Origin of the sequence: Nostoc sp. DedVER02, from assembly GCF_034530675.2 — a bacterium.
Taxonomy (GTDB): Bacteria; Cyanobacteriota; Cyanobacteriia; order Cyanobacteriales; family Nostocaceae; genus Nostoc.
The window spans coordinates 1-56,476 of sequence record NZ_JAVRCP020000032.1; the positions used below are offsets into that span (position 1 = coordinate 1).

Below are 56,476 nucleotides of genomic sequence, written 5' to 3' on the forward strand. Positions count from 1 at the left end.
CCAAATTGGAATAGATAGAATTGTTTCAGAGGTCTAGAACTGTCTGATGGAAAGGATTTTTAATCCAAAATCCAAAATTGGTATTACCACTCCACAGATGAAATTAGGCTGCCGTTGTCGGCATATATTACCCTAGAACGAATATTAGTTCTGGGAGCTAATGTAGAATTGAAGACTGCGCTTTTTTGCCCAACTGCTGAGTTGTTGCCAATAACTGAACGGAATATAACAGAGTTCGGTGCTAACCCTACGCGATCGCCTATGCTAGTCTCAGCACCATTCGCAACACCATTGACAACCTGCCTACCTCCATGAACTAGAGCGCGAGGCCCATAACCAATACCATTACCAAGAGTCAAGCTAGTTGTTTCTAAAGCGTGGAATACAACATCGTTTGCCATCCCAGCAATTTGCCCAACATTAAAAGGTTGACCCTCATCAGCACGCAGTGAAATTCTATTACCTATTTTGTTGTTAAGCGTTGCAAAAGAATCTTGTAGAACGATATTGCCGATGATGCGATTACGGAAGTTTGGATCGCGAGTAACACTTCCACCTATCTGCGGTAGACCTCCGGGGTTGAAAAAAGTGGCTGGAGCGTAATTTATCCCTTTTACGTTTGTCAAATCTGCTCTGGCTAAGTCTGTGTAACCTTTGGCGAATGCTTCATTGACTCCAATAATGCCTTCCATCAATGCTACGTCGGCTTGTGTTAAGTTTGCTACTTTCCCCAAGCTGCCGCTAGTAGCTTGTAGGTTAGTTGTGACGTTTTTACCAGGCAGGACAACTTTACCAGCAGGTAAGGTAACACCAGGGCCAACGCGCGCGAGAAAGTTGACTACCGTGTTTCTTTCTACAGTAGCACCGTCTATTTCACAGTTGAAGGCAAGAAATATCTCGGGAATAGTGTTGCTGAACTGAGTATTGGTAACTGGGTCAGTAAAAGGCCCGGTAGAACCTTGAGTACCGATTTTGGCTGCACCTTTGATAGTAGCCATGTGTGCCATAATGACACGCGAACCAATCTCCACTCCTGTTCCCGAAGCTGTAATTTTCACTTGGTCTTGGACATTAGAATCGGCATCAATGCTAATGGGGGCATTAGTAGCGTCTAACTTGGCAAATGGGGCAACGAAGACTTTTTCACCCAAGGTAATATTTGTGGGATTGATGATTGTTGCAGTTGGGTCAAGGAAACTTGCTGATTCTGAAAGTGCTGTACTTGGGCATACAGGTAGGTTATTTGCCGTTGGATTACACGTTCCTCCAGAGGCAAGGGCGGGTTGTATATGTATCTGTGTGCTGATGGCAAACGCTAAGATAATTGCAGTTAAGGCACTATAAATTGTGCGAGGTTTGAACATAGAAAAAAGACTCCTCACGGGCTATGAAATATTTGGCTATGGGAAAATCTGCTTTAACGATAGTCAAGCAATGTCTGGCGACAAGACGCAGAGTGTCTACGCAGGTGTAGAAATTACCACAAAACTACACTGCAAAAGCCGCTATTTAAGCTTTTTCTCTTGGGATATGAGACAAAGAATTAACCGCCCCAAAAACCTGTTAAGTTGTAAACTATTTGCAGGATGGATGATAACAAGGAGCCTAAAAGTGGAACTGAAATTGTCGTTGTTGCGCTGGCAACTGCATCATTATAGACAGTCTCCCAAGCATCTGGCCCGCTAGTGGATTGCCCATAGACTTTTGTACCCACAGCCAAAGTTAAGCTAAGTACAGATAAACCCACTAGTATTGTGCGACGTTTCAACATTATTCCTTGATACCTAATAGATTGGTAAGTTTTTTTGGCAAGGTAAACCGAAAAGTTTAGGATGACAAAGCTTAAACTTACTGGCTTACCTAATCTAATAATTGCCAAATCTGAGTTCTCTTATTATTTTGCACCAGGCGACTGAAGTCGCGGATACAAAGCAACTGGCGTGTAAATTTTATTCACCGGAGCTTGGTGCAAGTTAAGAGTTAATGAAGTTTTGATTGCTACAACCATCAACTAACTGTTTAGTGTACTATTACTTGATGCTTTTTACTAGAGCTTTTGATATTGATAAAAATTATGGTAATTATAAAAAAATTATTAAATTTTTAGTTTAAGATTTTGCAATTAAATTAAAGGTTTCTCAAGAAATTATCTATCTTAGGAGGTAAGCTTTTTTGATCAATAAGTGGTTAGCCAATCTCATCAGCAAATAAACAAAGGGGAAAAGGTTAAAGGGGAAAGGGATGAACAGGTCGCCTACAAGGGGCGAGGTTTTTACCTTCCTCATAAAATTTGGATTATTTCGCGCCACTTGCGGGCGAGTTTTTACCTTTCCCCCTTCCGCTTCTACATAAAAACACTGCTATAGCTCACGCTTATATCCACAAAACTGGAAAGAAATTGCCACAGCACTCAAAGATACTTCTAATTGGTGTTGTACTGGCTGTGGTCGGGTATGCTTTCGTCCCTTTCCCCTCGCGCACGATTATTCTTTTCATTTGAGCTATTTTGAGTATTTTTTCTGATTGACAAAAGTGCAATTACCTGAATATCTCACAGATGGTTCTGTTGGCACTTTATACACTCCACCCATCACTCATTCATAAACTCAGGATTTGCGATCGCAGCGATCGCATAATTTCCAAGTCAGTGCTAGCATCTGCATTGGCTTTTTCTTACACCATCACATCATGTAGTTTCTTTCTGAAGAAAGATGTTTGCACTAAAGATACATTTAACACTAGAGAAACTACACTATTATTTAATAACTCATGACTTCCGATCAAACCGATCCACTTATAGATTTCTCTCACGCCAAAGAACCTCCTCGCTCTATTGATATCGATAAAGCTCAAGAAGCAGATCCTATTGAACCAGAAGAAGTTACTGGAGAGAGTAAGCTAAACCCTAATCCTGATGATTTGAATCGCCAAGATGAAGATCCAAGAATTGGGGGTAGTCAAATAATTAGTGGGAATATTTCAGCTGGCTAAGTTAGTCACCTTTTTGTGAGTTGAGTACTCCATCAATAAACTGTTGTAATCGTTCATAATGAGAACCCTTCCAATAAATGCGATCGCAGTCTTGGCAACGCTGGAATAGATCGATCTGCGCTCGCACATTTTCTGGTACTTGTTCAATAATGGATTGCTTATCTACAGATTCTAATAATCCATTGCAACGCAAACACCGTTTAAATGGGGCAATTAATTTAAATAAGTCGAAGCGTTGCAGTACTTCTATGATTTGTTGTTGAGGGTTAGTATTTCTAACATAATACCCATACGTTACCAAACTACGCATTAATAGACCTTTATCACGAGTTAAGAGAATCCGCCCTTGACTGGATGATATTTGGGCTAATTTCTCATCCTCATAATCATTGCGGTACAAAGTATCAAAACCTAAAAGTCGTAGGGATGTCGCAAGCTTCCCCAAATGGATATCTACAACAAAACGAATAGTACTGAGCGGTTCTGGCAAAACAGAAATGCTTGGTATAATAACATTCCTAGCTGAAATTGGATAAACGTTGATAGTATCTCCATCCGTAACTATGTAAGAAAAATTTACATATTCCCCATTAACATTTATAAAATCAATTTCTGGATGAGGGACACCTAACGACTCAATCATGTCTTTGATTGACGCTTTCTCCTCAAAAAAATGGGTGATTTTTACCTGCTTGTGATGCCGTGGTAAAAAATGATTCAATTCTGCATGGAAGTAGAAATATGCGATCGCCATAGCCACAGATATTCGGATTACCCTACGGGCAACAATTTGTCACAATTGCGAAACTTTATTTATTGTATTGAAAGAATCAATATTTCCTCAAGTGAGCTATCTCCACTATAAAATGCCCATTTACCTTGATTTAGTCAACCATCTAGAGGCAACAAACGATGATGAAATTATAAAGATTCTCAAATACTTGCATTTATTATTGAGTTCAGTTACAGTCAAAATAGAGGAATATAATCAAACCCTGACATACGCTTCAGGAAGTTAGATTAGATAAAAAAGTAAATAACAGGTTTGTTAATGTTGATGTCAGTGACGCAGCTAGTGATTAGTCACTAGGCTTTAACATTAACTTGTGACGCATGAAGTATAGGGCACTAAAGCATTTATCCCTAGTTTCAGTGTTTTTATTTTTCTGGTCTAATTGAGAATTACTTGCAATAAACATTATGAATAGTGTAGAAATTCTTTTAAATTTGTATTGGCTGATTCCACATCTATCTTTAGGATTATCTTTCTTACAAAAAAAACGGAAAATTATATTTTTATATGTAAAAACAGGATTTGTAACTAGCCATGAAAATAATTTCACCAAAACTTTAGAAAAGTATTTTACTACTAGCAATATTTTGGATTGTAATATCAGCTACATTGATATTATCAGCAAGTTAATCCTTGGTAAGTCTCCAAGTAGCTTTGCACCTATGTACAAGGTTTAATATATTTGATTTTACTAAAGAAAGTAAGTTAAGAAAAGTCGAGTTTCAGCAAGTGAAAATTTATAAGATACTAAATAACAATAAAACTAGATACAAATTTAACGCCGCTCATACGGAAAAATCTATCTTGACACTGTTTATCTTTATTGTGGAGAATTTATTAACCGGAAATACCTCGATCAATAATGATGTTATAAAGTGGCTACCTAGTTTCAGATGGGAAATGAATATTGTTCTTTTTTATCTCCTTTAGCCAAGGATATTGTAGCTAAGAACACAAATGTATTTTGTAATACCTTTTGTCCAAAAAATAAGCTAATGAGTACAGCGAGATGAATACTTTTTTTTGTTCTGATGAGTCACAGCAAGTAGGAGAAGATGTTATTGGTAGCGCCACTAATTATCAAACTTATATTTTAGTTGAGTGTCCTTTACCTTGGACATCAGAAGCTTTTAATTCTAAATGGGTTCCTCAGAACTTGAGGATTTTGGTAGAGGAAGTGAAGCGTGCTAAACTACCGATTAGATTCCTCTTAATTGCTAATGATATTTCACACAAAGTAAATCATACTACGCTCTTGATTTATCAAAAAAAAGAGGGACTAAGTAATGGATACCAAAAGCAAGAGTTTAAGTTAGAAAATATTGAGCAAGTAGCAGCATTTGTCCAAAAATGGATATGGGGTATTAGTTCTAATTCTGAGGTAGAAACTAGTGCCACTAGAGATATTTTAGTTTGCACCCACGGTAGCCATGATAAATGCTGTGCGAGATATGGCGCTCCTTTTTACTTCCATATAACAGCTAGTAATGCTGATTTGTGCTTGGATAATGTGCGAATTTGGAAATCATCGCATTTTGGTGGACATCGGTTTGCACCAACAATCATAGATTTACCAGAGGGAAGATACTATGGTCGTCTCGATCGAGATTCATTTAGATCGATTTTGACTCGATCAGGCGATATTCACTGCTTACAGAAAGTATATAGAGGCTGGGGAATTCTGCCTGCTGCACTTCAGGTTTTGGAAAGAGAACTAATCCTTAGAAACGGATGGGATTGGTTTAATTACAAAGTTGCAGGCAAAATTTTGGAGCAAAGTTTAGATAATAATACTATTCTAGCTGAATTGAGTTTTGAACAACCTTCTGGTTCTCTCTCCACTTACCAGGCGAAACTTGTGAAAGATGAAACAAGGACTCAACAACTGAAGAGTTCATGTAATGCGACAAAAGAGTTAGTAGTTACTAAATATGCTGTAGGTAGCCTTTGGCTTACTTCTAGTAAGGTGATGAGTTATAGTACATAGAAATGATTTTTAACGCAAAGGGAAGCGCAAAGTAACGCAGAGGATTGTTAACGCTGGACAAAATCGTAATAAAACCTCTGTGTACCTCTGCGCTTTCCTCTGCGTCCCTTTGCGTTGAAATTCCAAATCCAAAATCAAGATGAAGCCATATTTAAGACTTTTCTTAACAGAACTTGGTCTTCTAATTTGGCTTTTAAACGACCATTTTCGATATCTCGAATCCAGCTTTGGCTTTTACCTGTAAGTTTTGCCAATTCTCTTTGGGAGAGATTCAAATTTTTTCGCGCCTGCAAAATCTGTTCGCCCAGTAAATCGTTTGTAGCTTTGGGTTTCCTTTTGGCTTTAGCAGTCCGCCGTTGCTTTTTTTCTGATTCTGATATTTGCTGTTCCCATTCTGGTGGGAGTTCAAAAGCCAGAATTCGCGCATTCATGAGCAGATTCCACTTACCACGGGGGCCTGTGTCTGTGAGGCGAGTTTCAGCACCACCGTCATTAGTCCAAAATTCTAATGCTTCATCTGGATCTTCGGGAAGATCGATTAACTTCGCCCATAAAGGTTGAATTTCTGGTGGGTAAGTAACTGGATCGAAAAGTGGCTTCATTCCATAGTGATTGAGAATTTCCAAATCGCTTTCAAAGGTTCGCAGCAGACGTTTACGCTCTTCTCGTTGTCTGGATGCGAGGGCAACTTTTTCTTCACCGTAGGCAATACGCAGCAAGGTAGGAATGGTAATGCGTTGTTCTTTGCCCATTTTGGTTTTAAACAGCAACCACAGCATTAGTCGGACTGCGCCTTCATGTTGCTGCCAAATGCTCATAACTGTAGTTAGTAGTGTTTTCGGGAGACTACCGTATTGATAGAATGCGGTTCGCTCTTTACACGCTTGTTTGTTTAAGAAATATTGCGCCCACGCGCCTGCTTTTACTTTAAAAGTTAGCCCAATCAGATATTTGCATCCAAGATTGTCTTCTTGAAAGTGGTGCTGAATATCTACTAAGTGCCATAAGCGGCTGTTTGTCACAGAGAATCCGTTAATTCGACCTTGTTGCGGCCAGTCAATGGAAATAATTAGGGAGCAAGCTTGCTGAACAAGATTTTTCATTAAAGCTAGCTTGGCAGCTTTGCTTAAGTCTTTGCGTTTCTCCATCCCCAAATATTTCTCGATTTGACGCTCATCGATCGCAAATTCTTGCTCCCAAGGTTGCTCTAAGGCTGTGGCATAACCTGCAAAAATTAGATGTATACAAGCGGCTCTGATATCAAGCGCCTCAATTGCTGCTATATCTGTGGCTTTGTCGTTAACTTTGAATGGATCTTGGATATGAAAAGCGATCGCACCCCTACCTTGATTGACTTGTCGCCTGTAACTGATGTACCCTTCTTCATCGGTTTCCCAATGTAGAGATGTTCGCTGTGCTAGTACATTACACGCTTCCCAAATTGCGATCGCAGAAGCAAATGGATTATTTTTGCCATTAGAAAACAAGTCTAAACTGGTAGAATCTCTCGGTTCAACTTTGCATCTTCCCTTTTTCGCTTGCCAAGGAATGGGAGACTTAGTTGGACAAGCTATTACACATTGTGGTTCTGAATAATAGCCTTCACAATTATTACAAAGACCAGGATCAACCCAATATTCATTGTCCTCTATTCTGATTGCACCCGTAGGACATTGGGGGCGGCAGTTGTCACATCCAACGCAACTGTTGTTAGGAATTGTATAAGGCATAAGGCTCTTTTCCCACTCTAATCGTTGAGATGTCTGTCTCAGGTCTCCCCTGGATGAGTCCTGTCTATTCATGACTCGCTACCACATAATCTTTCTGGCGAGAATAATTTTTTCTCGCCCATTCACTCCCCACATCCATATTTTGACTTTGCATCCAATCGGAAGCTATTTAAGGCTTTTAAACCGATCCTGACAAAACTTATTTATTAACTATACATTTCATGAAAAAAATCATTAATTTGTTTGTACCGAGCTTAAGAATATATCTTAATGTTCATTTAATTAGGTATTTAATGAACATTCGATCTTTAATCATAAAGTGTTTTGAGAACATACTTAAGCCTGATGCGATTTGACTTCATCTGATTTATTAATAATCTTAATATTTAAGGCAGGTTCGGATTCTGCCATAAAAATTACAGTTGCTTTATAAATTGATTATGTTTCCTTCATAAATTCATTATATTGATTTAAATGTAAAACGAATATTTATTTTGTCATCATTTATATAAATAGTTGAATCAGATTAAATGGCAAATTGTTGCTTTGCAAAATACATATTGCATATATAAAAATGTAATTAATGAACATTTATTTTTGTATATATGTATACTGTTTATCTAGATTTCTTTGTCTAAAGCTAAAAGTATTTGAAAAATAATATCATCACTTTTATCGATATACTTGCGTTTACATGAGGCTTTATCGACGAGGGTAGGTTTCAAACCTGTAATTTATGCTGCATGGGAATAGCTGATTAGCGGCTGCTGCCTCCAGTCAGATATTGAGTCAGAGACTCAATGAATGCGTTCTCATGCCGAGCATCTGAACGAGGTAAACTTGAGCATTTATAATTATTATTGGCAATAATTTGCATTTATTTTTGATTTCAAAAATCCTTTGTAATTGTGTTCAAAGTTATCGATTTTTTATCAAGTAAAAGTGAATTTTGAATACAAAAGAATAAAAGATTAGGATAATATGATGATTAATGCACAAACAGATTGATAGGCAAAATTGCCAAGGAATTATTAATGGCACAACTAACAGGTTTGACATTTGGCGGTAAAGCTTGGACACCAAAATTCGCTCAAGAAATTGACAAGGATAAATGTATCGGCTGTGGCAGATGCGTTAAAGTCTGCGGATACAATGTGCTAGGTTTGAAGGCACTCAATGAAGAAGGCGAATTTGTAGATGATGAAGACGATGACGAAATTGAACGGAAAGTAATGGCAGTTACTTCTCCAGAAAACTGTATTGGTTGTGAAGCCTGTTCGCGGATTTGTCCGAAAAATTGCTACACCCATGTTGCAGTAAATAATTAGAGTTTTTAGAGTTAGTCCAAATTGTTGTTAATTCAAGGAGGCACTGTTTGTAAAAAGTGTAAATAGGCTAGGCAAGGTAACTTGAGGGGAATACTAAGTATTGACTGTAACTAATAAATAGTTCACAGTAAACAAATCCGTAAATCGTAAAATGTTAACTATTAACAAATTTAAACTTGCTGCTAATATAGCCTAATCAATATTAGGTCAACAGTGCCCTCTTGGAACAACTAGCTTTTTTGAAAGCAGGGGGCTAACTTTTTCATAGGAGTTGAAATATAATTTGTATTTTTTTGGGGGAAAGATATGGAAAAAATCTGGAAGTTTCCCCCATTTTTAATGGCTGCACGTTAGAAAGTTAATAAGTGAAAAGGAAATGGGGAATGGGGAATAGGGAATGGGAAATGGGAAATGGGGAATAAATAACAATGCCCAATTCCCAGTACCCAATACCCAATCCCCAGTACCCAATACCCATTACCTATAAAAGACTGTTTACACAGGTAGCATGTATGCAACAAGTTCCTGTTTCACTATGGACTCTGGTTGCTGGGATAGTAGTTACAGCAATCAGTATTTGGATCGGTCAAAACCACACTCTCATGCCGATGCAGGCATCGCTACAAGCGCCTTTGGTAGACGGTTTTTTCAACGTCATGTTTACCATTGCGATCGCACTCTTCTTGGTGGTAGAAGGAACTATTCTGATTTTTTTGGTGAAGTTTCGTCGCCGTCGCGGTGATGATACCGATGGTTTACCAATAGAAGGTAACGTTCCCTTAGAAATCTTCTGGACAGCAATTCCCACAGTGATTGTCCTTGGTTTAGGCATCTACAGTGTAGATGTTTTTAACCAAATGGGCGGTTTTGAGCCTGCTGGCCATCCTCATTCAGCGGCTCATGTTGCTCATCAGTCGGGAACGGCAATTGCTGCTACACTCAGCGATACTGAAGCAACAGCTGCACCAGCCATCGCTCCAACAATCGGTATCGGCGCGTCTCCTCAAACTTTAAACAAACCAGCCGATTTAGTTGTTGATGTCAAAGGCATACAGTATGCCTGGTTATTTAATTACCCTGATAGTGGCATTAGTTCTGGGGAATTGCACATACCCGTTGGTGCTGATGTGCAACTCAACCTTTCAGCACAAGATGTAATTCATTCATTTTGGGTTCCAAACTTCCGCTTGAAGCAAGATGCGCTTCCCGGTATACCTACCGAACTACGATTTGTCGCCACCAAACCAGGTACATATCCCGTAGTTTGTGCTGAGTTGTGCGGTGGTTATCACGGTTCGATGCGGACACAGGTAATTGTCCACACACCAGAAGAATATAATAACTGGCGGACAGAAAACCAGATTGCTCAACAGCAAAACCCCAATCAAGTTGTTGCAGTTAATCCAGCCGACTTATCAACATCAGAGTTTCTCGCGCCCCACACCCATGATATGGGCATTAGTGCAGCAACTCTAGAGTCATTGGTCATTGGTCATTAGTCATTGGTCATTGGTCATTGGTCATTGGTTATTGGTCATTAGTCATTAGTCATTGGTCATTAGTTATTGGTAACTGGCAAATGACAACGGACAAATGACAAATGACAAAAGACAAAAGACAAATGACAAAGGGCAAAAAGACAAAGGACAAAAGACAAATGACAAAAGACAAAGGACAAAAATATGACGCAGGTAGAATTTCCACGGAATACTCCACCAGAAGGAAAGAAACCGGAAATGGTGGCTGGCCACGCTTCCCATCCGAAGGCGTGGAAATGGCAAGATTATTTTACATTTAATGTTGACCACAAGGTTATTGGTATTCAATACCTGGTGACGGCGTTTGTCTTCTATCTCATCGGCGGACTGATGGCGATCGCTCTGCGGGTGGAATTAGCAACACCAGATGCAGACGTACTCGACCCCAATCTGTATAACGCTTTCATGACCAATCACGGGACGATTATGATCTTCCTGTGGATTGTTCCTAGCGCTATTGGCGGATTTGGTAACTATTTAGTGCCGTTGATGGTCGGTGCGAGGGATATGGCGTTTCCGAAGCTGAACGCGATCGCTTTTTGGTTAAACCCACCAGCCGGTGCGCTTATATTAGGTAGTTTCATTTTTGGCGGTTCGCAATCTGGTTGGACAGCTTACCCACCTTTGAGTTTGGTGACAGCACCAATTGCTCAAACTATGTGGATACTTGCGATCGTTTTGGTAGGAACTTCCTCAATTTTAGGTTCGCTGAACTTCGTAATCACCATTTTGATGATGAAGGTTCCGAGCATGAAATGGGATCAAGTACCCCTATTCTGCTGGGCAATCTTGGCAACCTCCCTGCTAGCACTTCTCTCCACACCTGTATTAGCAGCCGGTTTAGTTCTGCTGTTGTTCGACCTCAACTTTGGTACATCCTTCTTTAAACCAGATGCAGGCGGTAACGTTGTAATTTATCAACACTTATTCTGGTTTTATTCTCACCCGGCAGTATATTTAATGATTCTGCCCATCTTCGGCATCATGTCGGAGGTAATTCCGGTTCACTCCCGCAAGCCAATTTTTGGTTATAAAGCGATCGCTTACTCTAGTGTAGCCATCTGCGTTGTCGGTTTGTTCGTTTGGGTACACCACATGTTTACCAGTGGTACACCCGGCTGGATGCGGATGTTCTTCACTATCTCCACTCTTATAGTTGCAGTTCCCACTGGCGTGAAGATTTTTGCCTGGGTTGCTACCCTTTGGGGTGGTAAAATCCGCTTCACAGGTGCGATGCTTTTCGCCATTGGCTTGTTGTCTATGTTTGTCATGGGCGGCTTAAGCGGTGTGACGATGGGAACAGCGCCTTTTGATGTTCACGTCCATGACACATATTATGTTGTCGGACATTTCCATTACGTTCTGTTTGGCGGTTCCGTGTTTGGCATTTATGCCGGTATTTATCACTGGTTCCCCAAAATGACCGGACGAATGTTGAATGAAAGTTTGGGACGGATTCATTTCGCCCTCACCTTCATCGGCACTAATCTCACCTTTTTACCCATGCATGAGTTGGGTTTGAAAGGAATGCCCCGACGAGTGGCAATGTATGACCCCCAATTTATCGACCTCAATCAAATTTGTACCTTCGGTTCAATTGTTTTGGGGATATCGGTAATTCCTTTCGCCATCAACATGATTTACAGTTGGTTGAAAGGGCCTTTGGCTGGTGATAATCCTTGGCAAGCTTTGACTTTAGAATGGACAACTAGCTCGCCACCAGCAATTGAAAACTGGGAAGTATTGCCGGTTGTGACTCATGGCCCTTATGACTACGGTCATGATAACAGTAGTGAAATACAGCCATCTGCAACGCCGGAAGCTAGTGCTTAGTTGGTATATTCAGTATTGCGATCGCACTCAAAGTCACTAAAACCTCTAGTCATTAGATTTGAGAACACGAAACTCCAAGCTTGGAACACGAAATTTCAAGCTTGGAACATGAAAGGCCGAGTTCAGAACACGAAAGGCCGAGTTCAGAACACGAACGACCGAGTTCAGAACATAAAACTCGGAATTTTGAGAATTCCTGAACAAGTTAAGAGTTTGGCTAAACAAGGATTTTGGATAAAGAATGGAAATTTAGCTGGTTCAGACTTCATTCTTTATTCAAGCTTCCACAACAGACAGAGTAGATTGTATTGTCAAAAAATCTATGACTATAGCTACAACCACAAACGAAGAACACAGTGCAGGACACGAAGAACATCCAGATTTAAGAGTTTGGGGATTGTTGACATTCCTCGCTTCTGAATCCCTGATGTTTGGGGGATTTTTTGCCACTTTCTTGTTTTTTAGAGGTATTACAGCAGTTTGGCCTCCAGAAGGAAGTGAAGTAGAACTACTTGTGCCGACGATTAACACCATTATCCTGGTGTCTAGTAGTTTCGTGATTCACTTCGGTGATACGGCAATTAAAAAGAATAACGTCAAGGGAATGCAACTGTGGTATGCGATTACTGCAATCATGGGGGCAATTTTCTTAGGTGGTCAGGTTTATGAGTATTCAACATTGGGATACGGACTGACTACTAACGTTTTCGCTAACTGCTTTTATATCATGACTGGGTTCCACGGGTTGCACGTTTTTGTAGGACTGTTACTGATATTACGCGCATTGTGGCGATCGCGTCTCCCTGGTGAATATTCTGCAACCAATCATACTTTCATCGAAATGACGGAAATTTACTGGCACTTCGTAGACATTATTTGGATTGTTTTATTCACCTTGGTGTACGTTCTCACTTTGTTTTAAATTGGGCATTGGGCAAAGCAAAGACGCGATAAATCGCCGTCTCTACAATCAATCTTTCGTCTTGATGGCGATAAATCGCGTCTCTTGCTTTAACCGAACTATATTGCCTCATATCCCCGATCCTCCTTATCTCCATTCAGGAGTTCATTATGCAAGCTAATACAAATAAGTTTTCATGGTTTCAGGTTCCAGATGATATCAAAAACCTATTAATTTTAGCTGCAAAAAACTGGGAGAACACATCAGAATCCGAAAAATATATTCAACAAGCTTTAGACCAGACTGGTGATAATACAGATGTCTTGGTAGCAGCATATAGATTTTTCTATTATAAAAATAATTATTCTCTTGCATTGCAAACAACAGTCAAATTATTAGATAAAATTAAAGAACTAGAAAAACTTCCTGATGACTGGGAGCAACTTCAGCCGATATTAGTCAATCGCAAAGAAGACCCACAAATTCGATTGTACTTAAATGCTTATGCTGCTTCTGGATTAGTGCTAGCAAAGTTAGGAGAAATTGAGCAAGCCAAAGAAATCAGCACCAGAGTCAAACACATAGACGAAAAGAATGATTTTGGTTCTGGGATTCTGTTGGATATTTTGACACGTCCAGCAGAAGAAGACGATTAATTAGTCAATGCACATCTCGACAAGACGATGTGCATTGTAGAGACGCGATTCATCGCGTCTGTAAACAGTGGGCAGATAAGGAAGACAAGGACACAAGGAGAATAACCCACGTCCAATGCCCCATTCCCAATTCCCAATGTCCAATGCCTTTTCGGTGAAAATCATGAACAATTGGTTATCTACTAAATCGTATTCCCTATTAGGAGCGACGACTGATAGTAACTCTATCATTCCTCCTATTACCATACCTACTAAACTTCCTGTAGGTAATATTCCTAATGTCTCACCGATCATCATCATCCAATCGTCTCCACTATCAATTTAAAAATTATGAAAGGTAGGGATTGGCTGCTAACAGGGGACGGTCAGCATCAAGCCTGTAAATCTGTAAGAGCATGGGATTTATTGAGAGAGAATTACCGCCTTTATCGGTTTTTAACTGAGGTGGAAGATGTTCTCAATAGCAGCGACAATGAAACCAATTGTCTGCCAGAAGTTCGGATGCTTGTAAGGCGCTTGATGGTAAATTCCTACTGGGTGCAAAGTCAAAATTTAGAACCTTCACCCAAAACGGGAAGCTCTGTTTTACTCCTATATGATGAATTGGGTTTTCCGTTGACAGTGCAAACAGTAACATTTGCACCGGGAACCCGTTCAAACATTCATAATCATGGAACGTGGGGAATAGTGGCGGTGCTAAAAGGCCAAGAAAAAAATACTTTTTGGCGACGCACCAATAGCCCAGAATTTCAGGACAAAATCGAAGCAACGGGAGAGATAACTCTCTTCCCAGGAGACATTATTAGCTTTACTCCCGATGCAATTCACAGTGTAGAAGCAGTGGGTGATGAACCAACTGTGACTTTTAATATTTATGGCGAAACCGATCCAAGTGAGAGGTTTGAGTTTGACTTAGTTAGCCATAAATCTAGGAATTTTTAATTTCATCGGTTCGTAGTTGGCGCTTTAGTGCGAAAGAGTAATTAGGAGATAATTGAATGGCAAGGGTAATTTTCTATAGCAAACCAGGCTGTAAAGGTGGTGTTAAGCAGAAAGTTTTGCTAACAGCTGCCGGTCATGAGGTGATACCACAGAACCTGCTAAAAGAACCTTGGACAGCTGAACGGTTGCGCTCATTTTTTGGCGATCGCCCCGTAGCCGAATGGTTCAATCTTTCCGCTCCCAAGATAAAATCTGGTGAGGTGGTTCCTGGAAAAGTGGACGAACAAACCGCTTTAGCGCTGATGCTGAAAGAACCACTGTTGATTCGCCGTCCTTTATTAGAAGTAGGCGAACAGCGCGAGGTAGGATTTGATATACAAAAAATTGATGCTTGGATTGGCTTACAAGCTGTAGATGAATCCTTGCAAGAAATCAGCGACAAGCTTCTGAAGCAAGATTTGCAAAACTGTTCCCACGGTAAAGATCACAATCACGGTCATGATTCTCAACAACACCAAAAGCAAGGGAACTGTAAGCATTAATACAGGATTTTAAACCTGAGTTATTGAATTTGAGATGCAGCAATGCTCTCAAATCTCAATATACAAATTTGGAGTGAATTAGTCTTTGTAACATCTCGTGAAATAATGCTTCTTTTTGTCACAAATGTTACAAAGCTAAACTTGCATGGGCATAGTAAGTATGCTTAGTATTGCAAGAATAAAAAACAATGACAGCTACTTTATCTGGTTATCAACTCCTCGAAACCCTTCACTCCGGTAGTAAAACCGTCATTTATCGTGGACGGCGAGAAACCGATAACGCCTCTGTCATTGTCAAAACTCTCTTGTGCGAACATCCACTCTTAGAAGACATTGCGCGATTGCGCCACGAATATCAAATCATTGAACCTCTGCAAATTCCTGGCATTGTAAAAGCTTACGAGTTAAAGAATTATCAGCATGGACTGGCTTTAGTTTTAGAAGACATTCCGGGTTGCTTACTTCAAGAACTGATTGCAAATCAAACAACCACCTTGATTACTTTCCTGAAGGTGGGGATTAATCTGGCACATATTTTAGGAGAACTGCACGCTCAACAGATTATTCACAAAGATATTAAGCCGCACAATATTTTAATTAACCCCGATTCTGGCGAAGCCAAACTGATTGACTTCAGTATCTCCTCACGCCTTGATAAAGAAAATCCCACCTTGAGCAATCCGAATTTGCTTGAAGGTACGCTTGCTTATATGTCGCCTGAACAGACGGGCAGAATGAACCGGGCGGTTGACTATCGCACCGATTTTTATTCATTGGGTGTAACTTTATATGAAATGCTGACGGGTACTTTGCCCTTTCAAGCTGTTGACCCAATGGAGTTAATCCACTGTCACATTGCCAAAATGCCAGCCGCACCCTGTAGCGAAACCATGTGCCGCATCCTGGGAGATGTGCCAGAGGCGATTAGTGCAGTTATTTTAAAATTATTAGCGAAAACAGCAGAGGAGCGGTATCAAAGCGCTTGGGGACTGAAAGCTGATTTAGAGGAATGTTTGTTTCAACTGCAAACAACTGGAAAAATTGAAAACTTTGTACCAGGAAGACAAGACAAATCCGGGCATTTTTTGATTCCGCAAACGCTATACGGACGCAAAGCAGAAGTAGCAAAATTGATGGCTGCGTTTAAGCGTGTGGCGAGTGGTAGCAGCGAAATGATGCTCGTCTCTGGTTATTCGGGGATTGGAAAGACAAGTGTCGTCAATGAAGTTCATAAACCGATTGTGGGAGCAAGGGGTTATTTCATTGCAGGCAAGTTTGACCAGTTCAAGCGCAATATTCCATACACCTCGTTGATTCAGGCGTTTCAATCTTTAATTGGGCAATTACTCACCGAAAATGAAGCCCAAATCCAAGTTTGGAAAAAGAAACTGCTAACTGCGTTGGGAGAGAATGGGCAAGTCATTATCGATGTGATTCCAGAACTCGAACTAATTATTGGGACTCAGCCATCTGTGACACAATTGGGTGCAGCTGAATCTCAAAATCGCTTCAATCGCGTCTTTGGGCAATTTATTGGCGTATTTACCAATCAAGACCATCCTTTGGTTGTGTTTCTTGATGACTTGCAGTGGGCAGATTCGGCATCGCTGAACTTAATTGAGCTATTGATGACGGATAGCGATAGCAAATATTTATTATTAATCGGAGCATACCGCGATAACGAAGTGTCGCCCACCCACTCGCTCATGCTCAGTTTAGACAAAATTCAATCCTCTGGTGCGGTGGTAGATAACATCGTCTTAGCACCGTTGCAGTTAACCGATGTGGAAGCGTTAGTTGGCGATACGTTAAATAACACAGAACACACCAAGCCGTTGGCAGAGTTACTGTTACACAAAACTGCTGGCAATCCGTTCTTCTTAACGCAATTGCTAAAAACTCTGTACCAGGAAGACTTATTAACCTATGAGTTCCATTCAGGAATGTGGCAGTGGAATATTCAACATATTCAAGCGATCGGTATTACCGACCTGAATGTGGTTGAATTGACGGCGAGAAACATTCGCAAACTTTCCCTAGAGACGCAGAAAGTCCTCAAACTGGCTGCTTGTATTGGCAACACGTTTAATCTGGATGTATTAGCGATCGTTAATGAAGCATCTTCCCTCACAACTGCGGCGCAATTGTGGTCAGCCCTGCAAGCTGGGTTAATTTTGCCATTAAATCAGGATTATAAGATTCCCTTAGTGTTTAGTCAGGAGGAATCAGGCGGAATTAATTTAACAGATGTCAAGGTTGATTACAAGTTTTTACATGACCGAGTACAGCAAGCGGCATATTCTCTAATTCCTGATGAGCAAAAGAAAGCAACGCATCTGAAAATTGGTCAATTACTGCTGCAAAATACTACACCATCAGAACGTAAAGAAAATATATTTGCTTTAGTTAATCAACTCAATTATGGTACTGATTTACTGATATCTGAAACGGAAAAATATGAACTTGCAGAACTCAATCTCATCGCAGGTCAAAGAGCAAAAGCATCCACAGCGCACGATTCTGCTATCAAATATTTGCAAATTGGTTTGGGATTGTTAGCAGAAGAAAGCTGGAAGTCTAAATATGAACTGACATTAGTACTGCACTCAGAAGCAGCAGAGGCAGCTTTTTTGAGCGGTGATTTTGAAGGAATGCAGAGATTTATTGAGATAGTACAAAACTGTTCTAAAACGCTGCTGGACACAGTGAAGGTGTATGAAGTTCAAATGCAAGCTTACATGGGGCAGAACAGACTGCTAGAAGCGGTTAATACAGCGCTACACGTTTTAAAACTGTTAGGAGTAGAGTTTCCCCAACAACCGAACCTGTCAGATATTGGGCAAGCATTGACGGAAACTGGTGCAATTTTGAGTGGAAGGCGAATTGAGGATTTAGTCAATCTGCCTGAAATGACTGATCCATATAAATCAGCAGCCATGAGAATTTTGTCAAGTATCTTTGCTGCTGCATATATTGCTGTGCCAGAACTGGTGCCTTTGACAGTATGCAAACAAGTAAATTTATCCGTCCAATATGGTAATGCTTCCGTTTCTCCCTTTGCTTATGCCAATTATGGTTTTCTTCTTTGTGGCGTTCTGGGAGATATTGATTTAGGTTATCAGTTTGGCCAATTAGCTTTAAATCTAGTGTCAAAGTTAAATGCTCAAGAAATCAAAGCCAAGACACTCTTTATCGTAAATCTATTTATCCGACCTTGGAAAGAGCATCTGAGAGAAAGCTTAGAGCCTTTGGTGTCAGCTTACTCTAGCGGAATAGAGACAGGAGATTTAGAATATGCAGGCTATAATCTACTACAATATTCCTGTTTAGCTTACTTTAGCGGCAAAGAACTGACTGTCTTTGAAAAAGAGATAGCAATCAACAGAAATGCTATTCATAAAATCAAGCACAAAACAGCGCTTAATTATATAGACATCTATTGGCAGGTTATCTTAAATCTGCTTGGGAAAAGTGAAAATACTTGCTGCCTAAAAGGTGAAGCCTGCGATGAGCAGATAAGATTGCCACTGTACCACCAAGCGAACGATAAAGCAGCAGTTGCATACATATATTGGAACAAAATTTTACTTAATTACTGGTTTGAAAACTACTCAGAAGCGATTGAAAATATTGCTATAGCAGAGAAGTATTTGGACGCATTAGTAGGATTGCCCATTATTCCTATTTTCCATTTCTACGATTCATTAATACGATTGGCGATGTATGGCGATAATCTAGAGTCTGAGCAGCAAGGCATTCTCGATCGCGTCCAAGCTAATCAAGAAAAAATGCAAAAATGGGCGCATCATGCCCCAATGAATCTTTTGCACAAATTCTATTTAGTAGAGGCAGAAAGGCATCGGGTTTTAGGTGAAAAAATCGAAGCGATCGAGATGTACGACAAAGCGATCGCACTTGCCAAAGAAAACGAGTACATCAACGAAGAAGCATTAGCTTACGAACTCGCTGCCAAATTCTATCTGTCATGGCGTAAACAAGCCATTGCCAAAACCTACATGACAGATGCTTACTACGCTTATATGCGTTGGGGTGCGATCGCTAAAGTCAAAGATTTAGAATCGAAATACCCGCAATTGATTGTGCAATCAAACACAGAAAAACCAGAAAAGAATTACCTACAAAGTTTTCAAACAATCTCTACGACTACCGGAAGCGCTCAAATTCTCGACTTGATGACGGTGATGAAAGCTTCACAAGCCTTGTCAGAAGAAATGGTACTGAGTCGCTTGCTCGAAAAATTGATGAAAAATGTCATCGAAAATGCTGGCGCTCAACAAGGTTGCTTTATTGTCAAGCACGAGGATCAATGGATGCGAGAAGCAGTGGGAATGGTTGAAGGTAAGAACGTTAATGTTATTGTTAACGGGCAAGATGAGACTGATTCACCTTTACTCCCGATTGCCTTATTCAACTATGTAGAAAGAATCAGAGAGAACCTAGTTTTAAATGATGCTGTTAAAGACTCCCGCTTTGCGACTGATGCTTATATTGCCACTCACCAATCCAAATCGATTTTGTGTCTACCATTGATTCACTCTGGCAAGTTGACTGGTCTTCTTTACTTGGAAAATAATCTTATTTCTGGTGCTTTTACTTCAGAACGGGTGAATGTGCTGAGTCTGTTGAGCGCGCAAATTTCGATTGCGATCGACAATGCTCGTCTCTACACCAACCTACAAGCTTACTCGCAACAACTAGAAGCTAATAATCAAGCTTTGCAAGCATCCGAAACGCGAGAGCGAGAAAAAGCCGAACAACTCGGAAAATTTCTCTATAAACTGCAACAAACCCAGGCTCAACTTGTGCAGACCGAGAAAATGTCAAGCTTAGGGCAACTGGTAGCTGGTGTTGCCCACGAAATCAACAATCCGGTCAATTTTATCTTTGGCAACCTGACTCATGCCAACAGCTATACCCAAGAGGTGTTGGGACTGCTGGAACTTTACCAGAAACATTATCCATCTCCTCATCCAGAGATTCTGTCACAAGCGGAGGCTATCGATCTAGAATTCGTGCTAGAAGACCTGCCTAAACTACTGTCTTCTATGTGGGTTGGTGCAGACCGAATTCGCCAAATTGTCGCTTCTCTACGAACTTTCTCACGCATGGACGAAGCCGAGATTAAAGCTGTTAATATTCATGAGGGGATTGACAGTACCATAATGATTTTGCAACATCGGCTCAAAGCAAAGTCAGATCGTGTCGGTATTGAGTTGATTAAACACTATGGCAACTTGCCCCAAGTGGAATGTTATGCAGGGCAGCTAAATCAAGTGTTTATGAATGTGTTGAGTAATGCGATCGATGCTTTGGAAGAGACATTAGCGAAAAATCAAGGACAAATAACAACTCCAACTATTACTATTCACACTAAACAAATTGATGCTCATCAAATCGAAATTCGGATTGCAGATAATGGTCTAGGTATGCCAGAGCCTGTTCGTCAACGGCTGTTCGATCCTTTCTTCACTACAAAACCTGTGGGCAAAGGGACAGGTATGGGTTTGTCGATTAGCTACCAAATTGTCAGTGAAAAACATGGTGGTTCGCTCTCTTGTACCTCAGAACCCGGCAAGGGAGCGGAGTTTCAAATCCGCATTCCAGTTTGTCAGGAAGTCAACCCCGTTGGGGAATTAAAAATGAAAAATTAAGAATTAAAAATTGCAAGACGCTGCGGCAAATGGCAATGGCAACCGTCTAAGTAAACAGCGCTAAGACATAAGGTAGATAAGGGAGAAATTGCGATCGCAGTTTCTCCCTCATCTCTCCCCACTATCTTTAACGCACACCAGCAGTTTCTAAGGACAAATCTTGAAACATGGGTGTGCTGAGGTAACGTTCGCCGAAGGAAGGCTGAATCATCACGATTAAACGTCCGGCGTTTTCTGGGCGTTTACCTACTTGAATTGCAGCACACAAAGCTGCACCAGAGGATATGCCAGATAATAAGCCTTCTTCTTTTGCCAAACGTCGCCCAAAAGCGATCGCTTGTTCATCGCTGACTCTAATTACTTCATCAACCAATTCTAGGCGGAGAACATCGGGGATAAATCCCGCACCAATACCTTGAATCTTGTGTGGCCCGGCTTCGCCACCGGAAAGGACGGGGCTGTTGCTGGGTTCAACTGCGATCGCTTTAAAAGTCTTCTTACGGCTTTTTATTACCTCTGCAACCCCAGTAATCGTCCCACCAGTACCTACCCCAGCAATGACGATATCCACTTCCCCGTCTGTATCTGTCCAAATTTCTTCGGCGGTAGTTTCCTGGTGAATTTTAGGATTGGCAGGGTTACGGAACTGTTGCAGCATAAAAGCATCAGGAGTATTAGCCACAATCTCTTCGGCTTTGCGAATCGCTCCCCGCATTCCTTCCGCGCCTGGTGTCAACTCTAAAGACGCGCCATAAGCTCTCAACATAGCGCGTCGTTCTTGGCTCATCGTCTCTGGCATTGTCAAAATCAAACGGTAGCCACGCGCTGCTGCTACCATCGCTAGAGCAATTCCTGTATTACCCGAAGTAGGCTCAACTAAAATAGTCTTTCCAGGTGTAATTGAGCCAGCCGCTTCTGCTGAAAGTACCATACTTAACCCAATGCGGTCTTTCACCGAAGCCGCTGGGTTCATCCCTTCTAATTTGACAACTATTCTTGCTACTACTCCCTCAGCTTGAGGAATCTTGTTCAGTTGAACTAAAGGAGTCCTTCCAATCAGTTCTGTTATGTCTTGAGCAATCCGCATTATTTAACTCCTAGAATTCTAAATCTTAGTACAAAGTATTTACTTGTAACAATAAGCTTGTGTGTATTGAATTTGCAGTTTAATGTCAATGAGTGCATATACTATGTATTTTAACTAAACTACAAAATATGAAAGCTTAGGAAGAACTTTTATCAGAGGCTCTCATTCTTATATTTTACCATTTGGAATTGCTGACTGTTGTCTCTTAAACTAAGATAAATTTTTATAATTCTGTATATATGAATAGTTTTTATCATTATTTCCCTTCTGCTACGTAAATATAATTTACTTTCAAAATATTTAATTGATTTTTTGAATTTATTAGTTTATCTTTATCAAAAGACATTGATATTTTGTTTTGAGTGCAAATCTTGTCTAGGAAAACTAGCATCCAAAACAGTTCTAAAGTATTGCCTACATTGCTTTTAAGTTGAGTACAAAAACACCAGAACCCCACTTCAAAAACACTAGCACCTCGTCTGAAAAACACTAGCACCCATACCCCAACAAATTTTTATAATGCTTATCAAATAAAGATTACAGGCTTTGAGTACTATTCTAATGAATTTAATAATCTTAACGGGGCTGGGGTAGACTGTTTTGTGGAGAGCGGCTGATATAAATCGTATAGGATTTACGCAGAGATTCCCCTCTACCCCCCAACATTCCTGAGCGAAAGCTGAGTGAACTAGGGGGGACTTCTTAATCTCCCTTTTGAGAGTAAGATAGAACCAGATTATAGAATCTAAGTGCGTTTTTTCTGATTGAATAATCCTACGTTTTGCGAAAAATTTGGTAACTTTTCATTGGTAAGTAGTCAGTAGTAATTATAAAACAATTGACAACTTATGATTGAGAAAATTACTGTTTACACATATTTTAATATCAAAACTGTTTGAGATAAACAGCAAAGGATATTTTCTTACTGGGTGCAGACTACCTAGCAAGGGAGAGCCAAGATGAAAGCAAAAGTTTTAAATGTCCTTACAGTTTGTGTAGTTACCTTAGTAATGCTTTCTCCAGGGCTAGTAGTATTTGGCATAATTTGGGAGCGACATCTGGACTTAGTAAAATCCCAGAATTTAGCTTACGAAGTTAACAAAACTACTAAAAATGCTCCCGCTTTGGCTCCCCAGATAGAGGTTACACATTCCCCTCAGACTAGCATCCAATCCTCTGATCGTAATGTGATTCATCAAATGCTGACTGTTGCTGAAAAATATAAATTTGCCACGATTTTGCAATGGTTCTTCTTGTTAACCCCTATTTGTGTTGGGTTAGGTATTCTCTTTTATGACAGATATCTTGTGCATCGTGCGGCTGTTTTAAAAGAACAAGTTGAAATGTTGGAGAGATTGTGGCAGCAAAGTATAGAACAGTGACCAATTCTCAATTAACTTACTAAAATCAACAAAAATATCATGTCAGAACAACGCCAGCAATTGTATTTTAACCTGATTGATGAATTACTCAGATGTCCTAATGGTCAAGAACCAGAAGTTTTAGAATCTAAGCCAGAGTTGATTGATTCTGGTTTCGTAGAAACAATGTTACAAGTAGCAACTATGTTTGCTCATGAAGGCAATCAAGATGGTGCCAAATTTTTATTTTTTGTAGCGCGTGAGTTAGCTAAAGAACTGGGTTTATACCCAGAAGTTCCGAATACCGAAGTTGAAAATACTGAAGTCGCAAATAAGGAGTAAAAATGTTGTTGACTTCAACAGATGCGGGGCAAATTGCTTTAGAACTGCTGATGGCAGATTGGAATATTTCAGAAGAGAATCGGGAGTGGTTCACAATTTTTAGCTCTCGTCTAATTGGCGAGAGTTGGTACACTGTAGAATTAGGTATAGAAGGATTTCCCGATAGATGGTTTATTCAAGTATATGACACTGGAGCGTGCGATCCAAACTATACATTTATATCACCAATTCGCGGTTCTGAAGGATTTACAGACTTTGTAAATGTGCCGGATATCATAGCAGAGGTATTAGTTTGCGAACGCAATGCTCGATAATAATTAAGAATCCAATATTTGGAATTCAACCTTAAAGTGTACTAAGTGAAACACACTTTTTGAATTCATGATTTTTGATATCAAAATTTTGGTAGCACAGCTATTTTGATATCTCATTCAATATGAAGATGCTTTACGCTAATCGGAGGTGATACCAAATAAGGTACGCCTCTTTTTTCTGTAATATTTAATCTTTTATTTAAGCATAATAAGGTATTTTGTCATCTTTTATTGATAAAATTATGTTATATTAAATAGCGTGATGGACGCTACAGAAATATCAGTTCCAATGATTGCTGAAGATATCTTAGCCAAAGAATTCACAAGAGTCCTCAACCACTACTACCCAAAAGTTGGAGAATTACTAGACGGGTGTTATGTGAAAGTCATCACCTGTTTTTGGGGACGACCTGCTAGACGCTTGCAATATATAGGAATTTATTGCTCTGATGAAATGATTTCCTGTGTGCAAGCTCACAAAGAAATACTCAGGGAAGTAGCAGACAATATGGGTTTAGTGCAGGTAGTTTGCATGAATGCCAAGCGATTGTTGCGCGATCCGATGTCGAACATCAAACATAATAATCCACGCCTATGGTTGGAGTTGCAGTGGGTTGCAAATTAGTCATTTATCGGATGATTTGATAGATGATAATTGAGGACTAAAATTATCAAACATTTAAGCACTAAAGTGCTTACTACGAACTTATCAACCACTAGAGTAGCCAGCACAAAGTATTAACGCAAGTAATGAAAACTGGAATTTTCTGCAATTACGATAATCACCACCAAGATGCTCGTCGTGCCATCTTTGAGCAAGTCGCGCTGATAAAACAGGCAGAAAGTTTAGGTTTTGAGTCAGCCTGGGTGAGTGAACATCATTTTAGTGAATCCAATCTCAGCCCGTCTATGTTGCTGTTAATGGCGCACTTGGCGGGATTAACTTCAACTATCCAATTAGGTACTGCGGCGGTGTTACTGCCATTCCATAACCCGATTAGGGTAGCGGAGGATATCGCCACTCTAGATAACCTGTGCAATGGACGATTATTATTTGGAGTTGCCAAAGGCGGCCCCTTTCCGCAACAAAATAAGCATTTTGCGACACTTCCAAGTGAAGCACGTCCTAAGACACTAGAGGCGATCGCACTGGTTCAAAAGCTTTTATATGAAACTGATGTATCATTTAATGGCAAGTATTATCAATGCGATCGCTTAACCATTTACCCGAAACCATTGCAGAGTCAAATACCAGTGTATGTTGCCACTGGCGGCGATGATGGTATCGAGTTTGCTGCTAAACATTCCTTCAGCTTGATGGGTGGGCCGCCATTCTCCCTACACAGATTGAAGGATACTGTTGCCAAATATCGAGCCTTAAATTCTAGTGGTGCAGAAAACTTCGTGCTGGCACGCTTTTTTTATGTTGGCAAAACATTTGATGAAGCAGTGAGTGAGGCATTGCCTTTCATCCGCCAATTTAGCAAGAAAATGACAGCTAATTCGGCTGAAGTATTGCAAAATAGTGCGAATCCCAACCAAAAACCATTCGATCGCACAAACATTTGTTTCGACGAAGATTATTTGATTGAAAACTCAATTATCGGTGATGTGGAGACTTGTCGAGACAAAATCAAGAAATTTCAGGACGAATTAAATTTAAGTACCCTAGCCCTCAAACCCTCGTCTTCGGATCTGCAAAAAAACTTGGAGAGTTTGACGCGCTACAACCAAGAGGTGCGAAATTATGTCTTCTAAACTTTACCAGCTTCCTCCCGATGATTTACCTCCATCTGAGGTAACTAAACAGGATGGAATGCTGCAAATGGAGCTAGAACAGTCTACTGGCAGATGCTTTTATTTAGCTTGCGATCGCATTACGCGAGTATTGTTATCTAATTGTCAGTGGTATATCACTACAAATGCTAGCATCCTAACATTAATTATTGACTGCCCTGACTTAGTATCTTACTGGCATATAGTCAGCAATATTGCCCAATTGGGTAATAGGTTAGAACGGTTTGCTAGCAACGGTAAAATCCGCGTTTATCCGCCATTTGGCAAGGGGATGCCGTTTGAAATCAGCGTAAATGAAATATCTGCTTATCGAGATTGGTTGTGAGGTAAATAGACACACTCTGGGAATCACAAAAAATATAGCTGTTTTACACCCTGTACTCCTAAAGTGCAGGGTGTTGCAATTTTTATCAAAGCCAATTCTAAAAATATCAGTCTTACAGAATAGAATTCAAGACAGTTAAGTGAAGCAATTTTTCCTTCTCTTTCTTCTCTCTGTGTCCTCTGCGTCTCTGTGGTTCGTTAAAAAAATTAGATATTAGTCAAGCGTTAAGAGATTAATGCTGACAAGTTTTTAAGTTTTCAATTAGCCACGCATACCACTTCTCTAACCCAGTACCAGTAGTTGCAGAAAGCTGAAAAATCTGAATTTTGGGATTGATTTCTCTAGCATAATCTATGCACTTTTGAACATCAAAATCTACATAAGGCAATAAATCAATTTTGGTAAGAATCATGATGTTACTAGCACGGAATATATGCGGGTATTTTAGCGGCTTATCTTCTCCCTCCGTGACGGAAAGAATCACCACTTTTGCCAGTTCTCCCAAATCAAATAAGGCTGGACAAACCAAATTTCCGACATTTTCAATCATCACAACTGAATTTAGAGGTGGATTCAGTTGTTGTAAACCCCTTTCTATCATTGATGCATCTAAATGACAGCCTGTTCCGGTGTTAATTTGGATGACTTTAGAACCTGTTTCTTTGATTTTTTTGGCATCGTTAGCTGTTTCTTGGTCGCCTTCAATGACACTGATAGATAATTGATTTTTTAAATCATTGATAGTTCGTGTTAAAAGAGTTGTTTTCCCTGCACCGGGAGAACTCATTAAATTTAAAGAAAGAATATTTCGCCCTTTAAACCATCCCCGGTTTTGGGCAGCTAGCAGATTATTTTTTGCTAAAATATCCTGTTCTAAAGATATTGTTGTGTTGTGTATTTTGGCATGAATTTGAGGTGCTTCTATATGAGTATCATGACTGTGGGAATGAGTGATAACAGTACCATCTGATAAAATGTGAGTATGATGATGTTCAGCTTCATCTGTTTCTAAATTCATAATTTTAGTTTCGCCATCATCAGAACAACCGCAGGTTACACACATAATTCCTCGATTTCTATTTCTTTAATTTTAAGTTCTTCACCAGTAATTAAATCTAATTGCACGCTACCACAACTACAAATACCATAAGGTTTATCTAGATGAATTTCCGCACCGCATTGGCGACATCGCCCTAAGCCAGGAATTTTTAAAATCTCTAATGTCGCCCCTTCTAAAATTGTGCCTTGAGTACAAATATCAAAACAAAATTGGATAGCGTCAGGCATAATGGCTGAAAGTTTGCCAATTTCTAATAAAACTCGCTGCACTTTTGCGCCTTTGGCGTGTTCAGTCACAATTGCCACAATATTTTGGGTAATTCCAAGTTCGTGCATACTAGAAAATATATTAAAAATTAACAAATTCGTGGTAATTGATCGCCTACCAACATATCAACAATCCTTTCAGCACCAAAAAGTGTTTTTAACAATACGATACCTGGAGGTGAAGAAATAACTTCGCCAATAATACAAGCATCTTTACCTGCTGGGTGTAATTTCATTGCGGATAAAACTTTGCCAGCATTCTCTTTTGGAACTACGGCAACTAACTTACCTTCATTAGCTAAATACAACGGGTCTAAACCGAGAATTTCGCAAACTCCGTTGACTTCTTCACGCACTGGAATAGATTCTTCAAAAAGACGAATTCCGACATTGGAAGTGAGGGTAAATTCATTTAAGACTGTGGCTAAACCGCCGCGTGTAGCATCTCGCATAGCATGAACTTGTGGGCATACATGGAGAATAGTTTCTACTAAACTATGCAACGGCTGACAGTCACTTTCAATATTAGTTTCTAAGGCTAATTCTCCACGGGCAATTAAAATTGCTGTCCCATGATTGCCTATTTCACCATTAATTATTATTACATCTCCAGGTTTTATATTGTGGGCAGAAATGTTAACTCCTTGCCGGATGATGCCAATGCCAGCAGTATTAATAAAGAGTTTATCGGCAGCACCACGATGTACAACTTTTGTGTCACCAGTGACAATTTGAACACCAGCTTTTTGTGCGGCTACTTTCATACTGGCTGCGACACGGCGTAAGGTTTCGACAGGTAATCCTTCTTCTAAAATTACACTACAAGTTAAATATAGAGGTTTAGCACCGCTTACAGCTAAATCATTAACTGTGCCGTTTATAGCTAATTCTCCTATATCACTACCGGGGAAAAATAACGGGTCTACAACATAAGAATCTGTGGTAAATGCGAGTCTGTCTCCTTGTTGGAGGAGAGGGGCTAAGTTGAAGCTGGCTTGGTCTTCTAGTTCTGTGAGAATTGGGTTATCAAAATTACTGATAAAGATATCATCTATTAAATCGCGCATGGCTTTACCACCACTGCCATGTGCAAGAGTAATATGAGTATCTTGCACTTTACTTTGGCGGCGGCGGACTTGTTCTCTTGTTTGGAATAAAGGATTTTGTACTTGGTTATTGGAGGAAATATTCATATTAAAATTGAGGATTTTTTAAACGCAAAGGTACGTAGAGTATTTGTGAGATGTATTAGTCTGAGGAGAAGCCGCAGGCGGGGAGAGGTTCTTGAGTTATAGTTACCTTTGGTTTTTGGACGATTGTTTTTTTGGCAATGGTGGAGAGTCGCCCATATTTATAATAGGCTGCACAAGCGCCTTCAGAAGATACCATGCAAGTACCAATGGGTGTTTCTGGTGTGCAAGCTGTACCGAATACTTTGCACTCCCAAGGTTTTAAGACTCCTTTAAGGATTTCTCCACATTTACAAGCTTTATGGTCGGCTACTTTGAGGTTAGGAATGGTAAATTTAAGTTCGGCATCAAATTGGGCATATTCAGGTTGAATTTGTAATCCTGAATAAGGGATGTCACCCAAGCCACGCCAATCAAAACTATCTCGAACGGCGAAAACTTTATTTATGGCTTGCAGGGCTACTGTGTTTCCGCTTTTTTGCACAATTCGGTTGTATTGATTTTCAACTTCACAACGATTTTCTACTAGCTGTTGCAATAGCATCCAAATGGATTGGAGAATATCTAAGGGTTCAAATCCTGAAACGACTATCGGCTTATTATATTGTTGGGAAATAAATTCATAAGGGTCAGTGCCAATTACCATGCTGACATGGCCTGGCCCAACAAATCCATCGAGTTGTAAATCGGGATTATCTAATAGTGCTTTGAGGGCGGGAATCACGAGAACGTGATTACTAAACATACTAAAGTTATGAATTCCTTCGGCTGCTGCTTGCAGAATGGTGAAGGCGGTGCTGGGGGCTGTGGTTTCAAAGCCTAAAGCGAAGAAAACTACTTGCTTGTCGGGGTTATCTCTGGCAATTTGCAGGCTATCTAGGGGAGAGTACACCATACGGATGTCTGCACCTTGTGCCCTGGCTTGCAGTAAAGTGGTTTTGGAACCAGGAACTCGCATTGCGTCGCCAAAGGTGGCAAAAATGACGTTATGATTTTGGGAGATTGCGATCGCATCATCTAATCTCCCTTTTGGCATAACACATACTGGACAACCAGGCCCATGAATTAGTTCGATGGTTTGGGGTAATATTTCTTCGATGCCATATTTAAATATGGAATGGGTATGTCCGCCGCATACTTCCATGATTTTGATGGGTTTTTCTAGCTGGCGACATAATTTGGCGATTTCGCGGCGCAAGGCTTCTGCTTTTTCCGGTTCGCGGAATTCGTCAACATATTTCATAGGGATTGGGGAATAGTTAATTTTGCTTTTGTGGTAGGGAGTTTTTTTAACGAACCGCGAAGGCGCGAAGGACGCGAAGAAAGAGAAAAGAAGAAAGATGTTTGAAACTGTTTTCTGTGTGAGAAAAAATATTATTTAAGTACTAATTCTTGCTTGTGCTGCAGCTAATTCTTGGAATAGTTGTAATGTTTCTGCTGCTTCTTGTTCGTTAATGCGATTCATAGCAAAGCCAACATGTACTAGCACCCAATCACCAATACAAGCTTCGGGAGGATGTTGTTCATCTACGATGCAGGCAATATTTACTTCGCGCTTCACACCACCAATGTTAACTAGGGCTAATTTATGGTTAGCGTTGGTAATTTCTACAATTTGTCCGGGGATTCCTAAACACATTTTTTTATTTTGAAGATAAACTAACCGTAGAGGCGTAAAGAACACAGAGAGAATTATTTCTGAGGTTTTTCAAATATCAATACTTGTGTATTAATTGTGCGGCTGTAATAACTGCTTGTCCTAAAGATAAGCCGCCGTCATTAGCTGGAACTAAGCTATGAGTTAGTACTTTTATCCCCAATGTTTCTAATCGGTTCCTAACTTGGTGTAACAATATACAATTTTGAAAGACTCCTCCTGTTAAAGCTACCTGATGAATCGGATTTTCTTGACGAAGGTGCTTAACCATTTCTACAATCGCATTAGCTAAACCTTTGTGAAATTTGGCAGCTATAACTGGTTGGAGAATCTGCTGTTGCAAGTCATAGAGTAAGGCTTGCCACATTGGACGTGAGTCTATACAGTAAATACTATCTGAAAAGCTAAAACTAAAAGGATATATTACCGTTTCTTTATCATTATTTAAGCTGCTAACATCTACTATAGCTTCCAGTGCGATCGCAGCTTGTCCTTCATAGCTACATTCATCTCTATAAATACCGATAGCCGCCGCCACTGCATCGAACAACCGTCCCACTGATGAAGCTGGAGGAGAATTAATTCTTTTATCCATAAGTTGATTGAGTAGTTTTAGTGGTTTTTTATTCAGAAATTTTACGATTTCTAAATCAGCATACTTTTGCTGGCAATCATCCCAAAGGTTAGCATCTATTAATTGGGCGTAGGTATTACGCCAAGGTTGATAAATTGCTTGTTCACCACCAATCATTGCTACCGATTTAAATGTTGCTAGTCGCTGAAATTTTCGATAATCTGCTAAAAGAAATTCTCCGCCCCAGAGTGTACCATCATCACCGTAACCTAAACCATCTAAAGCTATACCTAATACTGGAGGTGAATCTAAAGGAATTCCATTTTCTGCCATACAAGCAACAATATGGGCATGGTGATGTTGGATTTGATGAATTGGAATTTGATTTTTATTCGCTAGTTCGTTACCAAGTTTGCTGGAGAGATATTCAGGATGTTTATCAATGGTGATTATCTCTGGTTTATGTTCAAATAAATTTAAGTATAAGTTTAAAGTCTCTTGATACCCATCAAAAGCCGCAGCATTTTCTAAATCTCCCAGATGTTGAGAAAGAATTGCTTCTCCTTCACGCAATAAGCAAAAGGTATTTTTTAACTCACTACCCATTGCTAAAATTTGCGGTACATTGTGAAATCCTGGTGGTAAGCTAATTGCTGCTGGTGCATATCCTCTAGCACGGCGAATTGTTTGGACTTTATCGCCGATAACACGCACAACAGAATCGTCTACCCGATTAATAATTTCTCGATTGTGAAAGAGAAAATAATCAGCGATTGTTCCTAATTTTACTTTTGCTTCATCATTATCAATACATTGTGGTTCATCGGCAAGATTGCCACTTGTTAAAACAATTGGGCGATTCATCCGCCGCAAAATTAAATGATGTAAGGGTGTATAAGGTAGCATGAAACCAAGAGTATTTTGCCCCGATGCTATCGATGGTGCTACTACTTTTTTATCTGTCGTTTGTAATAAAACAATTGGTGCAGCAGAACTTGTCAACAATTCTTTTTCTTTGGCGTTGACAGTACAATATTGTTCAATTATTTCAACATCTCGCGCCATTAAAGCAAATGGTTTGTGATAGCGCTTTTTACGCTGACGCAGTTTTTGTACAACCGTTTCCTGAGTTGCATCGCAAGCGAGATGAATACCACTTAAGCCTTTAATTGCGACAATCTCACCCTTTTGCAACAAGGTACAAACAGCATCCACATCATCTAGCATGGAAAACATGGAAGCAGTAACCGATTTACCATCAGCACGTTCTAACCAAGCTGAAGGGCCGCAAGCATGACAAGCTACAGGTTGGGCGTGAAAACGGCGATTTTCAACATCGTGGTATTCCTTTGCACATTCGGAACATATAGCAAACGCAGACATACTGGTATTGCATCTATCGTAAGGAATGGCACGAATAATACTCAAGCGAGGGCCGCAATGAGTGCAATTAGTAAAGGGGTAGCGATAAAAGCGGCTGAAAGGGTCGAATATTTCTTTTTGACACTGGGGACAAGTGGCTGCATCAGGAGTAATTTCTGTTTTAATGGTATTACTGACACTAGTAGAAATCACAAAATTATCAAATTTAAGTTCACCTTCATAAGGAATTCTAGTTAGCTGATTAATTTTTGCTAGTGGCGGACATTCTGTTTGCAATCTGGCAACAAATTCTGTTATTGCTTCCTCACTACCAGATACCCGAATTAATACACCTTCACCATCATTACAAACATCTCCACGCAAACCGCAGGCTTTAGCAAGACGATATACAGTAGGACGAAAGCCTACTCCCTGAACAGTACCGCGAACTCTAATTTCTTCAGTCGCCATATAAATCTGACTTTCCAAAATTACGAATTACGTTAGCGAAGCGGGGCGTAGCCCATTACGAATTACGAATTATTAAACTGCCACAGCAAAATTCGGTTATTTCCAGAATCAGCTATTACCAACCTATTACCACAAATTTTTATCCCATAGCACCAATTTAAACTATCTCGTTTAGGCAGTCCGAAATTACGATTTTCACCTTTACTTTGAAAATTTATTTGTCCTGCCAAACCATCTGCCATTACACCTTGCAGTGATAAAATTGATTCTGGCTTTCTCCATCCTAACAAACGAGAATTAGCAGTATCTGCAACTACTAACCAATCACCAGCCACCGCCACACCATAAGGCATACTTAAACTACTAGCGCTAGGCAAATAAACCCCTTGATTCATTTCCACAAAATCAAAGCTTTTTTGTCCTAAAACTACTGCACAAGGAGTATTATTTTCTGTGGGCATTCCCTGCCAAATCATTACTCGGTGATTACCTGCATCGCTGACAACCAAATTCTCTCCCCAAAAAGCGATGTCATGACACCAACGCATACTCGCTGCGGTTGGAGAATCACCGCCGTTTTCATTGCGAGATATCATATCCGGTTGTCCCAAAACTAAATCGGCAGGTTGACCATTTTCTGTTGGTAATTGATGCCAAATTAATAGTCTTCGATTACCAGTGTCAGCAATAAATAGCCGTCCTTGATGATAGTAAACACCATAAGGCCAGTGCATTGTATTAGCAGATGCTTGCTGATTTCCTCGATTTGGTTCATTATCGGTAAAATTAACTTGCCCTAATACCAAATCTGCTGGAACATTGTTATCTTCTGGTAAGTTTTTCCAAATCAAAACCCGATGATTCCAAGCATCGGCTACAGCTAACCCTTCGCCGCAAGCACAAATCCCTGTTGGTACACTTAAGGTTGTTCTTCCTGGTGTATTTTTAGCATTTTGTCCTTCATGATAAAAATCTGGTTGTCCAATTACCCAATCAGCCGGTTGACTATCTCTTGTGGGTAAATTCTGCCATCCTAATAATCGATGATGTCCTGTATCTGATACCCATAATGGGCCAGTTTTTGATAACAAACAAGCACCACGAGGCCCAAACAGATTTGTAGCATTGGGCGCTACTGGTATGACTAATTGTTCTGGTTCAATAATGTTGCCTAAAATTACCTCTGCACCTTGAGGTGATAGAGGCAAATATTGAGAAATTTCTCTTGCTTCTAGCGGTAATTGTGATATGGAATTATTTATAATTGGGATATCCATGAACCGCAGATAGACACTGATATTTATTTAAAAACATTAATGTTAATTAGCGTGTAACAACAGTAACGGTTTTGCATTATACTTTTTTAAATTTAGTTAAAACTTTTAATCAACTTCAATATTAATCAAGCTTAAAAAAATTTAGCTAACCTCTAGTATTTTTTACTATATAGCGAATCTTCGGCATGAGTGCGCGATTTACTGAAATGAGAAAGCAAACTGGGGTTTGAGAAAGTAAAAGCTTCTTTTGCTTGCGGAAAACACTAAAATGAGTAAGTCAAATGACCTTTTGCTTGCGGAAAACACCAAAATGAGTAAGCAAACTGGAGTTTGAATAAGTAAAACCTACTTTTGCTTGCGGAAAACACCAAAATGAGTAAGCAAACTGGGGTTTGAATAAGTAAAATGACCTTTTGAGAAAGTAATATACCTTTTTACTTTCTCAAAACACTAAAATCATTACCTAAATTGCACAAATGAGAATGAATTTAGGGATATTTAGAAAGCATTCAGGCATTTTGCTTGCACAAAATACTAAAATGAATGCGCGAACTACTGAAATGAAAAAGCAAAGTAGCTGTGATTGACTAATCGCCAAGTATATTTGCTAAAGTGTTACCTTTGCATTATCATTTTTGCAGTTTCACAAAAACCTTATCGCCTTTTATCTTGACTGGATACGATTGAAGCGAAATATCAGGCGCAGTTAAGCATTCACCTGTTTCTAATTTATACTGGAATCCGTGGGAAGGACAGGTAATAATACCATTTTCAATTTTACCCTTTTCTAAGGGAGATCCTAGATGACTGCAAGCATTCCGGTAACATTTTACTGTAACGCCTTGACGATGTAAAATTAGTGAAGTACCAGCAAGTTGTACTACCACTACACTAAATTCAGGAACTTCATCAAGGGTCGCTACTTTCATCCAAGTACAAGTTATTTTTGCAGAGAATGGACTGACTAAACTAGAATTAGCGTTGTTAACAGTAGAACTTTTATTAACTGCAACTACTTTGGTAATTTCGGGACAATGGTTTTTTATTGCTTGTTCTACTCCCTGAGATAAAGTTAAAGTAGAAGTCGGACAACTGCTACAAGTTCCGATTAATTTTACTTCTACTGTATCTGGTGGCTTAATTGCCACTAATTCTATATCACCGTTATGGCTTTTTAAACCTGGGCGAACTTCTTCAAGTGCTGTCTGAATGCGCTGTGAAAGGGGAGGTTTTGGTGGTTTAACGAGTTCGTGATACAGTAGCACTGCATAGACTATTTCATCTGCAACTGCATGGCGCAAAGCTGGCATTGATTCTTCTTTCAAGCTTTTAATCAAGCTAGTTAATGCAGCTTTATGCAAAGCTTCAATTGCTCTTTTTAAACCCACCGCTACACACCGTTGGCTTTCATCCCACTCGGATATAATTGCCTCAAAACGATTAATTTCCTGAACTAGTTCTTCAAGATTTGTCATTGGTCATTTGTCATTGGTCATTTGTCATTGGTCATTGGTTATTTATCAATGACAAATTACTTCATTTTGAAATCTTTGAGGAGAAATGGCATAATTATGCCCGTCACTAAGCTAGATAATATTATTGGCAGGTAGAAGGGAACTGGGGCTTGTGCGAGTAATACTAACAGTAAGAAACCTACAGCAATACCAATAGTAGTTTGCTTGACAAAATACACTGGGTCGCGTAGTAACTTTCCTTTGAAAAATAACTTAGCAGAAAACCAACCTATCTCTAACATCTTTTCTCCTAGTAATTTGTCAAGAAATTTAAAGCAGCAAGCCCTAAGAGGATGGCGGGAATTACACCCGCAGGAGCAAATAATGCACCAAGCATTGCTGAAAACTGATAGCCTATATCTTTACCAGCTAATAGCATTCCACCAATTGCACCGCCGACCATAGACAAGGCGGCTGCTATAATTAACCATACGAGTTCTGTTGCTATGTTCAGATCGCCATCTGCTAAACTTGTGAGAAAATTGATCGCATTTGGGTAAATAAAAATATCTCTCATGCTGTTTTTTTCCTGATAATTGGGTAAATGGGGGATAAAAGAGATGAGGAGGATGAAAGAGACAAGGAGAATAGCCAATTCCCAATTCCCAATTCCCAATGCCCTATTCCCTATTCCCTATTTCTGCTTCTACATCTTGTAGTGCTTGGACTACTACTTCTGCTTGTGCAATTTGTTGGTGTTCCCTAAATATTTTTAAAGCGTCTTGATAGTAAACACGCGCTTGCAAAAGATTTTGAGGATTACCAGCTTCTGGTTTTTCGGGGTCGTCTGGTAAGTTGAATAGGGCGTTGGCTTTGTTTGAAATTGTGTTAGCGTACTCTAGGGGTGTATCTTTGGCGTTACGCACTTTTAACGCTTCGTCATAAGCTGCGATCGCTCTTAAGTTATTCTCGACAGGATGGGAACTGACTAAATATTGCAAAGCGTTACCTAAGTTGTTTTGCAACATCGCGTATTCTCTAGGATGGTCAATCAAATTAATGTGCTTTAGCGCCACCTCAAATGATTGCACAGCTAACCCTTGACGCAAGTATTCCCGTTCCGATGCTAAAGGCATAGAAAGGTAAGCGATCGCAATATTGTTATACAAAATCGCGTATTCTTGGGGGTAATCTTCCCAAGTAAACACCCGCAAAGCCTCATGATAAGCTTGGATGCTGTCAGTTATCCGTGCCAAATTAAATGGCACTAGCGACTGCAACACCAGCCCAAAATTCATCTGTGTCTCTGCCACTTCTTCTGGCGAAGCTAATTGTTGTAAAATCGGTAATGCTTCTTCATAACCGACTTTCGCTTGCATCAACAGTTGGTAATCAGCATCCGGTATTGCCTGTAACGTCCCCGCCATACCTACTTTGGCCCTGGCTTTTAATAAGGGATACTCCTCACCACACATTTCATAGGCCCGGTAATACAACCCAACTGCATTTCGCAAGTCTTGGGCAGCTTTGGGCTTTTTTTGAAAACCCTGTGCTATCTCAATCAGCATCTGGATTTTTTCTTCTGCTGAAGCTGACTCTGAAGCAACAGCTGCTACCGCAGCCTTCACTGCTGAATCTGTAATGCTGGGGGTCATAACTCTGCCGTACTCTAGCCAATTGGGAATTGAATCTGTCAACGCCCACGAATGATTGAGATACGTAAAAGCATCTAATCACGGGCCATACTGATTTACGCAGGCTTCGAGTCCTTTAGGCGGAATTCCCCTTTTTTATTTGAGCTAACATTAAAGACTAGAAACTAGGGAAAAAACTTAATCCCCTATAGCCAATGTCTTATGCCATGCTCAATACAATACTATAAAACACCCTATTTCTAAAATTCTAGGGGGAAATTGCTAATATTAATGTCAGTTTTAAACACCTAATATTTTTTAAATACTTTTTGTATCATCGTCTTATACAATTTCAATATTTTTTATTGAATTGTTGACATACATAATACTTATTGTAATCAAAATAGTCACCACGCGATCGTCGTTGTGTAAAATATATTCATCAACTGTAAAACAAGCTCCTTTGAAAACCGACAGTATTTTTTATCAAATCTTTCAGAGTATCCCCAGTACTTTTTTTGAACTGATTAACCAACCACCACAGTAATTCGTAATTGATAATTCGTAATTCGTAGTTGCAATCAGTGCTTGCTCTGTACCCTCTTAATTAAATTACGAATTACGAATTACGAATTAGTAATTATTTGGTCATCTTCCCCAACCACAGCGTTGATACTGGAGATACCGAAAGATATACAGAATTACTCAACTCCCAACGAGTAACTCGCGTCTATCTCGACGAATTAAGCTCAATTGAGGCATCATCAATTGGTATAGAGACAGTTAAACTCATCATCGAACCCGAATCAACTGCGACAATAAAAGCTGTAGAGATAGTAAACATTGCCAGACAGCAAATTCCAGATGTCACTACTATTAGGGAAATTATACAATTGATAGAGACGATATTAATCTACAAGTTACCGCGATTGAGCCAGGAGGAGATAGGAAAAATGTTTGGATTAAATGAATTAAAGCAGACTAGATTTTACCAAGATGTTTTTGCAGAAGGTAAGCAAGAAGGTAGACAAGAAGGTAAGTTAGAAACTATACCTCGGTTATTAGGGTTGGGTTTAAGTATTGAGCAGATAGCTCAAGTATTAGGTTTGGACGAACAAGCTGTTAGGCAAGCTATACAGCCAAAATCCTAAAACAACTGATATATAGTTGACGGGGCACGAAACTTTGCGCCCCTATTTTTGGTTGATTTATTATATAAAAATCTGAGGATTGAAAATACTCATCACCTTACGCAGATTACAATTGACAGTAATTATTAATATTTCCAGGGTTTTGACAACGATAAATTAAGCATATTGAGTTTGTTGAACATCAAGGCTTAAAAACAAGATGCAGTGTTTATTTTTACTATTTTGCATTTGCAAAATGTGTTATATATAACAGATAGAAATATTGAAAATAATCTTGAGGGTATTTAATATATTGTTAATGATTAATTCTTTTTTAATGAAAGTAAATTAGTTAAAAAAATATCTTACTATTGAAAAACAAATATTGATAAACAGGTGAAACTTTACAAGCATTATCACCTACATCATGCATGGGAAACAATACAAAAACACCTAGCCGATGACTAACGTACTATGGCTACAAGGTGGTGCTTGTTCAGGCAACACCATGTCATTTCTGAATGCTGAAGAACCGACAGTCTGCGATTTAATTGCCGACTTTGGTATCAAGGTACTTTGGCATCCCTCCTTGGGATTAGAACTAGGCAACGACTTACAAACACTGCTGCGGGATTGCATTTCTGGCAAAATTTCCTTAGATATCTTGGTATTTGAAGGCAGTGTTGTTAACGCCCCTAACGGTACTGGCGAATGGAATCGGTTTGCCGATCGCGCCATGAAAGATTGGTTATTAGACCTTGCCAAAGTTGCTCAATTTATCGTCGCTGTGGGAGACTGTGCAACTTGGGGAGGAATTCCTGCTATGTCACCCAACCCCAGCGAATCAGAAGGTTTGCAATTTCTCAAGCGTCAAGAAGGCGGCTTTTTAGGTAAAGACTTTGTATCACAAGCCGGATTACCTGTAATTAATATACCTGGATGTCCCGCCCATCCCGACTGGATTACGCAGATATTAGTTGCGATCGCTACTGGACGCATAGCAGACATTGCTTTCGATGAACTAAATCGTCCTCAAACCTTCTTCAACACCTATACCCAAACAGGTTGTACGCGCAACGTCCACTTTGCCTACAAAGCATCAACCGCCGAATTTGGTCAGCGTAAAGGCTGCTTATTTTATGACTTGGGTTGTCGCGGCCCCATGACTCATTCCTCCTGCAACCGCATCTTATGGAACCGCGTCTCCTCCAAAACTCGCGCCGGAATGCCTTGTTTAGGTTGCACAGAACCAGAATTTCCCTTCTTTGACCTTAAACCTGGAACTGTATTCAAAACCCAAACAGTAATGGGAGTTCCCAAAGAATTACCGCCAGGGGTGAACAAAAAAGACTACGCCTTACTCACAATGGTCGCCAAAGACGCAGCACCACCTTGGGCAGAAGAAGACTTTTTTACCGTTTAGTCATTAGTCATTAGTCCTTTGTCATTTGTGAAAAAGCAATGACCAATGACCAATGACCAATGACCAATGACCAATGACAAAGGACAAATAACACATGACAATTCAATCATTAGATATATCGCCCGTTGGTAGAGTTGAAGGCGATTTAGATGTCCGAGTCGATATTGAACATGGAAGAGTAGTCAACGCTTGGACACACGCTGAATTATTTCGTGGATTTGAAGTTATCCTACGCGGGAAAGATCCCCAAGCCGGATTAATTGTCACACCTCGCATTTGCGGAATTTGCGGCGGTTCTCACCTGACTTCTGCATCTTGGGCATTAGATACAGCTTGGGAAACAGAAGTTCCTCGCAATGCAATTTTAGCGAGAAATCTCGGTCAAATTGTTGAAACAATTCAAAGCATTCCCCGCTATTTTTATGGACTGTTTGCCATTGATTTAACTAATAAAAAATACCGCAATAGTCGCTTTTACGAGGAAGCTGTGAAACGCTTTGCTGCTTTCACAGGCAAATCTTACGAACTAGGCATCACAATTTCTGCTAAACCTGTAGAGATTTATGCACTATTAGGCGGACAATGGCCTCACAGCAGTTATATGGTGCCTGGTGGGGTGATGTGCGCCCCCACTCTTACAGACATTACCCGTGCTTGGGCGCTTCTCGAATACTTCCGCACCAATTGGTTAGAACCAGTGTGGTTAGGTTGTTCATTAGAACGCTACGAACAAATCCAAACTTATGATGACTTTAGAGATTGGCTGGATGAAGACCGCAATCATCGAGATTCCGACTTAGGTTTTTATTGGCGCATGGGTTTAGATATCGGTCTAGATAGATATGGCGCTGGTGTTGGTAAATATGTCACTTGGGGATATTTAGCCCATGAAGATAAATACCAAAAGCCGACTATCGAAGGACGAAATGCGGCGATGATTATGAAAAGTGGAGTGTACGATAGCTTCGCAGACACTCACGTTTTAATGGATCAGTCATTTACCCGCGAGAATACAACTCACTCTTGGTACGATGAAGGGACAGAGGATATTCACCCTAGCGATCGCACCACTAAACCCACTGCCAATAATACCAAAGACTTCGATAACGCTTACTCTTGGGCGAGTGCAGTCCTTCACAAAGACTTTGGACGTTTGGAGGCTGGCCCCTTAGCGCGGCAATTAGTAGCTGGTGGTAAGCATGGCGAATCTTGGCAACACTACGACGGCTTTATCCTTGATGTCTTCAAACGGATGGGTGGCCCTAGTATTCATGTACGTCAGTTAGCACGAGTTCACGAAATTGTCAAGTTATATCGTCAAGCCGAACACTGTTTGCGCGAATTCAAATTAAACGACCCTTGGTATATCAAACCCACAGAAAAAGATGGCAAGGGTTGGGGTGCAACGGAAGCAGCGCGGGGTTCTTTGTGTCACTGGGTAGAAGTAGAGGGCGGTAAAATTAAAAATTACCAAGTGATTGCCCCAGGTACTTGGAATATTGGCCCTCGTGACGGTGAAGGAATCCGCGGCCCTATTGAAGAAGCTTTAATTGGCACACCAATTTATGATTCTAGCGATCCGGTGGAAGTTGGTCATGTGGCGCGATCGTTTGATTCATGTTTGGTGTGTACAGTCCACGCCCATGATGCGAAAACTGGTGAAGAACTAGCACGTTTTCGGACTGCTTAAAAAGATGCTAATAGCTAATTATTATCTGGTTAGCTATTAGCTAATCGCTATTGCATCCCACACAACAGCTAGCGACTAGCAATTTAATTACATATCTTAAGTTTGTTTTAATAACGATGACGCTTTTCTTGTTTATAAAAATCAATCTTTGCTTTTATCTGGTTATCAATTTGCGACTGTTTCTCAAATTCAATGCGCTGGCGTACATCTTCATAACGACTTTTGTTACCAGCTAAGATAAAGGTATTGATATAGACAGTACTACCTTCTGTTTGAAACCTATAACCGTTTTTAGCCAATAGTTCTATGATTGTCCAAGCTTTTTTTGCTTGGCGACGCGGCGGCTGAAAATATATACCAAAATTGTATAGTTCCTCTCTGCATTCAGGACATTTACGTTTTGTTATCAAACCTTCAGCTTTAGATTTGGATGTTGAAAGACCACGAAAACTCTTTCGACAATTAAAACAAGTCCAATGGGTATACAAACTCATAAGGTATCTCTCACTCTGCTTCCAGTTATTCACTAGCGCTAAAAACATATTAACTGAGGCATTCACCTTTGATCCTTTCTGACGTACCTCCACAAACCCAAGGCTCTCCAATATTAGTACAACTTCTTGGGGTTTCAGAATAGGAATATTACTCATGGTCTACTGAACCACAATCTGTTGTATACCTACAAACTCTGTCTCGAATACCAGATCCTTATCCTCTAGAAGCATCTCAATAACTTCACGTAAATTTTCCTGCAATTCATCCAAGGTTTCGCCTTTAGAATGCGCTCCAGGAAAACCAGGGACATAGCCGACATAGAACTTAGTATCAGGATCTCTTTCAACGATCGCAGTAAAAGTTTTCATATCACAATCATGGACAACGTTCACTTACAGCTTACTGGATTAGTCATCTGTCTGAGCGATCGCCCAAAAGATAAATTTAGGAGAAATAAGGGAAAAATAACCTATGCCCAATGCCCTATTCCTAATGCCTTATATTCAAAACTCGTAGCGTACCACACTAAAACTTATAGAAACAGTGCGTTAGGCTTGCGTTAATGCATTTGCATAAAACAGCAATTTACACGGTAAGCTTGTGTCTGATTTAGCGCTACATAATTATCTTCCTCGCGTTCCCGATGCAGCATTGCAAGAATACATAGAATGGTGTGTTTTAGAGCAGGCTCAAGCCGCAGAATGTAACTTTACTCCTGATAAAAGTAAGTTAGATAATTTGCCACCAGAAGAGTACGTTCCTAAACTTGTCGATCAGTTCATGAAAGTTAAACCAGACCCAATTAAAGCTGGTTTGGTAGCTGCGATCGCTGGTAAAGAAGCTGACAAACACAATTTATCCGGTTTAGCGATCGCTGCTGATTTTGTATCTCTTTATGTCAAGTACTTAATTCCTAAAGAAGGAAGTACTAAAGAACAGGCTGAAGAGATATTAACTAAAGTGTCACAAGATCAGTATGATAAACTGACTGAAGTTGCCAAGAAACATGGTGTAGCTTTATAGTTTCCTGCTGATAAGTTACTTCTTCAGAGGCTTTGTCTATACTATTAGCCAAAGCCTTTTGTGTAACCCTGCATTTTGCAGATTATGGTAACAACTTAAAGTAATCGCAGTGTCTTGAACGAACAAGCTCAAAGTCACGACAATTTAGTGTCAAAAATTTCATAATTATGTTTGCATGAGACAAACATAATTTCTGATTTTATTGCTGTCAATCTCATCCGATGAATAATTGATTGCTGTTCTTTCAAAGCCAACTGAAAATAAATTATTTTGGATAGCGATAAATTTATCTTCATCCATACTATTATGAAGCAGCAATAAAATATATATTAAGTCAATATAAAATATTGATTAACTGTCTTAACTGTCTTAACTGTCCTTGCATCTTGAATAGCGATCGCTAGATGATACGAACACGGTCTTTAAAAAAGCCAAACTAATCAACCAAATCATTTTTAGTTTAAGATAGAGGTTAACATTATGATGCTAGGTGGACTTCTTCCGCCGATCGGTTTGCAGATCCCGATCAGTGGCTACACGGTAAATACACCGCTGAGAGTGGATGTCTTAGGGATCATTACGCTGGACTTTAAGGGAGGGCTTCTAGTGCGAGTAGAGGCCAACCTCGGAGGTGGTCTTGGTGGCGTTAAGCTAAAGGTGATCGGTCTCGAGTTCTCGGCTGATAGTCCTGTGCTCGGCAAGGTTACCATCAGTCAGGCCGATATCGACGAGACGCCGCTCAGCCTGCTCGAAGTTACCAAGAATATGCCGCCGACTTTTCGGCAGACTATGTTTCTGGATTTAAATGTGACAATCGAGAAGCCACCAGGCGGCGGTCCGCCCCTGGTGCTGTCGAACACTAAGACGGCTACACTGCTCAACGACAACCTTACGATGTTTCCGCCGCAAGGTGCCGTTTACCAATTACAGCAACCAGTAGACCTCGCGCCAGTCGGAGCGCCGAACCAGGTCGTTGCCCAGCTTCTCCAGTTCCCCGTCACGTTGTCGCACAACCCGTAACAAGCCGGACTGGGGGCTGTCATTGTAGAGTGAACTACCTACATCCACCGCGATCGCAGTGGATGTAAGGTTCTGGAATTCCTGATTAGTCATCTATCTCCAAATTTTCATTTATCTCTATTCTAGTAATACAATGCGATCGTCAAACTTAGCCCCCAGTTTGCGATCGATAGACTAAGCGAATAAAATTTATCCCATGCTCACTATTATTGGTTGCGGAAATCTCAATCGCAGTGACGACGCTGTAGGCGTAATCATTGCCCAACGCTTACAAAAATATCTAGCTGAAAACCCTCATCCTCATGTCCGAGTATATGATTGTGGCACCGCAGGGATGGAAGTAATGTTTCAAGCTAGAGGTAGTAAACAATTAGTAATTATTGATGCAAGTTCAACTGGTTCTGAACCTGGTGCTGTGTTTAAAGTTCCAGGTAAAGAACTGGAAGCAATGCCCGAACCTAGTTATAACTTACACGATTTTCGTTGGGATAATGCTTTAGCCGCCGGACGGAAAATATTTCAAAATGACTTTCCTGAAGATGTCACAGTTTATTTAATTGAAGCGGCAAATCTTGGTTTGGGACTAGAGTTAAGTCCTGTTGTCAAACATTCTGCTGATTTGGTTTTTGAAGAGGTAGCTGCACTTATCAAACAGAATATTAACTAATCCAAAATCGAATCACGCCCAATCCCGATAAACAGAAAGTTCATCTACCCTCATTTCAAAAGGTACGCCTTGACTCTCTGGCGGACAAACACGAATTTTAGCACTACTAACAATTCCATATAGTAATGTCCCCATTGGCACGATTTTTTGCAGAACACGCCAATTAGTAACTTGATCTGTACATTCAATTACCAATGTTAGAGCATTGGCATGGGTTGTAACATACCACCGACAATTAGATAGCAGATTTTGGATTGTGCGATCGCAAGCGTCATAAAAATATCTACTAATAGAATACTCTAGTTGCTGCCGCAGTATAATATCCGCAGATGTCGGTTGTATTGGATGTGAGTCATCACCATTTAAGTAATACATTTTTCTAGGCATATCTCTTTAGCTTCCTGTTTATATTCCAATCACCATTCCATAAAGTACATCTTTATTTGTTTCTAATAATTCCTGGGTTTCGTCATCATAATAAGCACCAATTCCACTACACTGAATCCCCAAATAATTACTAGTTAAATAAAGCCTCTGTCCGAGAAAACCAGCTATTTGCATAGCAGTTTGATAATTTAAATAATCTGACACAAAAAATAAAGTTACAGCGCCATCTCTAGCAATAGCTTGATTAATACATAAGTAACCTGTCTTTTCACTAAAGTTACCCGTTTTAACCAGATACGTACCTTTATATAACCCAGGTGTCATTCCTTCTACTCGATGCACCACTGAGTAAATTTCTATCTCCTCATAGTTTTCTGTCGGTATTGACTTCTGAAGTTGTTGCACTACATATAAATAATCTTCTTGAGAAATAGACTCTTTCCGGAAACGTCTAATAGAACGTCTCGCCCAAACTGTTTGATAAAATTTTTCCCTATCAAAGTCAAATTGAGGATACTCTAATTTCTGCTGGCGACTCTTTTGTAGAGTTGTTGCTTGATAGCCATCTTCAATAAATTGATTGGATTCAAAATAATCAGTACCAGAGACAAAAGGAATTTTCAGCCTTAAGCTTCTGATTTTCTTGTCTTGTATTTCTCCTGACACCGCGCAAGCAGTAATAAACTCTTTATTCTCAAATCCCAAATCTGAATTGAGAGCAAGTTTATCAAAGTTAAAAATTAGTTGTATATCTCGGTTGTGGAGAAAAGCTGAAGCTGCAACTGCACCTAAATGGTGTCCGCTATCTAAGAAGCAATATCTGATGCTTCTATTTTTATATTTCCAGCTAGACCTATAATAAACACAACTAATTAAAAAGATGAATCCGTTGATACTTTTACCCGGTATAATATAATTCTCTAACCCATCATCAATTAATTCATAAATAAGAGTTAGACAATTATTCTCAACTTCTAGATGATATGTACCATCTACTATTCCCTCAACACCACGAACTTGTACATAAACTTCCGTAGGATACAGAGCGCCTGCTGATGGATTCACCCGCAGTTTTAATGGGCCATCTTTATACACCTTTTCTAGAGTTATCGCACTGGTTAATGAGATAAAAGAATGAACCGGATTATTGAGATTTAATTTCACTCTCCGATAAAATTTTGGATAAACTTTATATGAAGATGGTTGTGTTGAAGCATCTACATAATTTGGATCGAGTTGTACCGATAAATAAGAGTGCTTGGTAGCATCATGATAAGCTTTGCCCGACATCTGATTTGATAGCATTTTTCAGTAACCTTAAAACTTCTACATTGCTGGCAAAATCGATAGCTTTATAGTCGTCTAAGTTTTTCAAATGTAAGTTAGGATAATGCTGTAAAAGTAACTCGACGACTTCTGTCTTTCCGGCTGAGGCTGCGTACATTAAAACTGTTGCACCGTTATCATTTTGGTTATCAATGTTAATGTTGGCAGCCAGTAGTAAATTAATTAAATCGTAGTGATTACCAAAGCAAGCAAACCATAAAGCATTGTTGCAATCGCTATTTCGAGCATTGATATCTACGCCTGCATCAATCAGTTCTTTAACAATTGCATAAACTCCTTCTCTTGTAGCTTTCATCAAAGCTGTATCGCCATTTTCACCTGGCTGATTTAAATCCCCAGGATTATAGCCTTTTGCTATTAGCCACTGGGTTGTCTCTTTACTCAGATGTTGTCTGTTTAACTGACTCATAATTTTTCTTAAAACGTTACACAATTAAGTATTTTCTAAACATCAAATTGCTTAGAAAACTTAATGGTGGGCATTACCCACCATTATTTTAAAATGCTATACAAGTAGCTAAAGTCTAGTAGTTTACCAAAACAAGTTTGCTAGGTATTCAAAAGTTTGGTAAAAAGAAAACATTTTTTACCCACTCCCTACTCACCACCTTCTCCCAGCAATTCAATTTTGGGTTGTTTGAGTACTAAGTTAGCTAGCAACAATTTAGCTTAGTTATATATTATCACTATGATAAGTTTGAATTATAAATCATTTATAAAGATCCCCAGATATATCTAAGAGAAATATTGAAATACAATTAAAATGCAGTCTTTCTTACAATGTTATTTCAAAATTTAGATTAATAGTAAACAGAATTTTTGCGTAAATAGTCAGTTACTAGTACACTGTTACGTGAGTTTGCCTAGTTTTAATAATTTGCTCAACCTTATAGTCTTATCTTGCTCAAATTTGATATCACATTACTATTGAATATTGCGTTTAATAAAACAGAGAGATTACGCTGAGATTTAGTTTGATACTCCTGAAAGTTATTAAGAAATCTGAAATAATTTCCTTTTTCAAGCCAAATTTGCTAGTTTATTTAGGTAGAAATAAGTAAAGCACAAACGAAACATGGAAATTAGCGCTCGTAATTCTATCAAAGGAACTGTAACAAAAGTTGTACCTGGTACAGTTAATACTGAGGTAACTTTAGAAATTGCACCAGGAGTAGAGTTAGTCTCAATAATCACAAAATCATCAGCAGAAAAGCTAGGACTTGCAGAAGGCAAGCAGGCTTATGCCGTGATTAAATCATCAGATGTGATAGTTGCTGTTGATTAAAAATAGGCAAGTTGCCTTTTATTGCAAGCGGCTCTATTTCTAATAGAAATTGCATTTATATCTCTAAATTTCATAACCTCACTCCTGGAATTAATTAGTAAAGGAGTGAGGTCAATGTAATTTTTAATTCGTAATTCGTAATTCGTAATTCGTAATTCGTAATTCGTAGTTACAATAAATGCTTGTTCTGTAAGCTCTTAATTACGAAGTTAAATTATCTTTTAGAAAATATTATTAGTATATGTTAATTAATTCAATTATAAATAATACGAAGATAAATAGCGCGGATACTTTCTATGTCTAGTACTAAAGATGTGTTTTCTATTTTAATAATAAAAGAAGGAAAATTTTGTTCTAAAGTAATAATGCTTCCTGTTGTTATTCCTATTGATATCAGTTTGTTTAAAATTATTTCATCCTGAATTTTGCAGAAAGTGACGATTCCTTGCTCTCCTATTCTTAATAATTCTAATGAACAGCCAGTCACACTGAAGCGGGTAAACATTTGAATTATAGATTGGCAATTTTGAAGGATGAAGAATGAAGTATATTTTCATCCTTCATCCTTCATAGTTTATTTGGTTACTAAAGGCAGCAACCAAAGTAATATTTTAAACGAGATACGCTTCTTGATGAGTCTTAATTGTGCAATTAGAACGAGGATAAGTTACACAAAGTAGAGCGTATCCTTTAGAAACCTGATCGTCATCTAAAAAGTTTTGATCGTCTTGATTAACTTCACCTTCAACAACCTTGCCTACACAGCTAGAGCAAGAACCTGCATGACATGAAAAGGGTAACTCAATACCATTTTCTTCTGCTGCTTCTAAGATGGTAGTGTCTTCGTCAACTTCAATTGTTGCGTCGATGTCTTCTTTTTTGTTGATTAATCTAACTTGGTAGGTAGCCATTTTCAGATTCTCCTCAAACGTTATACAGTTGGTTTAATTTCCGAAGTTTTTGAGCAACCTATCCTACTTTTGCTCCCTTTCTTTTTATGGAGATGCTAAGTTGAGTTGGCTTCTCTATAAGGGCAAGGGATGCAACGCGAACCAGAAGCTACCTCAAGGCAAGGCGATAAGCCTGCGGCATGGCTTCTCTACGAGACGCTCCGCGAACGCTTACCGTATCTACAGAAAGCCTCTACAATCAAACTTGGCGCTAACGGAATGATGTTAGCTGCAAGGTACACCAGTAGGCGTACAGTCGCCTGTTTTGAAGGACTTTCCACAACCGCAGGTATCAGTTGCATTGGGGTTGATGAATTTAAAACCGCTTTCCATCACTCCCTCAACGAAGTCAACGATAACTCCGTCTAATAGCGGCGCACTTTTGGCATCAACGTAAACTACGACTTTGCCTTGGTGACTTACCAAATCATCTGGTTGAGGTTTGCTGGTGATATCGATCGCATATTCGTAGCCACTGCAACCACCATCTTTTACAGAGATGCGGACACCTTTCGTTGCGCCATCAGCGTCGGGTGCTGAACCTTTGAGGAATGCTCGCAGATGAAATTCTGCTTTTTCTGATAAAATAACGGCCATCAGTTCTCCTGATTTGTAGCGATTAGTTGTTCTGATTGCAGGTATGGGTTGTCATTTGTTAGTTGTCCTTTGTCATTTGTCAGTTGTCCTTTGTTATTCACTAATGACCAATGACCAATGACTAATGACTATTGACTATGGGTTCCATCGAATTGGATTGCGCGTGTCTCCAAGGCGCACTATTACCGCATACTGGACAAGAGCGATCGCGGTGAGAACGGCGTTTAGCAAATTCCATTCGATTTAGGTCGATTGTCAGCAATTGCGACAATAGAGGCTGACTAAACCCGGTGATCAGCTTGATAGCTTCCAGTGCTGTTAAACAAGCTAGGGTTCCAGAAACAGCGCCTAGAACTGAAAAGCCACGCTGATCCCACTCAGGCTTTTCTGGAAACAGACAAGACAAGCAAGGAGTCACACCAGGAATAATCGTCGTTAGGTAAGCCTCCATTCCATTCATTGCGGCTTCTACCATTGGCTTACGCGATCGCACACAGGCTTCATTTAACAAATTGCGCTCTGTAAAATTGTGGGCGCAATCAAGAGCCATATCAGCAGATTGCACTAACGAATCTACATTTTCCGGGGTGATGTAATCATGAACAGCTTCCACTTGGACATCAGGATTAATCGCATCCAGAGTTTCTTTAGCTTTGAATACCCTTGGCTTACCTACCCAATCATCAGTCATAAGAACCTGACGATTCATATCATCTAGCCGCAAGTCACCACCCCGGACTAAGATTAGCCGCCCAACGCCCGCTACTGCTAAGTAAAGCGCCGCCGTACCGCCTAATCCCCCCACACCTGTAACCAAAACTGTCGCTGACTTCAGGCGCTTCTGTGCTGTTTCGCCAAAGTTCGGAAGCATCATTTGGCGACGATAGCGTTCTAATTCGGTAGGCGTTAGGTTAACCAATTTATACCTCCTAATCAGAAGTGATTTCTGTCAGTGTGACTACATTTTTCGGCTTATCGTTAAACACTTTGAACAGCTTTTGTTCGTAAGCTGTTGATTCGATAAATACCTGATAAGCTTTTTGCAAAGCCAAAGAATATTGATTTAGTTTCTCTTCTTGACTCAAGTCAGGAGAATTCTCATCAATTTCGTGCATATATTGAGAAAACTTTTTCAGAATATGTAAACGGTTTACATTTACAACTTCTAAATCGTAGGACATGTTAAAGAATTGAAAAAATTCTTCTGCATCTACAAGTTTCTTGAATTCATCAATAGTTCCAGTCATTTCGCATTCTCCAATTTTTTCAGATGTTGCTTAAGTTCATCTAACTGGCGATAGATTTCATAAGTTGCGGCGGCAACATCCATAATTTGGTTGTAATCTGTTGGCAGACCTTCAGCTAAATCATGCAGATCCATTTTCATTTGACCTGCTTTGCTGTTAAGCCGTCTGATTTGTCCTTGTAGTTCCTCAATTGTCATTTGTCCTTTGTCCTTCGTCCTTTGCCTTTTGTCTTTTGTCATTAGTCATTTGTCTTTTACCAATGACTAATGACTAATGACCAATGACCAATGACCAATGACTAATTAAATTTTGCCAACTTCAGGAAAGCGTTTCGCCAAATCAAGACCTTTTTTGACGTAGTTTTCTCCCTCTTCTGCTAATTTCTCTAGCGAGTCAAAGCCAAAACGATGAGCATCTCGCAGAGTTTTCACAGTTAACAAAAGACGACCAGAAAAAACTAGCGCCCAGCCAAATCCTTCATGACTCAAATCAACTACAACCTGGGATATCAAACCTGTTTCTTGTTCAATACCAGCCGCTACAGCCCGAAAAAATGCCATAATCCGGGCTTGAGTTACCGCATCAACTTCGCCCTCAACGGAGATTTCTCGTTTCTTTTGTTTGGTAACAATAAAGGGTTTGAGAATCAACTCATCCGACCAAGTACGATAAACTCCATAACTGTCTTGACCACGGATTTGTTTGATTAATACCTTCAGAAAAGGTGAGTTCAAGACTTCAGTTGTAGCGGTTCCGTTCACACTATTATTTGCGGTCATACTGTTGCTTCGTCTTCAATTTCATCAGCAAAGTTTGTAGTTTTTGGCTGTAAAGCTTTACGCAACCAAGGTGGAGGATTACCTTTGAGGGTTTTGACTAACTTATTTAGAACTTCACTAATTTCTTCTTCTTCCGATCGCGCCTTCACTGGGGTGACACCTTTCTTGATTAACCGAGCGGCGGCACTACCACCAATTGCTGTTACGTAAATAATCGTACAGTCGCCTATTGCCTCAAGTTTTGGGGTGATTTTATCTTCATTCCCATCTTCTTTGAGTTCGCCTTCAAAGGTGAGGGTTTCTACGAAGTGATATCCCTCATCGGTAATTTCGTAAACATCAATCATTTTTGCCCATCCGAAGTGGGCGTTAATATGAACTCGGTCACTCGTTGTGAAGGCTATTTTCATCGTAATTCTCCTCTCTAAAGTTTTGAATTTTGAAGTGGGAAGAAGGAATTCAGGAGTCAGGAGTCAGAATTCAGGAGTAAGAACTAAATCTGCATATTTAGTGGTTTTCCCTATGGAAATGCCAAATGCAAACTATCAGTGGCAGGTTTGACTCTTTCTGAAAAGCATTCTGAATTCTGAATTCTGACTCCTGAATTCTTGAAGAAGAATTCAAAACTCTGCGCTTACAGTTCCGAACTCTTGGAACTGCTTAACTCTCGCTTCTTCTGCCTCTAAAAACAGGTTGCCGATACCAAACAAAAGCTCCATCGTGCCTCGATAGCCAACTTTGGTAAATTGTCCATTACCTAAGCGGTCATAAATGGGCAATCCTAGACGATAAAGAGGAATTGAGAGCCGTTTTGCGATCGCACCCACATTCGAGTTACCAATCAGCAAATCAGAACCGCCCGCCAGACTCTCAAAGTCTTCCAAGTCGCCGATGGTAATGCTTTTAACCGGGAGTTTTTCTAAGAGAGGCGATCGCGTGGTTGTCACCACTGCATGAATTTGCGCTCCCATCGATTGCAGGAAATGCACTGTTGACCACAACAAATCAGGTTCCAGTGCTAAGGAAACTCGTTTTGCACCGAAGTAAAAGTGGGTGTCCAGCATCGCATCTTGCAACTGACGACGTTGGCGGCGGTATTTTTCGGGTACGCTGTTACCGCTTAGAATCGCCAATGCTTGGATAAACTCATCTACTGGTTCTAATCCAGTCAGTTCGCCAAATACCTCATAAGGTGTGCCAAAGCGTTCTTCTAGAATCTTTGCAGCACCCCGCATACTTTCACCTAATGCCAGGGTAAAAGCAGAACTACCTACTTCTCGTAGCTGTTTTAAGGTAGTTCCACTAACAGTAACCGCACTATAACTATCCTCTAAGTGACCATCTAGAGAAGCGCCAAGGTCAGGTACAAAGATTGGCACTAATCCAAAGGAGGTGACTATCTCTTTAATTTCCTGTACATCGCCTGGTGTGAAGGCAGAACCCGCCAAAATCGTGACTTGTTCAGTTCTGAGTCCACCTGCGCGAGGGATTTCCTTAACTATGCTTTCGACAGCAACAGCAAAGCCATCTTGCAACGCACCTTTAAAATCTGGGGTAGGTGCAAAAACGATCGCTAAATCATTCAATTCAGGATGGCGATCGCGGATTTCCTTCAGAAAACCCTCGATGTCATCGCCTCTAGTTTCTGTTAACCCAGTACTACATAAACCAATAATTTCTGGATTAGCTTTTTCCACCAGAGTCAGAATCGCTTGCTCTACATTCTCTTCGCCACCCAAGATTGTAGTGACTTCCGTCATCGCGGTGGTAGCTAAAGGAATCGCTTCCCGGAAATGCCGCACGAGGACAACTTTAGCGAAAGCAGTACAACCTTGAGAACCGTGGAATAAGGGCATTGTCCCTTTCAATCCCAAAAATGCTAAGGTTGCGCCCAAAGCTTGACTTTGCTTGAGGGGATTAACTGTCAGTGCTTTGTTAGAAGCGGTAACGATCGCCATTAAACTTCCTCCTCTTCTTCCCAAGGAGCGGGTTTGCGTATTTGTTCCCAAATTGGGCTATACAAAGCTTCGTACAATTCCCGCGCCATCTCAATCATTCCCACATAACCTGCATAAGGATGGTGGCGTTCTTGGTTGATATCAAGGAAAGGAATTCGAGCTTTCAAAGCTGTGTATTGGTTACGTCCACCAGCAATCAGCATATCTGCTTTGGTGTTTTTAACCAGTTGTAGCAATTCTTGAGCGTTGCCTTTCTCTAGCATGATGCCATCGTTGCCAATCAACTTCTTGATTTTGGCTTTATCTTCTTCAGTACTTTTCCGAGTACTGGTAGCAACAACTTCAATACCCAAGTCTCTAGCAGCCGAAATAATCGACCAACTCTTGACACCACCTGTATATAAAACAACCCGCTTACCTTTGAGTCGAGCGCGATAGGGAGCTAATGCCAAATCTAAAGCAGCCGTTTCTTCTGCAATTAGCTTTTCTGTCCGCTCCTGTAAATCAGGATCGCCTAATTTAGCAGCGATATTTCGCAGACAGCGATTCATATCATCGATGCCGTAGAAAGACTCTTCAATGTAGGGGATGTTGTAACGCTCCTCCATCTTTCTCGCCATATTGAGCAGCGCTCGTGAGCAGATCATGACGTTGAGCTTGGCGCGGTGGGCGTAGCGAATTTCATTGTAGCGAGCATCGCCCGTAATTTTAGACAGAATACGGATGCCTAATTTTTCTAACAGTGGTGTTACTCCCCACATTTCCCCGGCAATGTTATATTCACCGATTAAGTTAATATCATAGGGCGTTGTATGTTCCGGTTCTGCTGTTCCGACAACATATTCTAATAAAGCTTCACCGCCAAAACGGTTGCCGAGATTTTTACTGCCAATGAATCCTGGGGCAATGACGGGAACAACAGGAATACCAATTTTTTCAGCCGCAGCTTTGCAGACAGCATCCATATCATCGCCAATTAAGGCAGTAACGCAAGTGGCATAGACGAATACTGCTGCTGGTTGGTAGCGCTCGTGAAGTTCCAGAATCGCTTTGTAGAGTTTCTTTTCGCCACCGAAGATGACATCATTTTCACCCAAGTCAGTGGTAAAGCCCATTTTGTAGAGTTGCGGGCCAGACGACAGACTACCACGACTACCCCAGGAATTACCAGCACAGGCGATCGGCCCGTGGACTAGATGCGCTGCATCTGCGATCGGCACTAAAGCAATCATTGCACCATCAAAGGCACAGCCCCCTTGAGCCGCGCCAGGTTGTGCCTGTTGAGCGCATGATTTGTTTTTCTTTTCTGCTTGTTTGTGCTGATTATGTTCGCATCCTGTCTCAGTCAGCAGCTCGTTGATTTTGCCTTGGGTGCTTTTCATCTCTCTTCTCTTAATTGTTAATTGTCCTTTGTCATTTGTCATTTGAATTGACTCTTGTACAGACGCGATTCATCGCGTCTCTACCAATGACTAATGACCAATGCCCCATGCCCAATGCCCAATAATTAGCAAATGTATTTCGTTACATCCTCTCCACATACATCGGTGAGGTAAGATAGAGCGCGGAAACGCAATCCTACAAATTCGTCATATAAAGGATTGAGTTTACATAGTGGTGGGATATCAATACACTTTCCAAATAATTTAATTTGTCGCTCAAAGGGACAACAACAAGGAATTGTTTGGCAAATTAGATGAGCGAAGCGATTATTTTTAACCTGAATTCCATCCACTACACCACGCAACGGATTAAGAAGATTGTGGAACCACCCTCTTTTTTTCTGATTAGGTGGATGGTAATTAGGATGAGGATGAGTGTGAGTATGTTCGTGAGTGCGATTGATGGTTTCCATTTATAGATACCTTGGGTAAATGCTATCAAGAAAAAGGGGGGAATAATTCATAATTACGAATTACGAATTACGAATTACGAATTACGAATTACGAATTATTCCCCGCCCTTAATTAACACGTTGTGTTTCTACGCAATTTCTAACGAATCAAGTCGTAGGAAATATCTGTCTTAGAAGGAATGTTGGTGTTGCGATCGATTTCTTCAAACAGGGTGTTTACAGTCCAGTTGAGGAGGTTGATCACACCTTGATAACCAATGGTGGCATAGCGGTGTAAGTGGTGGCGATCCATGATGGGGTAGCCGATTCTCACGAGGGGAATCTTGGTGTCGCGCCACAGGTACTTACCGTAGGTGTTACCAACTAAGAAGTCTACTGGTTCGGTGAACAACAGTGAACGCATGTGCCACAAGTCCTTACCAGGCCAAACAGTTGCATGTTGACCGAAGGGGCTAGAAGCAAGCAATTCTTTGATTTCTGCTTCAAATACTTCGTTGCTGTTGTGAACCAAGATATGCACAGGTTCAGCACCCATTTCTAGCATAAAGCCAACTACGCTGTATACTAAATCTGGTTCGCCGTAGATAGCGAAGCGCTTGCCGTGAATCCATGAGTGGGAGTCAGTCATGGCATCAACTGCCTGACCGCGTTCAATTTCCAATTGTTCGGGAATGGGGATACCACTCAATTCGCTGAGTTTCATCAAGAACTCATCAGTACCCTTAATGCCCCAAGGACGGGAAACTGAGGTTGGTTGCTTCCATTCTTTCTCGATGTACTCGCGGGTTTTGGGGGTAGAGTGTGCTTGCAGAGCGATCGTTGCTTTCGCATTGATTGAATCTGCTGCATCTTCTAACTTTGTACCACCTGGGTACATATCGAACTCACCTGTGTTAGGTGAATCTAAGTAGTCGCTGTTGTCAGCTAGAATTGTGTAGTCAAAGCCGAACAGCGAAGCAATCCGCTTGATTTCGCGGTTGTTACCTACGTAGGTGTCAAAACCTGGGATGAAGTTGATTTTACCATTGCTGGTTTCTTTCTTATGACCTGCGGTGAGGTTAGAAAGAATTCCCTTCATCATGTTGTCGTAACCAGTGATGTGGGAACCGACAAAGCTAGGTGTGTGAGCGTAAGGTACTGGGAAATCTTGAGGAACTGAACCAGCTTGTTTAGCGTTGTTGATGAAGGCTTGTAAGTCATCACCAATTACTTCTGCCATACAGGTGGTGCAGACAGCGATCATCTTGGGCTTGTACAGTTGGTAAGAGTTCGCCAACCCGTCAATCATGTTTTGCAGACCACCAAACACGGCTGCATCTTCAGTCATTGAAGAAGATACACCAGAGAATGGTTCTTTGTAGTGACGGGTTAAGTGGGTGCGGAAGTAAGCAACGCAACCTTGAGAACCTTGAACGAAAGGTAGAGTACCTTCAAAACCAACAGCAGCAAAAATTGCTCCTAGTGGTTGACAACCTTTAGCAGGGTTAACGGTTAAAGCTTCACGAGCGAAGTTCTTTTCACGATAATCCCAACCTTTTG

Annotated in this window: 61 protein-coding genes (1 of these 61 cut by a window edge); 26 read left to right on the forward strand and 35 right to left on the reverse strand. The window is 40.2% G+C overall.

Going from position 1 to position 56,476, the window contains the following annotated elements; genetic code table 11:
• Positions 1-83: 83 nt before the first annotated feature.
• Together RMZ41_RS24460 and RMZ41_RS24465 are read right to left on the reverse strand one after the other, a co-directional pair.
• A complete protein-coding gene (locus RMZ41_RS24460) occupies positions 84-1,364 on the reverse strand; it encodes an acetyltransferase (RefSeq protein ID WP_322642628.1) in 1,281 nt (426 codons plus the stop codon).
• A 179-nt stretch (positions 1,365-1,543) separates the two neighbouring features.
• Positions 1,544-1,879: a hypothetical protein gene (locus RMZ41_RS24465; RefSeq protein WP_322642627.1), complete on the reverse strand. Its 336-nt coding sequence runs from the start codon at positions 1,877-1,879 to the stop codon at positions 1,544-1,546.
• Positions 1,880-2,557: 678 nt separating this feature from the next.
• Between RMZ41_RS24465 and RMZ41_RS24470 the strand changes: the two genes are divergently transcribed.
• Both RMZ41_RS24470 and RMZ41_RS24475 read left to right on the forward strand, forming a co-directional pair.
• Positions 2,558-2,773 carry a hypothetical protein gene (locus RMZ41_RS24470; RefSeq protein WP_322642626.1) on the forward strand — a complete coding sequence of 72 codons (216 nt, stop codon included), beginning with the start codon at positions 2,558-2,560 and terminating at the stop codon, positions 2,771-2,773.
• Entirely contained in the window at positions 2,770-2,991 is a 222-nt protein-coding gene (locus RMZ41_RS24475) for a hypothetical protein (RefSeq protein WP_322642625.1), read from the forward strand. Before RMZ41_RS24470 ends, RMZ41_RS24475 begins: the two co-directional genes overlap by 4 nt.
• Position 2,992: 1 nt before the next feature.
• Here the strand turns inward: RMZ41_RS24475 and RMZ41_RS24480 are convergent, their stop codons facing one another.
• Positions 2,993-3,745: a Mut7-C RNAse domain-containing protein gene (locus RMZ41_RS24480; protein ID WP_322642624.1), complete on the reverse strand. Its 753-nt coding sequence runs from the start codon at positions 3,743-3,745 to the stop codon at positions 2,993-2,995.
• A gap of 446 nt (positions 3,746-4,191) precedes the next feature.
• Between RMZ41_RS24480 and RMZ41_RS24485 the strand changes: the two genes are divergently transcribed.
• Both RMZ41_RS24485 and RMZ41_RS24490 read left to right on the forward strand, forming a co-directional pair.
• On the forward strand, positions 4,192-4,461 hold the full coding sequence (locus RMZ41_RS24485; protein WP_322642623.1) for a hypothetical protein: 270 nt from the start codon (positions 4,192-4,194) through the stop codon (positions 4,459-4,461).
• A 332-nt stretch (positions 4,462-4,793) separates the two neighbouring features.
• On the forward strand, positions 4,794-5,771 hold the full coding sequence (locus RMZ41_RS24490; RefSeq protein WP_322642622.1) for a sucrase ferredoxin: 978 nt from the start codon (positions 4,794-4,796) through the stop codon (positions 5,769-5,771).
• Positions 5,772-5,905: 134 nt separating this feature from the next.
• Here RMZ41_RS24490 and RMZ41_RS24495 read toward each other — a convergent pair whose 3' ends face one another.
• The gene (locus RMZ41_RS24495) at positions 5,906-7,501 is read right to left on the reverse strand and encodes a helix-turn-helix domain-containing protein (RefSeq protein ID WP_322642621.1); all 1,596 of its coding nucleotides are present in this window, start codon (positions 7,499-7,501) and stop codon (positions 5,906-5,908) included.
• A gap of 1,034 nt (positions 7,502-8,535) precedes the next feature.
• Here RMZ41_RS24495 and fdxB point away from each other — a divergent pair.
• The 4 genes from fdxB (at position 8,536) to RMZ41_RS24515 (ending at position 13,122) form a co-directional block, all read left to right on the forward strand.
• Complete coding sequence (gene fdxB, locus RMZ41_RS24500; protein ID WP_174710795.1) at positions 8,536-8,829, forward strand: ferredoxin III, nif-specific; 294 nt, start codon at positions 8,536-8,538, stop codon at positions 8,827-8,829.
• Between the two features lie 512 nt (positions 8,830-9,341).
• Positions 9,342-10,328: a cytochrome c oxidase subunit II gene (locus RMZ41_RS24505; RefSeq protein ID WP_322642620.1), complete on the forward strand. Its 987-nt coding sequence runs from the start codon at positions 9,342-9,344 to the stop codon at positions 10,326-10,328.
• 183 nt (positions 10,329-10,511) lie between these two features.
• Positions 10,512-12,200 carry a cytochrome c oxidase subunit I gene (ctaD, locus tag RMZ41_RS24510; protein WP_322642619.1) on the forward strand — a complete coding sequence of 563 codons (1,689 nt, stop codon included), beginning with the start codon at positions 10,512-10,514 and terminating at the stop codon, positions 12,198-12,200.
• A 322-nt stretch (positions 12,201-12,522) separates the two neighbouring features.
• On the forward strand, positions 12,523-13,122 hold the full coding sequence (locus RMZ41_RS24515) for a heme-copper oxidase subunit III (protein ID WP_322642618.1): 600 nt from the start codon (positions 12,523-12,525) through the stop codon (positions 13,120-13,122).
• Here the strand turns inward: RMZ41_RS24515 and RMZ41_RS24520 are convergent.
• Positions 13,109-13,234, reverse strand: coding sequence for a hypothetical protein (locus RMZ41_RS24520; RefSeq protein ID WP_322642617.1), 126 nt, complete (start codon positions 13,232-13,234; stop codon positions 13,109-13,111). The genes RMZ41_RS24515 and RMZ41_RS24520 overlap by 14 nt on opposite strands.
• 37 nt (positions 13,235-13,271) lie before the next feature.
• On the opposite strand from RMZ41_RS24520, the gene RMZ41_RS24525 reads away from it, so the two are divergent.
• Positions 13,272-13,757, forward strand: a complete 486-nt coding sequence (locus tag RMZ41_RS24525; protein ID WP_322642616.1) for a hypothetical protein — start codon at positions 13,272-13,274, stop codon at positions 13,755-13,757.
• Here the strand turns inward: RMZ41_RS24525 and RMZ41_RS24530 are convergent, their stop codons facing one another.
• On the reverse strand, positions 13,758-14,057 hold the full coding sequence (locus tag RMZ41_RS24530) for a hypothetical protein (protein ID WP_322642615.1): 300 nt from the start codon (positions 14,055-14,057) through the stop codon (positions 13,758-13,760).
• Between the two features lie 30 nt (positions 14,058-14,087).
• On the opposite strand from RMZ41_RS24530, the gene RMZ41_RS24535 reads away from it, so the two are divergent.
• The 3 genes from RMZ41_RS24535 to RMZ41_RS24545 all read left to right on the forward strand — a co-directional run bounded on the left by RMZ41_RS24535 (position 14,088) and on the right by RMZ41_RS24545 (position 20,913).
• A complete protein-coding gene (locus RMZ41_RS24535; protein WP_322642614.1) occupies positions 14,088-14,699 on the forward strand; it encodes a cupin in 612 nt (203 codons plus the stop codon).
• 56 nt (positions 14,700-14,755) lie between these two features.
• Positions 14,756-15,241, forward strand: a complete 486-nt coding sequence (locus RMZ41_RS24540) for an ArsC/Spx/MgsR family protein (protein WP_322642613.1) — start codon at positions 14,756-14,758, stop codon at positions 15,239-15,241.
• A gap of 188 nt (positions 15,242-15,429) precedes the next feature.
• Positions 15,430-20,913 (forward strand): AAA family ATPase, encoded by a 5,484-nt coding sequence (locus RMZ41_RS24545; RefSeq protein WP_322642612.1) that lies wholly within the window; start codon positions 15,430-15,432, stop codon positions 20,911-20,913.
• A gap of 127 nt (positions 20,914-21,040) precedes the next feature.
• On the opposite strand, the gene cysK is transcribed toward RMZ41_RS24545, so the two are convergent.
• A complete protein-coding gene (cysK, locus tag RMZ41_RS24550) occupies positions 21,041-22,000 on the reverse strand; it encodes a cysteine synthase A (RefSeq protein ID WP_322642611.1) in 960 nt (319 codons plus the stop codon).
• Positions 22,001-22,959: 959 nt separating this feature from the next.
• Between cysK and RMZ41_RS24555 the strand changes: the two genes are divergently transcribed.
• The 6 genes from RMZ41_RS24555 (at position 22,960) to RMZ41_RS24580 (ending at position 26,139) form a co-directional block, all read left to right on the forward strand.
• Complete coding sequence (locus RMZ41_RS24555) at positions 22,960-23,382, forward strand: hypothetical protein (RefSeq protein ID WP_322642610.1); 423 nt, start codon at positions 22,960-22,962, stop codon at positions 23,380-23,382.
• Positions 23,383-23,421: 39 nt separating this feature from the next.
• Positions 23,422-23,703, forward strand: coding sequence for a hypothetical protein (locus RMZ41_RS24560; protein ID WP_322642609.1), 282 nt, complete (start codon positions 23,422-23,424; stop codon positions 23,701-23,703).
• A gap of 2 nt (positions 23,704-23,705) precedes the next feature.
• A complete protein-coding gene (locus RMZ41_RS24565) occupies positions 23,706-24,017 on the forward strand; it encodes a hypothetical protein (RefSeq protein WP_292753940.1) in 312 nt (103 codons plus the stop codon).
• Between the two features lie 262 nt (positions 24,018-24,279).
• Positions 24,280-24,642: a hypothetical protein gene (locus RMZ41_RS24570; protein ID WP_190962938.1), complete on the forward strand. Its 363-nt coding sequence runs from the start codon at positions 24,280-24,282 to the stop codon at positions 24,640-24,642.
• A 125-nt stretch (positions 24,643-24,767) separates the two neighbouring features.
• Positions 24,768-25,775 (forward strand): LLM class flavin-dependent oxidoreductase, encoded by a 1,008-nt coding sequence (locus RMZ41_RS24575; RefSeq protein ID WP_322642608.1) that lies wholly within the window; start codon positions 24,768-24,770, stop codon positions 25,773-25,775.
• Entirely contained in the window at positions 25,765-26,139 is a 375-nt protein-coding gene (locus tag RMZ41_RS24580) for a hypothetical protein (RefSeq protein ID WP_322642607.1), read from the forward strand. Before RMZ41_RS24575 ends, RMZ41_RS24580 begins: the two co-directional genes overlap by 11 nt.
• A gap of 232 nt (positions 26,140-26,371) precedes the next feature.
• Here RMZ41_RS24580 and hypB read toward each other — a convergent pair whose 3' ends face one another.
• The 11 genes from hypB to RMZ41_RS24635 all read right to left on the reverse strand — a co-directional run bounded on the left by hypB (position 26,372) and on the right by RMZ41_RS24635 (position 37,105).
• Positions 26,372-27,202 carry a hydrogenase nickel incorporation protein HypB gene (gene hypB, locus RMZ41_RS24585; RefSeq protein ID WP_322642606.1) on the reverse strand — a complete coding sequence of 277 codons (831 nt, stop codon included), beginning with the start codon at positions 27,200-27,202 and terminating at the stop codon, positions 26,372-26,374.
• Positions 27,193-27,534 carry a hydrogenase maturation nickel metallochaperone HypA gene (gene hypA, locus RMZ41_RS24590; protein WP_322642605.1) on the reverse strand — a complete coding sequence of 114 codons (342 nt, stop codon included), beginning with the start codon at positions 27,532-27,534 and terminating at the stop codon, positions 27,193-27,195. The genes hypB and hypA overlap by 10 nt, the downstream gene beginning before the upstream one ends.
• 20 nt (positions 27,535-27,554) lie before the next feature.
• Positions 27,555-28,658 (reverse strand): hydrogenase expression/formation protein HypE, encoded by a 1,104-nt coding sequence (hypE, locus tag RMZ41_RS24595; protein ID WP_322642604.1) that lies wholly within the window; start codon positions 28,656-28,658, stop codon positions 27,555-27,557.
• A 55-nt stretch (positions 28,659-28,713) separates the two neighbouring features.
• Positions 28,714-29,898: a hydrogenase formation protein HypD gene (gene hypD / locus RMZ41_RS24600; RefSeq protein ID WP_322642603.1), complete on the reverse strand. Its 1,185-nt coding sequence runs from the start codon at positions 29,896-29,898 to the stop codon at positions 28,714-28,716.
• A gap of 135 nt (positions 29,899-30,033) precedes the next feature.
• Entirely contained in the window at positions 30,034-30,294 is a 261-nt protein-coding gene (locus RMZ41_RS24605; RefSeq protein ID WP_322642602.1) for a HypC/HybG/HupF family hydrogenase formation chaperone, read from the reverse strand.
• A 76-nt stretch (positions 30,295-30,370) separates the two neighbouring features.
• Positions 30,371-32,719 carry a carbamoyltransferase HypF gene (gene hypF, locus RMZ41_RS24610; protein WP_322642601.1) on the reverse strand — a complete coding sequence of 783 codons (2,349 nt, stop codon included), beginning with the start codon at positions 32,717-32,719 and terminating at the stop codon, positions 30,371-30,373.
• 62 nt (positions 32,720-32,781) lie between these two features.
• A complete protein-coding gene (locus tag RMZ41_RS24615; protein WP_322642600.1) occupies positions 32,782-33,996 on the reverse strand; it encodes a hypothetical protein in 1,215 nt (404 codons plus the stop codon).
• Positions 33,997-34,625: 629 nt separating this feature from the next.
• Positions 34,626-35,471, reverse strand: coding sequence for a NifU family protein (locus tag RMZ41_RS24620; RefSeq protein WP_322642599.1), 846 nt, complete (start codon positions 35,469-35,471; stop codon positions 34,626-34,628).
• Positions 35,472-35,527: 56 nt separating this feature from the next.
• Positions 35,528-35,752, reverse strand: coding sequence for a hypothetical protein (locus tag RMZ41_RS24625; RefSeq protein ID WP_322642598.1), 225 nt, complete (start codon positions 35,750-35,752; stop codon positions 35,528-35,530).
• Positions 35,753-35,760: 8 nt separating this feature from the next.
• Positions 35,761-36,027 carry a hypothetical protein gene (locus tag RMZ41_RS24630; RefSeq protein WP_322642597.1) on the reverse strand — a complete coding sequence of 89 codons (267 nt, stop codon included), beginning with the start codon at positions 36,025-36,027 and terminating at the stop codon, positions 35,761-35,763.
• 103 nt (positions 36,028-36,130) lie between these two features.
• Positions 36,131-37,105, reverse strand: coding sequence for a hypothetical protein (locus RMZ41_RS24635; RefSeq protein WP_322642596.1), 975 nt, complete (start codon positions 37,103-37,105; stop codon positions 36,131-36,133).
• 442 nt (positions 37,106-37,547) lie between these two features.
• Between RMZ41_RS24635 and RMZ41_RS24640 the strand changes: the two genes are divergently transcribed.
• From RMZ41_RS24640 to RMZ41_RS24655, 4 genes are all read left to right on the forward strand, one after another.
• Positions 37,548-37,631 carry a DUF2887 domain-containing protein gene (locus tag RMZ41_RS24640; RefSeq protein WP_409875919.1) on the forward strand — a complete coding sequence of 28 codons (84 nt, stop codon included), beginning with the start codon at positions 37,548-37,550 and terminating at the stop codon, positions 37,629-37,631.
• 97 nt (positions 37,632-37,728) lie between these two features.
• Entirely contained in the window at positions 37,729-38,235 is a 507-nt protein-coding gene (locus RMZ41_RS24645; RefSeq protein ID WP_322642594.1) for an Rpn family recombination-promoting nuclease/putative transposase, read from the forward strand.
• 439 nt (positions 38,236-38,674) lie between these two features.
• Entirely contained in the window at positions 38,675-39,637 is a 963-nt protein-coding gene (locus RMZ41_RS24650) for a hydrogenase small subunit (protein WP_322642593.1), read from the forward strand.
• Positions 39,638-39,731: 94 nt separating this feature from the next.
• Positions 39,732-41,327: a nickel-dependent hydrogenase large subunit gene (locus RMZ41_RS24655; RefSeq protein WP_322642592.1), complete on the forward strand. Its 1,596-nt coding sequence runs from the start codon at positions 39,732-39,734 to the stop codon at positions 41,325-41,327.
• Between the two features lie 107 nt (positions 41,328-41,434).
• On the opposite strand, the gene RMZ41_RS24660 is transcribed toward RMZ41_RS24655, so the two are convergent.
• Together RMZ41_RS24660 and RMZ41_RS24665 are read right to left on the reverse strand one after the other, a co-directional pair.
• A complete protein-coding gene (locus RMZ41_RS24660; RefSeq protein WP_322642591.1) occupies positions 41,435-41,977 on the reverse strand; it encodes a hypothetical protein in 543 nt (180 codons plus the stop codon).
• A 3-nt stretch (positions 41,978-41,980) separates the two neighbouring features.
• Positions 41,981-42,190, reverse strand: coding sequence for a type II toxin-antitoxin system HicB family antitoxin (locus RMZ41_RS24665; protein WP_322642590.1), 210 nt, complete (start codon positions 42,188-42,190; stop codon positions 41,981-41,983).
• Between the two features lie 232 nt (positions 42,191-42,422).
• Here RMZ41_RS24665 and RMZ41_RS24670 point away from each other — a divergent pair, with 232 nt between their 5' ends.
• From RMZ41_RS24670 to RMZ41_RS24680, 3 genes are all read left to right on the forward strand, one after another.
• Positions 42,423-42,845 carry a hypothetical protein gene (locus RMZ41_RS24670; protein ID WP_322642589.1) on the forward strand — a complete coding sequence of 141 codons (423 nt, stop codon included), beginning with the start codon at positions 42,423-42,425 and terminating at the stop codon, positions 42,843-42,845.
• Between the two features lie 480 nt (positions 42,846-43,325).
• Entirely contained in the window at positions 43,326-43,865 is a 540-nt protein-coding gene (locus tag RMZ41_RS24675; protein WP_322642588.1) for a hypothetical protein, read from the forward strand.
• A gap of 196 nt (positions 43,866-44,061) precedes the next feature.
• Complete coding sequence (locus RMZ41_RS24680) at positions 44,062-44,532, forward strand: hydrogenase maturation protease (protein WP_322642587.1); 471 nt, start codon at positions 44,062-44,064, stop codon at positions 44,530-44,532.
• A gap of 12 nt (positions 44,533-44,544) precedes the next feature.
• On the opposite strand, the gene RMZ41_RS24685 is transcribed toward RMZ41_RS24680, so the two are convergent.
• From RMZ41_RS24685 to RMZ41_RS24695, 3 genes are read right to left on the reverse strand one after another with little or no spacing between them, the layout of a single operon-like run.
• The gene (locus RMZ41_RS24685) at positions 44,545-44,919 is read right to left on the reverse strand and encodes a hypothetical protein (protein WP_322642586.1); all 375 of its coding nucleotides are present in this window, start codon (positions 44,917-44,919) and stop codon (positions 44,545-44,547) included.
• Between the two features lie 18 nt (positions 44,920-44,937).
• The gene (locus tag RMZ41_RS24690) at positions 44,938-46,224 is read right to left on the reverse strand and encodes a nitroreductase family protein (RefSeq protein ID WP_322642585.1); all 1,287 of its coding nucleotides are present in this window, start codon (positions 46,222-46,224) and stop codon (positions 44,938-44,940) included.
• The gene (locus RMZ41_RS24695) at positions 46,187-46,675 is read right to left on the reverse strand and encodes an ankyrin repeat domain-containing protein (RefSeq protein ID WP_322642584.1); all 489 of its coding nucleotides are present in this window, start codon (positions 46,673-46,675) and stop codon (positions 46,187-46,189) included. The genes RMZ41_RS24690 and RMZ41_RS24695 overlap by 38 nt, the downstream gene beginning before the upstream one ends.
• Positions 46,676-47,341: 666 nt before the next feature.
• Between RMZ41_RS24695 and RMZ41_RS24700 the strand changes: the two genes are divergently transcribed.
• Positions 47,342-47,551: a molybdopterin-binding protein gene (locus RMZ41_RS24700; RefSeq protein WP_322642583.1), complete on the forward strand. Its 210-nt coding sequence runs from the start codon at positions 47,342-47,344 to the stop codon at positions 47,549-47,551.
• A 253-nt stretch (positions 47,552-47,804) separates the two neighbouring features.
• Here RMZ41_RS24700 and RMZ41_RS24705 read toward each other — a convergent pair whose 3' ends face one another.
• The 12 genes from RMZ41_RS24705 to nifK form a co-directional block, all read right to left on the reverse strand.
• Positions 47,805-48,056, reverse strand: coding sequence for a FeoA family protein (locus RMZ41_RS24705; protein ID WP_322642582.1), 252 nt, complete (start codon positions 48,054-48,056; stop codon positions 47,805-47,807).
• A gap of 106 nt (positions 48,057-48,162) precedes the next feature.
• On the reverse strand, positions 48,163-48,462 hold the full coding sequence (locus tag RMZ41_RS24710) for a 2Fe-2S iron-sulfur cluster-binding protein (protein ID WP_322642581.1): 300 nt from the start codon (positions 48,460-48,462) through the stop codon (positions 48,163-48,165).
• 264 nt (positions 48,463-48,726) lie between these two features.
• The gene (locus RMZ41_RS24715; RefSeq protein ID WP_322642580.1) at positions 48,727-49,098 is read right to left on the reverse strand and encodes an iron-sulfur cluster assembly accessory protein; all 372 of its coding nucleotides are present in this window, start codon (positions 49,096-49,098) and stop codon (positions 48,727-48,729) included.
• 121 nt (positions 49,099-49,219) lie between these two features.
• Positions 49,220-50,017 carry a HesA/MoeB/ThiF family protein gene (locus tag RMZ41_RS24720; protein WP_322642579.1) on the reverse strand — a complete coding sequence of 266 codons (798 nt, stop codon included), beginning with the start codon at positions 50,015-50,017 and terminating at the stop codon, positions 49,220-49,222.
• A gap of 10 nt (positions 50,018-50,027) precedes the next feature.
• Complete coding sequence (gene nifW, locus RMZ41_RS24725) at positions 50,028-50,345, reverse strand: nitrogenase-stabilizing/protective protein NifW (protein WP_094339965.1); 318 nt, start codon at positions 50,343-50,345, stop codon at positions 50,028-50,030.
• On the reverse strand, positions 50,342-50,542 hold the full coding sequence (locus tag RMZ41_RS24730; protein WP_322642630.1) for a CCE_0567 family metalloprotein: 201 nt from the start codon (positions 50,540-50,542) through the stop codon (positions 50,342-50,344). Before RMZ41_RS24730 ends, nifW begins: the two co-directional genes overlap by 4 nt.
• A gap of 105 nt (positions 50,543-50,647) precedes the next feature.
• Positions 50,648-51,124, reverse strand: coding sequence for a NifX-associated nitrogen fixation protein (locus RMZ41_RS24735; protein WP_100900532.1), 477 nt, complete (start codon positions 51,122-51,124; stop codon positions 50,648-50,650).
• Complete coding sequence (nifX, locus tag RMZ41_RS24740) at positions 51,121-51,534, reverse strand: nitrogen fixation protein NifX (RefSeq protein WP_109012236.1); 414 nt, start codon at positions 51,532-51,534, stop codon at positions 51,121-51,123. The genes RMZ41_RS24735 and nifX overlap by 4 nt, the downstream gene beginning before the upstream one ends.
• A gap of 210 nt (positions 51,535-51,744) precedes the next feature.
• Positions 51,745-53,082: a nitrogenase iron-molybdenum cofactor biosynthesis protein NifN gene (gene nifN / locus RMZ41_RS24745; RefSeq protein ID WP_322642578.1), complete on the reverse strand. Its 1,338-nt coding sequence runs from the start codon at positions 53,080-53,082 to the stop codon at positions 51,745-51,747.
• Complete coding sequence (gene nifE, locus RMZ41_RS24750; protein ID WP_322642629.1) at positions 53,082-54,464, reverse strand: nitrogenase iron-molybdenum cofactor biosynthesis protein NifE; 1,383 nt, start codon at positions 54,462-54,464, stop codon at positions 53,082-53,084. Before nifE ends, nifN begins: the two co-directional genes overlap by 1 nt.
• A gap of 125 nt (positions 54,465-54,589) precedes the next feature.
• Entirely contained in the window at positions 54,590-54,937 is a 348-nt protein-coding gene (locus RMZ41_RS24755; RefSeq protein ID WP_322642577.1) for a Mo-dependent nitrogenase C-terminal domain-containing protein, read from the reverse strand.
• Positions 54,938-55,076: 139 nt separating this feature from the next.
• Positions 55,077-56,476, reverse strand: the 3' portion of a protein-coding gene (gene nifK, locus RMZ41_RS24760; protein WP_322642576.1) for a nitrogenase molybdenum-iron protein subunit beta. It continues 136 nt past the right edge of the window; 1,400 of the gene's 1,536 nt are visible here — the last part of the coding sequence; the start codon falls outside the window, past its right edge; the stop codon is at positions 55,077-55,079.

Excerpts from the sequence above, each read along its gene's own strand:
- RMZ41_RS24680 (WP_322642587.1), top strand. The coding sequence starts at position 44,062 with ATGCTCACTATTATTGGTTGCGGAAATCTCAATCGCAGTGACGACGCT.
- nifW (WP_094339965.1), bottom strand. The coding sequence starts at position 50,345 with ATGACTGGAACTATTGATGAATTCAAGAAACTTGTAGATGCAGAAGAA.
- RMZ41_RS24705 (WP_322642582.1), bottom strand. The coding sequence starts at position 48,056 with ATGTTTACCCGCTTCAGTGTGACTGGCTGTTCATTAGAATTATTAAGA.
- RMZ41_RS24535 (WP_322642614.1), top strand. The coding sequence starts at position 14,088 with ATGAAAGGTAGGGATTGGCTGCTAACAGGGGACGGTCAGCATCAAGCC.
- nifX (WP_109012236.1), bottom strand. The coding sequence starts at position 51,534 with ATGAAAATAGCCTTCACAACGAGTGACCGAGTTCATATTAACGCCCAC.
- RMZ41_RS24605 (WP_322642602.1), bottom strand. The coding sequence starts at position 30,294 with ATGTGTTTAGGAATCCCCGGACAAATTGTAGAAATTACCAACGCTAAC.
- RMZ41_RS24735 (WP_100900532.1), bottom strand. The coding sequence starts at position 51,124 with ATGACCGCAAATAATAGTGTGAACGGAACCGCTACAACTGAAGTCTTG.
- nifE (WP_322642629.1), bottom strand. The coding sequence starts at position 54,464 with ATGAAAAGCACCCAAGGCAAAATCAACGAGCTGCTGACTGAGACAGGA.
- RMZ41_RS24630 (WP_322642597.1), bottom strand. The coding sequence starts at position 36,027 with ATGAGAGATATTTTTATTTACCCAAATGCGATCAATTTTCTCACAAGT.
- RMZ41_RS24580 (WP_322642607.1), top strand. The coding sequence starts at position 25,765 with ATGTCTTCTAAACTTTACCAGCTTCCTCCCGATGATTTACCTCCATCT.
- RMZ41_RS24695 (WP_322642584.1), bottom strand. The coding sequence starts at position 46,675 with ATGAGTCAGTTAAACAGACAACATCTGAGTAAAGAGACAACCCAGTGG.
- RMZ41_RS24530 (WP_322642615.1), bottom strand. The coding sequence starts at position 14,057 with ATGATGATGATCGGTGAGACATTAGGAATATTACCTACAGGAAGTTTA.
- RMZ41_RS24625 (WP_322642598.1), bottom strand. The coding sequence starts at position 35,752 with ATGTTAGAGATAGGTTGGTTTTCTGCTAAGTTATTTTTCAAAGGAAAG.
- RMZ41_RS24490 (WP_322642622.1), top strand. The coding sequence starts at position 4,794 with ATGAATACTTTTTTTTGTTCTGATGAGTCACAGCAAGTAGGAGAAGAT.
- RMZ41_RS24685 (WP_322642586.1), bottom strand. The coding sequence starts at position 44,919 with ATGCCTAGAAAAATGTATTACTTAAATGGTGATGACTCACATCCAATA.
- RMZ41_RS24555 (WP_322642610.1), top strand. The coding sequence starts at position 22,960 with ATGAAAGCAAAAGTTTTAAATGTCCTTACAGTTTGTGTAGTTACCTTA.
- RMZ41_RS24545 (WP_322642612.1), top strand. The coding sequence starts at position 15,430 with ATGACAGCTACTTTATCTGGTTATCAACTCCTCGAAACCCTTCACTCC.
- RMZ41_RS24505 (WP_322642620.1), top strand. The coding sequence starts at position 9,342 with ATGCAACAAGTTCCTGTTTCACTATGGACTCTGGTTGCTGGGATAGTA.
- RMZ41_RS24650 (WP_322642593.1), top strand. The coding sequence starts at position 38,675 with ATGACTAACGTACTATGGCTACAAGGTGGTGCTTGTTCAGGCAACACC.
- RMZ41_RS24710 (WP_322642581.1), bottom strand. The coding sequence starts at position 48,462 with ATGGCTACCTACCAAGTTAGATTAATCAACAAAAAAGAAGACATCGAC.
- RMZ41_RS24635 (WP_322642596.1), bottom strand. The coding sequence starts at position 37,105 with ATGACCCCCAGCATTACAGATTCAGCAGTGAAGGCTGCGGTAGCAGCT.
- nifN (WP_322642578.1), bottom strand. The coding sequence starts at position 53,082 with ATGGCGATCGTTACCGCTTCTAACAAAGCACTGACAGTTAATCCCCTC.
- RMZ41_RS24515 (WP_322642618.1), top strand. The coding sequence starts at position 12,523 with ATGACTATAGCTACAACCACAAACGAAGAACACAGTGCAGGACACGAA.
- RMZ41_RS24730 (WP_322642630.1), bottom strand. The coding sequence starts at position 50,542 with ATGACAATTGAGGAACTACAAGGACAAATCAGACGGCTTAACAGCAAA.
- RMZ41_RS24560 (WP_322642609.1), top strand. The coding sequence starts at position 23,422 with ATGTCAGAACAACGCCAGCAATTGTATTTTAACCTGATTGATGAATTA.
- RMZ41_RS24615 (WP_322642600.1), bottom strand. The coding sequence starts at position 33,996 with ATGGATATCCCAATTATAAATAATTCCATATCACAATTACCGCTAGAA.
- RMZ41_RS24540 (WP_322642613.1), top strand. The coding sequence starts at position 14,756 with ATGGCAAGGGTAATTTTCTATAGCAAACCAGGCTGTAAAGGTGGTGTT.
- RMZ41_RS24660 (WP_322642591.1), bottom strand. The coding sequence starts at position 41,977 with ATGAGTAATATTCCTATTCTGAAACCCCAAGAAGTTGTACTAATATTG.
- fdxB (WP_174710795.1), top strand. The coding sequence starts at position 8,536 with ATGGCACAACTAACAGGTTTGACATTTGGCGGTAAAGCTTGGACACCA.
- RMZ41_RS24525 (WP_322642616.1), top strand. The coding sequence starts at position 13,272 with ATGCAAGCTAATACAAATAAGTTTTCATGGTTTCAGGTTCCAGATGAT.
- hypD (WP_322642603.1), bottom strand. The coding sequence starts at position 29,898 with ATGAAATATGTTGACGAATTCCGCGAACCGGAAAAAGCAGAAGCCTTG.
- RMZ41_RS24575 (WP_322642608.1), top strand. The coding sequence starts at position 24,768 with ATGAAAACTGGAATTTTCTGCAATTACGATAATCACCACCAAGATGCT.
- cysK (WP_322642611.1), bottom strand. The coding sequence starts at position 22,000 with ATGCGGATTGCTCAAGACATAACAGAACTGATTGGAAGGACTCCTTTA.
- RMZ41_RS24485 (WP_322642623.1), top strand. The coding sequence starts at position 4,192 with ATGAATAGTGTAGAAATTCTTTTAAATTTGTATTGGCTGATTCCACAT.
- RMZ41_RS24755 (WP_322642577.1), bottom strand. The coding sequence starts at position 54,937 with ATGGAAACCATCAATCGCACTCACGAACATACTCACACTCATCCTCAT.
- RMZ41_RS24690 (WP_322642585.1), bottom strand. The coding sequence starts at position 46,224 with ATGCTATCAAATCAGATGTCGGGCAAAGCTTATCATGATGCTACCAAG.
- RMZ41_RS24570 (WP_190962938.1), top strand. The coding sequence starts at position 24,280 with ATGGACGCTACAGAAATATCAGTTCCAATGATTGCTGAAGATATCTTA.
- RMZ41_RS24655 (WP_322642592.1), top strand. The coding sequence starts at position 39,732 with ATGACAATTCAATCATTAGATATATCGCCCGTTGGTAGAGTTGAAGGC.
- RMZ41_RS24620 (WP_322642599.1), bottom strand. The coding sequence starts at position 35,471 with ATGACAAATCTTGAAGAACTAGTTCAGGAAATTAATCGTTTTGAGGCA.
- RMZ41_RS24675 (WP_322642588.1), top strand. The coding sequence starts at position 43,326 with ATGATGCTAGGTGGACTTCTTCCGCCGATCGGTTTGCAGATCCCGATC.
- RMZ41_RS24495 (WP_322642621.1), bottom strand. The coding sequence starts at position 7,501 with ATGCCTTATACAATTCCTAACAACAGTTGCGTTGGATGTGACAACTGC.
- RMZ41_RS24565 (WP_292753940.1), top strand. The coding sequence starts at position 23,706 with ATGTTGTTGACTTCAACAGATGCGGGGCAAATTGCTTTAGAACTGCTG.
- RMZ41_RS24665 (WP_322642590.1), bottom strand. The coding sequence starts at position 42,190 with ATGAAAACTTTTACTGCGATCGTTGAAAGAGATCCTGATACTAAGTTC.
- hypB (WP_322642606.1), bottom strand. The coding sequence starts at position 27,202 with ATGTGTGTAACCTGCGGTTGTTCTGATGATGGCGAAACTAAAATTATG.
- RMZ41_RS24700 (WP_322642583.1), top strand. The coding sequence starts at position 47,342 with ATGGAAATTAGCGCTCGTAATTCTATCAAAGGAACTGTAACAAAAGTT.
- RMZ41_RS24480 (WP_322642624.1), bottom strand. The coding sequence starts at position 3,745 with ATGGCGATCGCATATTTCTACTTCCATGCAGAATTGAATCATTTTTTA.
- RMZ41_RS24715 (WP_322642580.1), bottom strand. The coding sequence starts at position 49,098 with ATGGCCGTTATTTTATCAGAAAAAGCAGAATTTCATCTGCGAGCATTC.
- hypF (WP_322642601.1), bottom strand. The coding sequence starts at position 32,719 with ATGGCGACTGAAGAAATTAGAGTTCGCGGTACTGTTCAGGGAGTAGGC.
- RMZ41_RS24475 (WP_322642625.1), top strand. The coding sequence starts at position 2,770 with ATGACTTCCGATCAAACCGATCCACTTATAGATTTCTCTCACGCCAAA.
- ctaD (WP_322642619.1), top strand. The coding sequence starts at position 10,512 with ATGACGCAGGTAGAATTTCCACGGAATACTCCACCAGAAGGAAAGAAA.
- hypA (WP_322642605.1), bottom strand. The coding sequence starts at position 27,534 with ATGCACGAACTTGGAATTACCCAAAATATTGTGGCAATTGTGACTGAA.
- RMZ41_RS24520 (WP_322642617.1), bottom strand. The coding sequence starts at position 13,234 with ATGAGGCAATATAGTTCGGTTAAAGCAAGAGACGCGATTTATCGCCAT.
- RMZ41_RS24470 (WP_322642626.1), top strand. The coding sequence starts at position 2,558 with ATGGTTCTGTTGGCACTTTATACACTCCACCCATCACTCATTCATAAA.
- RMZ41_RS24460 (WP_322642628.1), bottom strand. The coding sequence starts at position 1,364 with ATGTTCAAACCTCGCACAATTTATAGTGCCTTAACTGCAATTATCTTA.
- hypE (WP_322642604.1), bottom strand. The coding sequence starts at position 28,658 with ATGAATATTTCCTCCAATAACCAAGTACAAAATCCTTTATTCCAAACA.